Annotated in this window: 50 protein-coding genes and 5 pseudogenes (2 of these 55 cut by a window edge); 34 read left to right on the plus strand and 21 right to left on the minus strand. The window is 69.9% G+C overall.

Annotated features, from left to right (window positions below; translation table 11 throughout):
• The 8 genes in view from CG719_RS20930 to CG719_RS20965 are tightly spaced (at most 12 nt apart) and all read left to right on the plus strand, a layout consistent with a single transcriptional unit that may run on beyond the window.
• Window positions 1–41, plus strand: the 3' end of a protein-coding gene (locus CG719_RS20930; RefSeq protein WP_100570194.1) for an SDR family NAD(P)-dependent oxidoreductase. 21,322 nt of this gene lie to the left of the window's left edge; the window shows 41 of its 21,363 coding nt (coding positions 21,323–21,363); its start codon lies beyond the left edge, outside the window; its stop codon occupies window positions 39–41.
• Window positions 41–1,030, plus strand: a complete 990-nt coding sequence (locus tag CG719_RS20935) for an LnmK family bifunctional acyltransferase/decarboxylase (RefSeq protein WP_100570195.1) — start codon at window positions 41–43, stop codon at window positions 1,028–1,030. Before CG719_RS20930 ends, CG719_RS20935 begins: the two co-directional genes overlap by 1 nt.
• On the plus strand, window positions 1,014–1,277 hold the full coding sequence (locus CG719_RS20940) for an acyl carrier protein (protein ID WP_100570196.1): 264 nt from the start codon (window positions 1,014–1,016) through the stop codon (window positions 1,275–1,277). Before CG719_RS20935 ends, CG719_RS20940 begins: the two co-directional genes overlap by 17 nt.
• Window positions 1,274–2,515 carry a hydroxymethylglutaryl-CoA synthase family protein gene (locus tag CG719_RS20945; RefSeq protein ID WP_100570197.1) on the plus strand — a complete coding sequence of 414 codons (1,242 nt, stop codon included), beginning with the start codon at window positions 1,274–1,276 and terminating at the stop codon, window positions 2,513–2,515. The genes CG719_RS20940 and CG719_RS20945 overlap by 4 nt, the downstream gene beginning before the upstream one ends.
• Before the next feature lie 12 nt (window positions 2,516–2,527).
• A complete protein-coding gene (locus CG719_RS20950; RefSeq protein ID WP_100570198.1) occupies window positions 2,528–2,770 on the plus strand; it encodes a phosphopantetheine-binding protein in 243 nt (80 codons plus the stop codon).
• The gene (locus tag CG719_RS20955; protein WP_100570199.1) at window positions 2,767–4,038 is read left to right on the plus strand and encodes a beta-ketoacyl synthase N-terminal-like domain-containing protein; all 1,272 of its coding nucleotides are present in this window, start codon (window positions 2,767–2,769) and stop codon (window positions 4,036–4,038) included. Before CG719_RS20950 ends, CG719_RS20955 begins: the two co-directional genes overlap by 4 nt.
• 1 nt (window position 4,039) lies before the next feature.
• On the plus strand, window positions 4,040–4,801 hold the full coding sequence (locus CG719_RS20960) for a thioesterase II family protein (protein WP_100570200.1): 762 nt from the start codon (window positions 4,040–4,042) through the stop codon (window positions 4,799–4,801).
• The gene (locus CG719_RS20965) at window positions 4,798–5,517 is read left to right on the plus strand and encodes a PIG-L deacetylase family protein (protein ID WP_100570201.1); all 720 of its coding nucleotides are present in this window, start codon (window positions 4,798–4,800) and stop codon (window positions 5,515–5,517) included. The genes CG719_RS20960 and CG719_RS20965 overlap by 4 nt, the downstream gene beginning before the upstream one ends.
• A gap of 50 nt (window positions 5,518–5,567) precedes the next feature.
• Here the strand turns inward: CG719_RS20965 and CG719_RS20970 are convergent, their stop codons facing one another.
• Complete coding sequence (locus CG719_RS20970; RefSeq protein WP_100570202.1) at window positions 5,568–5,966, minus strand: DUF3224 domain-containing protein; 399 nt, start codon at window positions 5,964–5,966, stop codon at window positions 5,568–5,570.
• Window positions 5,967–6,124: 158 nt separating this feature from the next.
• On the opposite strand from CG719_RS20970, the gene CG719_RS20975 reads away from it, so the two are divergent.
• Window positions 6,125–7,591: a class I adenylate-forming enzyme family protein gene (locus CG719_RS20975; RefSeq protein WP_100570203.1), complete on the plus strand. Its 1,467-nt coding sequence runs from the start codon at window positions 6,125–6,127 to the stop codon at window positions 7,589–7,591.
• Between the two features lie 61 nt (window positions 7,592–7,652).
• On the opposite strand, the gene CG719_RS20980 is transcribed toward CG719_RS20975, so the two are convergent.
• A complete protein-coding gene (locus CG719_RS20980) occupies window positions 7,653–8,354 on the minus strand; it encodes a hypothetical protein (RefSeq protein WP_324838213.1) in 702 nt (233 codons plus the stop codon).
• Between CG719_RS20980 and CG719_RS37405 the strand changes: the two genes are divergently transcribed.
• The 6 genes from CG719_RS37405 (at window position 8,332) to CG719_RS35450 (ending at window position 14,581) form a co-directional block, all read left to right on the plus strand.
• Window positions 8,332–8,628, plus strand: coding sequence for a hypothetical protein (locus tag CG719_RS37405; protein WP_324838214.1), 297 nt, complete (start codon window positions 8,332–8,334; stop codon window positions 8,626–8,628). The two genes, CG719_RS20980 and CG719_RS37405, sit on opposite strands and share 23 nt — an antisense overlap.
• Before the next feature lie 241 nt (window positions 8,629–8,869).
• Window positions 8,870–9,388 carry a TetR/AcrR family transcriptional regulator gene (locus CG719_RS20985; protein WP_159024921.1) on the plus strand — a complete coding sequence of 173 codons (519 nt, stop codon included), beginning with the start codon at window positions 8,870–8,872 and terminating at the stop codon, window positions 9,386–9,388.
• Between the two features lie 126 nt (window positions 9,389–9,514).
• Entirely contained in the window at window positions 9,515–10,702 is a 1,188-nt protein-coding gene (locus CG719_RS20990) for an NAD(P)/FAD-dependent oxidoreductase (protein ID WP_100570205.1), read from the plus strand.
• Window positions 10,703–11,258: 556 nt separating this feature from the next.
• Window positions 11,259–11,651, plus strand: coding sequence for a VOC family protein (locus CG719_RS21000; protein WP_100570206.1), 393 nt, complete (start codon window positions 11,259–11,261; stop codon window positions 11,649–11,651).
• 173 nt (window positions 11,652–11,824) lie between these two features.
• Window positions 11,825–13,300 (plus strand): class I adenylate-forming enzyme family protein, encoded by a 1,476-nt coding sequence (locus CG719_RS21005; protein ID WP_100570207.1) that lies wholly within the window; start codon window positions 11,825–11,827, stop codon window positions 13,298–13,300.
• Between the two features lie 36 nt (window positions 13,301–13,336).
• Window positions 13,337–14,581: a cytochrome P450 gene (locus CG719_RS35450; RefSeq protein ID WP_159024922.1), complete on the plus strand. Its 1,245-nt coding sequence runs from the start codon at window positions 13,337–13,339 to the stop codon at window positions 14,579–14,581.
• A 66-nt stretch (window positions 14,582–14,647) separates the two neighbouring features.
• Here CG719_RS35450 and CG719_RS21020 read toward each other — a convergent pair whose 3' ends face one another.
• The 3 genes from CG719_RS21020 to CG719_RS21030 all read right to left on the minus strand — a co-directional run bounded on the left by CG719_RS21020 (window position 14,648) and on the right by CG719_RS21030 (window position 16,321).
• The gene (locus CG719_RS21020; protein ID WP_100570209.1) at window positions 14,648–15,157 is read right to left on the minus strand and encodes a DUF1697 domain-containing protein; all 510 of its coding nucleotides are present in this window, start codon (window positions 15,155–15,157) and stop codon (window positions 14,648–14,650) included.
• Between the two features lie 408 nt (window positions 15,158–15,565).
• Window positions 15,566–15,979 (minus strand): hypothetical protein, encoded by a 414-nt coding sequence (locus CG719_RS21025; RefSeq protein WP_100570210.1) that lies wholly within the window; start codon window positions 15,977–15,979, stop codon window positions 15,566–15,568.
• A 39-nt stretch (window positions 15,980–16,018) separates the two neighbouring features.
• Window positions 16,019–16,321 (minus strand): hypothetical protein, encoded by a 303-nt coding sequence (locus CG719_RS21030; RefSeq protein ID WP_100570211.1) that lies wholly within the window; start codon window positions 16,319–16,321, stop codon window positions 16,019–16,021.
• Between the two features lie 381 nt (window positions 16,322–16,702).
• Between CG719_RS21030 and CG719_RS21035 the strand changes: the two genes are divergently transcribed.
• The 3 genes and pseudogenes from CG719_RS21035 to CG719_RS21050 all read left to right on the plus strand — a co-directional run bounded on the left by CG719_RS21035 (window position 16,703) and on the right by CG719_RS21050 (window position 19,325).
• Window positions 16,703–17,239, plus strand: coding sequence for a hypothetical protein (locus tag CG719_RS21035; RefSeq protein ID WP_100570212.1), 537 nt, complete (start codon window positions 16,703–16,705; stop codon window positions 17,237–17,239).
• A gap of 236 nt (window positions 17,240–17,475) precedes the next feature.
• Window positions 17,476–17,970: pseudogene (locus CG719_RS21045) on the plus strand (helix-turn-helix transcriptional regulator); the annotation flags it as partial.
• A 710-nt stretch (window positions 17,971–18,680) separates the two neighbouring features.
• Entirely contained in the window at window positions 18,681–19,325 is a 645-nt protein-coding gene (locus CG719_RS21050; RefSeq protein WP_100570213.1) for a dihydrofolate reductase family protein, read from the plus strand.
• Between the two features lie 100 nt (window positions 19,326–19,425).
• Here CG719_RS21050 and CG719_RS35455 read toward each other — a convergent pair whose 3' ends face one another.
• Together CG719_RS35455 and CG719_RS35860 are read right to left on the minus strand one after the other, a co-directional pair.
• Window positions 19,426–19,770, minus strand: coding sequence for a transposase (locus tag CG719_RS35455; protein ID WP_159024923.1), 345 nt, complete (start codon window positions 19,768–19,770; stop codon window positions 19,426–19,428).
• Window positions 19,771–19,892: 122 nt separating this feature from the next.
• On the minus strand, window positions 19,893–20,099 hold the full coding sequence (locus CG719_RS35860) for a hypothetical protein (protein ID WP_199836725.1): 207 nt from the start codon (window positions 20,097–20,099) through the stop codon (window positions 19,893–19,895).
• Window positions 20,100–20,164: 65 nt separating this feature from the next.
• Here CG719_RS35860 and CG719_RS21060 point away from each other — a divergent pair.
• A pseudogene (locus CG719_RS21060) lies at window positions 20,165–20,350 on the plus strand (ATP-binding protein); the annotation flags it as partial.
• 27 nt (window positions 20,351–20,377) lie between these two features.
• Here the strand turns inward: CG719_RS21060 and CG719_RS21065 are convergent.
• Window positions 20,378–20,878, minus strand: a complete 501-nt coding sequence (locus tag CG719_RS21065) for an NUDIX hydrolase (RefSeq protein ID WP_442802740.1) — start codon at window positions 20,876–20,878, stop codon at window positions 20,378–20,380.
• Between the two features lie 195 nt (window positions 20,879–21,073).
• On the opposite strand from CG719_RS21065, the gene CG719_RS35460 reads away from it, so the two are divergent.
• The 3 genes from CG719_RS35460 to CG719_RS21075 all read left to right on the plus strand — a co-directional run bounded on the left by CG719_RS35460 (window position 21,074) and on the right by CG719_RS21075 (window position 23,467).
• A complete protein-coding gene (locus tag CG719_RS35460; RefSeq protein ID WP_159024924.1) occupies window positions 21,074–21,244 on the plus strand; it encodes a hypothetical protein in 171 nt (56 codons plus the stop codon).
• A 263-nt stretch (window positions 21,245–21,507) separates the two neighbouring features.
• Window positions 21,508–21,792 (plus strand): recombinase family protein, encoded by a 285-nt coding sequence (locus CG719_RS36575; protein WP_267895364.1) that lies wholly within the window; start codon window positions 21,508–21,510, stop codon window positions 21,790–21,792.
• Between the two features lie 163 nt (window positions 21,793–21,955).
• On the plus strand, window positions 21,956–23,467 hold the full coding sequence (locus tag CG719_RS21075) for a helix-turn-helix domain-containing protein (protein WP_100570215.1): 1,512 nt from the start codon (window positions 21,956–21,958) through the stop codon (window positions 23,465–23,467).
• Here CG719_RS21075 and CG719_RS36580 read toward each other — a convergent pair.
• The 3 genes and pseudogenes from CG719_RS36580 to CG719_RS21085 form a co-directional block, all read right to left on the minus strand.
• Window positions 23,434–23,635, minus strand: a pseudogene (locus CG719_RS36580) (hypothetical protein); the annotation flags it as partial. The gene CG719_RS21075 and the pseudogene CG719_RS36580 sit on opposite strands and share 34 nt — an antisense overlap.
• Before the next feature lie 101 nt (window positions 23,636–23,736).
• The gene (locus CG719_RS21080) at window positions 23,737–24,261 is read right to left on the minus strand and encodes a hypothetical protein (RefSeq protein WP_100570216.1); all 525 of its coding nucleotides are present in this window, start codon (window positions 24,259–24,261) and stop codon (window positions 23,737–23,739) included.
• Between the two features lie 567 nt (window positions 24,262–24,828).
• Window positions 24,829–25,579: pseudogene (locus tag CG719_RS21085) on the minus strand (IS982 family transposase).
• Between the two features lie 69 nt (window positions 25,580–25,648).
• Here CG719_RS21085 and CG719_RS21090 point away from each other — a divergent pair.
• Window positions 25,649–26,038 (plus strand): hypothetical protein, encoded by a 390-nt coding sequence (locus tag CG719_RS21090; protein WP_199836705.1) that lies wholly within the window; start codon window positions 25,649–25,651, stop codon window positions 26,036–26,038.
• Window positions 26,039–26,603: 565 nt separating this feature from the next.
• Complete coding sequence (locus tag CG719_RS21095; RefSeq protein ID WP_199836706.1) at window positions 26,604–27,137, plus strand: ATP-binding protein; 534 nt, start codon at window positions 26,604–26,606, stop codon at window positions 27,135–27,137.
• Between the two features lie 97 nt (window positions 27,138–27,234).
• Here the strand turns inward: CG719_RS21095 and CG719_RS21105 are convergent, their stop codons facing one another.
• Window positions 27,235–27,969, minus strand: a complete 735-nt coding sequence (locus CG719_RS21105; RefSeq protein ID WP_234375684.1) for a GNAT family N-acetyltransferase — start codon at window positions 27,967–27,969, stop codon at window positions 27,235–27,237.
• A 22-nt stretch (window positions 27,970–27,991) separates the two neighbouring features.
• Complete coding sequence (locus tag CG719_RS35870) at window positions 27,992–28,267, minus strand: hypothetical protein (RefSeq protein WP_199836726.1); 276 nt, start codon at window positions 28,265–28,267, stop codon at window positions 27,992–27,994.
• On the opposite strand from CG719_RS35870, the pseudogene CG719_RS21110 reads away from it, so the two are divergent.
• Both CG719_RS21110 and CG719_RS21115 read left to right on the plus strand, forming a co-directional pair.
• A pseudogene (locus CG719_RS21110) lies at window positions 28,257–28,634 on the plus strand (transposase); the annotation flags it as partial. The gene CG719_RS35870 and the pseudogene CG719_RS21110 sit on opposite strands and share 11 nt — an antisense overlap.
• Before the next feature lie 695 nt (window positions 28,635–29,329).
• Window positions 29,330–30,442 (plus strand): tyrosine-type recombinase/integrase, encoded by a 1,113-nt coding sequence (locus CG719_RS21115; RefSeq protein ID WP_100570217.1) that lies wholly within the window; start codon window positions 29,330–29,332, stop codon window positions 30,440–30,442.
• Window positions 30,443–30,662: 220 nt separating this feature from the next.
• On the opposite strand, the gene CG719_RS21120 is transcribed toward CG719_RS21115, so the two are convergent.
• The gene (locus CG719_RS21120) at window positions 30,663–32,024 is read right to left on the minus strand and encodes a HEPN domain-containing protein (RefSeq protein WP_159024925.1); all 1,362 of its coding nucleotides are present in this window, start codon (window positions 32,022–32,024) and stop codon (window positions 30,663–30,665) included.
• A gap of 651 nt (window positions 32,025–32,675) precedes the next feature.
• Window positions 32,676–33,014 (minus strand): HNH endonuclease, encoded by a 339-nt coding sequence (locus CG719_RS21125; RefSeq protein WP_100570219.1) that lies wholly within the window; start codon window positions 33,012–33,014, stop codon window positions 32,676–32,678.
• 41 nt (window positions 33,015–33,055) lie between these two features.
• Between CG719_RS21125 and CG719_RS21130 the strand changes: the two genes are divergently transcribed.
• Together CG719_RS21130 and CG719_RS21135 are read left to right on the plus strand one after the other, a co-directional pair.
• Window positions 33,056–33,361, plus strand: coding sequence for a transposase (locus CG719_RS21130; protein ID WP_065001072.1), 306 nt, complete (start codon window positions 33,056–33,058; stop codon window positions 33,359–33,361).
• Complete coding sequence (locus tag CG719_RS21135; protein ID WP_100570220.1) at window positions 33,358–34,251, plus strand: IS3 family transposase; 894 nt, start codon at window positions 33,358–33,360, stop codon at window positions 34,249–34,251. Before CG719_RS21130 ends, CG719_RS21135 begins: the two co-directional genes overlap by 4 nt.
• Window positions 34,252–34,372: 121 nt before the next feature.
• Here the strand turns inward: CG719_RS21135 and CG719_RS21140 are convergent, their stop codons facing one another.
• From CG719_RS21140 to CG719_RS21155, 4 genes are read right to left on the minus strand one after another with little or no spacing between them, the layout of a single operon-like run.
• A complete protein-coding gene (locus CG719_RS21140) occupies window positions 34,373–35,539 on the minus strand; it encodes an HNH endonuclease (protein WP_100570221.1) in 1,167 nt (388 codons plus the stop codon).
• Window positions 35,540–35,544: 5 nt separating this feature from the next.
• Complete coding sequence (locus CG719_RS21145) at window positions 35,545–37,188, minus strand: ATP-binding protein (RefSeq protein ID WP_159024926.1); 1,644 nt, start codon at window positions 37,186–37,188, stop codon at window positions 35,545–35,547.
• Between the two features lie 10 nt (window positions 37,189–37,198).
• Window positions 37,199–40,108, minus strand: a complete 2,910-nt coding sequence (locus CG719_RS21150) for an N-6 DNA methylase (protein WP_100570223.1) — start codon at window positions 40,106–40,108, stop codon at window positions 37,199–37,201.
• Window positions 40,105–43,026 (minus strand): type I restriction endonuclease subunit R, encoded by a 2,922-nt coding sequence (locus CG719_RS21155; protein WP_159024927.1) that lies wholly within the window; start codon window positions 43,024–43,026, stop codon window positions 40,105–40,107. Before CG719_RS21155 ends, CG719_RS21150 begins: the two co-directional genes overlap by 4 nt.
• 371 nt (window positions 43,027–43,397) lie before the next feature.
• Here CG719_RS21155 and CG719_RS21160 point away from each other — a divergent pair, with 371 nt between their 5' ends.
• From CG719_RS21160 to CG719_RS21180, 5 genes are all read left to right on the plus strand, one after another.
• The gene (locus CG719_RS21160; RefSeq protein WP_100570225.1) at window positions 43,398–44,081 is read left to right on the plus strand and encodes a DUF6308 family protein; all 684 of its coding nucleotides are present in this window, start codon (window positions 43,398–43,400) and stop codon (window positions 44,079–44,081) included.
• A gap of 81 nt (window positions 44,082–44,162) precedes the next feature.
• On the plus strand, window positions 44,163–44,315 hold the full coding sequence (locus CG719_RS35875) for a hypothetical protein (RefSeq protein WP_199836707.1): 153 nt from the start codon (window positions 44,163–44,165) through the stop codon (window positions 44,313–44,315).
• A gap of 184 nt (window positions 44,316–44,499) precedes the next feature.
• Complete coding sequence (locus tag CG719_RS21170) at window positions 44,500–50,856, plus strand: ATP-binding protein (protein ID WP_159024928.1); 6,357 nt, start codon at window positions 44,500–44,502, stop codon at window positions 50,854–50,856.
• Between the two features lie 349 nt (window positions 50,857–51,205).
• Window positions 51,206–51,625: an aspartate 1-decarboxylase gene (gene panD, locus CG719_RS21175; protein WP_100570227.1), complete on the plus strand. Its 420-nt coding sequence runs from the start codon at window positions 51,206–51,208 to the stop codon at window positions 51,623–51,625.
• Window positions 51,626–51,685: 60 nt separating this feature from the next.
• Entirely contained in the window at window positions 51,686–52,324 is a 639-nt protein-coding gene (locus tag CG719_RS21180; RefSeq protein WP_100570347.1) for an aspartate/glutamate racemase family protein, read from the plus strand.
• Window positions 52,325–53,395: 1,071 nt separating this feature from the next.
• Here the strand turns inward: CG719_RS21180 and gndA are convergent.
• The gene (gndA, locus tag CG719_RS21190; RefSeq protein WP_100570229.1) at window positions 53,396–54,835 is read right to left on the minus strand and encodes an NADP-dependent phosphogluconate dehydrogenase; all 1,440 of its coding nucleotides are present in this window, start codon (window positions 54,833–54,835) and stop codon (window positions 53,396–53,398) included.
• A 384-nt stretch (window positions 54,836–55,219) separates the two neighbouring features.
• Here gndA and CG719_RS21195 point away from each other — a divergent pair, with 384 nt between their 5' ends.
• Window positions 55,220–56,416 (plus strand): transglycosylase family protein, encoded by a 1,197-nt coding sequence (locus CG719_RS21195; protein ID WP_100570230.1) that lies wholly within the window; start codon window positions 55,220–55,222, stop codon window positions 56,414–56,416.
• On the opposite strand, the gene CG719_RS21200 is transcribed toward CG719_RS21195, so the two are convergent.
• On the minus strand, window positions 56,406–57,432 hold the 3' portion of the coding sequence (locus tag CG719_RS21200) for a DMT family transporter (RefSeq protein ID WP_107488231.1). It continues 203 nt past the right edge of the window; only the last 1,027 of its 1,230 coding nucleotides appear in the window; its start codon lies off the right edge, out of view; it ends in the stop codon at window positions 56,406–56,408. The genes CG719_RS21195 and CG719_RS21200 overlap by 11 nt on opposite strands.

Below are 57,432 nucleotides of genomic sequence, written 5' to 3' on the forward strand. Positions count from 1 at the left end.
CCGAGCTCGACACACCGACCACTGTGAAGGGGGCGCAGTGATGCCCGGGACCGAGGATTCGCTGCTGCGGCCAGAGGTGTGGCGCGCCCCCGACGGCTCGGTCGGCCGGCTGGTCACCGTCAAACCCGGTATGTGCGGGCACAATTCGCTGTTCATCGGCCAGGTGGGCGACTGGACCTGGGAGACTGTCAGCGAGGTCTGCGGCACCGACGCGTTCAACGCGGTCAACGACCGGGGCCGGCCCACCTACCTCTCCTTCTACTACTTCAGGGTCCGCTCCGGCGGGCAGCTTCACACGGGCGCGCTGACCTTCGGCGACCGGATCGAGACCACCTCGCGGGTGTTCGGCTACGGCAGCGAGTCGGTGCTGACCCTGCACCGGATCCGCCGGGTGCCGCCCGGCTCCGAGGCGAAGCCCGAACAGGGCCTGGATCCCGACGAGTTCTTCGCAGCCCGGCAGCCCGACTGCCTGTACGTGCAGAACTTCAACCGTTGGGTCACCCGTAGTCACGCCGGCAGCAACGAGGGACTGATCACCTCCGCGCCGGCCGACTTCCGGCACGCCCACCTGCCGCACCTGCCCGCCGCCTACTCGCCGCGGGCGGCGTACGGGTCGGCCCGGGTCCGGCAGACCTTCCACGACCCGCAGGACCCGGAGTGGGAGGAGCTGGTGGCCGCGGACGAGGTCGAGTACCCGATCGACATCACCCGCGACATCAACGGCGTCGGACTCCTCTACTTCGCCTCGTACTTCTCCATCATCGACGGTGCCCTGCTCAAAATGTGGCGGAACCAGGGACGCGCCGACCGTAGATTCCTCGATCGAACGGTGCTGGATCACCAGCTCTGCTACCTCGGCAATGCCGACGCCGACTCGGTGCTGCGGATCCGGCTGCGCTCCTGGCGGCGCCGTGACGACCCGGCCGAGGAACGCTGGAACGCGGTGGTCGAGGACGCCGCGAGCGGCCGCTGCCTGGCGGTCTGCACCCTGCACGTACGACTGGAGGGCTCGAATGCCGCAGCGCAGTGATACCGACCGCGCCGCAGTGACCCGCCTGGTGCACGAGACCGTCGCCGCCATCCTGCCCCAGGTGCCCGCCGAGCAGATCACCGGCGACAAGCACCTCAAGGACCTCGGCGCGGACTCGGTGGACCGGGTGGAGATCATCATGGCGCTGATCGACGCGCTCGGAGTGCGCGAGCCGATGGCCGGCTTCAGCACCGTGCCCGACATCGACGCCCTGATCGACTTCCTGGTGGAGGTGAAGCAGCGATGACCGTCCGGATCGGCATCGAGACGCTGAACGTCCACGCCGGCTTCGCCCAACTGTCCACCCCCGACCTGTTCGAGGGCCGCGGCCTGGACCGGGAGCGGATCGGCCACCTGATGATGCGGGCCCGCTCGATCGCCCTGCCCTGCGAGGACCCGATCACCAACGCCGTCAACGCGGCCGCTCCGATCGTCAACCGGCTCGCCCCGCAGGACAAGGAGCGGATCGAGCTGATCCTCACCTCCAGCGAATCCGGCGTCGACTTCAGCAAGTCGATCGCCTCGTACGTCCACGAGTTCCTGGGCCTCAGCCGCAAGTGCCGGGTGATGGAGGTCAAGCAGGCATGCTACGCCGCCACCGGCGCCCTGCAGATCGCCGCCGGCTACCTGGCCTCCGGCGTCTCCCCGGGCGCCAAGGCGCTGGTGATCGCCACCGACGTGTCCATGGTGGACGCCCGGGCCGGCTACGCGGAACCCGCCACCGGCACCGGCGCCTCCGCCATGCTGCTCGGCGATGATCCTCGGGTCCTCGCCCTCGACCTCGGCGCGTTCGGCACGCACGCTTACGAGACCATGGACTCGGCGCGGCCGATGCCGGACTACGACATCGCTGACGTCGACGGCTCGCTGTTCGCCTACCTGGACTGCGTGTCCAACAGCTTCGCCGACTACTGCGGCAAGGTCGCCGATGTCGACTTGCAGACCACCTTCGACCAACTCGCCCTGCACACCCCGTTCGCCGGGCTGGTCAAGGCCGCACACCGCAAACTCATGCGGGAACAGGCCCGAGCCACCCCTGACGCCATCGAGGCGGACTTCGCCGCCCGGGTGTCGCCCTCGCTGGTCTACCCCAGCCAGGTCGGCAACCTCTGTTCCGGCTCCGTCTACCTGGCCCTGGCCAGCCTCATCGACAACGCCCCGTACCGGGGCACCGCCCGGGTCGGCCTGTTCTCGTACGGCTCGGGCTGCGCCTCCGAGTTCTTCAGCGGACTCATCGACGAGGGCTCCCGCGCCGCGCTCGCCGAGCTGGACATCGCGGGCCGGCTGAACGCCCGGGTCCCGCTGGGCTTCGCCGAGTACACCGAGCTGCTCGCCGAGAACAGCCGCTGTCTGGTCCCGGTCGAGAACCGCAAGATCGAGGTCGAACGCTACCGGCGCTTCCTCGACGCCCGCCCCGGCGGCCCGGAGCCGCTGCTGGCGTACCGCGGCACCGAGGGCTACCACCGCACCTACGAGTGGGTCTAGGAGAACAACGAGATGGACGACAGCGACATCTTCGAGGCGGTCCGGCGCAATCTGGGCGTCGTGGTGTACGACCTGGACACCTCCACCGTCACCCTCGACAACAGCCTCGCCGAACTGGGCTGCAACAGCATCGACCGGGCCGAGGTGGTGACCCTCACCATGGAGGACATGGGCATCAGCGTGCCCGTGATGGAGTTCCAGCAGACCCGGGACATCCGCTCGCTGGTCGCCTTGCTCGCCCGGCACTCCGCGTGACCCCCGGCGGCGGCGTCGTGGTCACCGGCCTCGGCGTCCACTGTGCGGCCGGCTCGGGCCTGGAGGCCTTCACCGACGCGCTGCGGGCCGGCCGCAGCGCCCTGCTGCCCGCCGCCGACCGGGACGCCGACTCACCCGGCGCGCCGCTGCCACCCTTCGACTACCCGGCCCTGCTCACGGAGCGCCGGGCCCGCGGCGGGTGGGTGCCGGAGAAGGCGGCCCGGACGGCGGCCAGGTCGCCGCTCGGCGTGCAGGTCTCCGTGCTGACCGCCGCGGAGGCCTGGGCGCGTGCCGGACTCGCCGAGGGGGCCCTGCCACCCGAGCGGCTCGGCCTGGTGGTGGCCGGCAACAACCTCACCGGCGCGGGTGCGCACCGCGCCGCCGACCGCTACCGGGACCGTCCCGCCGCCGTCCCCGGCCGGTACGCACTGCACATGCAGGACACCGATCAGGTCGGCGTGGTCAGCGAGGTCCTCGGCATCGAGGGCGAGGGCTGCACCGTGGGCGGCGCGTCCGCCAGCGGCAACATCGCGCTGATCACCGCCGCCCGGCTGCTCGACGCCGGAGCGGTGGACGCCTGCCTGGTGCTCGGCGCGCCCACCGAACTCGCCCCGGTGGAACGCCAGGCCTACCGCGCGCTGGGCGCGATGACGCCCGCCGCCACCGGCGCCGCCACCGACCACGAACCGCCCTGCCGTCCGTTCGACCGGGCGCACCGCGGCTTCACCGACGGTGTCGGCGGCGCCGCCGTGGTGCTGGAGACCGCCGCTGGCGCCCGCCGCCGGGGCGCGCGGGTGCTGGCCCGGCTGGCCGGGCACGCGCTGCGGCTGAGCGGTACCAGCCTCGCCGACCCGAGCGAGCAGGTGGAGGCCGCGGTGATGCGGACCGCCCTGGAGCGGGCCGGAGTCGCCCCCGGACAGCTCGGCTACGTCAACACGCATGGCACCGCCTCGCCGCTCGGTGACCGTACCGAGGCCGCCGCCCTGCTGCGCGTACTCGGCCCGGACGCCCCCACGCTGGTGAACGCCACCAAGGCGCTGACCGGGCACTGCCTGGGCGCGGCCGGGGTGGTCGAGGCGGTCGCCACCGTCGCTCAGCTGGCCGGCGGCTTCGCGCACCCCAACCCGTGGCTCGCCGACCCGGTGGAGCCCGGGCTGCGGTTCGCCGGCACCGCCGCCGTGCCGCTGGCCGCCGAATTCGCGCTGTCCAACAGTTTCGGCTTCGGCGGCTTCCATTCCGCCGTGGTCTTCGCCAACGAGGGGGTATGACATGAGCAGGACCGAGGCGGAGCTCCGGCTGTTCTGCCTGCCGCACGCCGGCGGCGGCGGCGCGTTCTTCCACCCCTGGCGCGCCGCGCTCGCCCCCGACATCGAGGTCCGCCCGGTGGTGCTCCCCGGTCGGGAGAGCCGGATCCGCGAGCTGCCGTACGTGACGATGGAACAGGCCATCGGCCCGCTGGCCGAACTGATCGGCCCCCAACTCGACCGACCGTATGCCCTGTTCGGGCACAGTCTGGGCGCCGCCGTCTGCTACGAGCTGGCCCGGCGGTTCGTGGCGCTCGGCCTGCCCGCCCCGGTGCGGCTGTTCGTCTCGGCCCGCCGCGCCCCGCACCTGCCCGCACGCCGCGTGTCCTACGCGCGGCTCGACGACGCGGCCTTCCTCGCTGAGGTCGCCCGGCTCAACGGCACCCCGTCCGACGTGCTGGAACAGCGCGAACTGGTGAGGCTGTTCCTGCCGACGCTACGTGCCGACTTCGAGTTGAACGACACCTACACGCCGCTGCCCGCGCCCCGCCTGGACTGCCCGATCTCGGCGTTCGTCGGGCGGGACGACCCGGAGGCCGACACGGACGAGCTGGCGGCCTGGGCGCAGGTCACCGCGGGCGCGTTCCGGGTCCGCGAGTTCGACGGCGACCACTTCTACCTCAAGGACCATGCGGCCGGCCTGCTCGACGAGATCCGGGCGGATCTCGACCTCCGGCCGTCCGCACCGACGAACCGTCAGCTGCCAACCGCAGGAGTGACACGATGACTGTTGAGGATCTGCAGAGCCTGCCCGACGACTGGAACCGCGCCCTCGCCGTGGTCGCCCACCCGGACGACATCGAGTTCGGGACCTCAAGTGCCGTCGCCGCCTGGACGGCCGCCGGGAAGAGCGTCTCCTACCTGCTGGTGACGAGGGGCCAGGCCGGCATCGACGGCCTCACCCCGGCCGAGTCCGCGGCGGTCCGCGAGGCCGAGCAGCGGGCCAGCGCCAAGATCGTCGGCGTCTCCGAGGTCGAGTTCATGGACCACCGCGACGGCGAGATCGAGTACGGGCTCGGCCTGCGCCGGGACATCGCCGCCGCGATCCGCCGCCACCGACCCGATTTCGTGCTCGGCTTCAACGGCCGGGAGACCACCTCGACCGGCAAGTGGAACACCCCCGATCACCGGCACACCGCGCACGCCGTACTGGACGCCATCGGCGACGCCGGAAACCGGTGGATCTTCGAGGACCTCGGCCTGGAGCCCTGGGGAGGCGTCACGTACGTGGCGATGGCCAACTCCCCGCAGCCCACCCACGCCGTCGACGTCACCGACCATCTGGAGGCGGGCATCGCCTCGCTGGAGGCACACCGCGCCTACCTGGGCGGTCTCAATCCGCCGGTCACCAGCGTCGCCGAGCCGATGAAGGCCTTCGCCGAGCTGGTCGGCCGGCGGTTCGGCGGCCGACCAGCGGTGGCCCTGGAGATCATCGCGCGCTGAACGCGGAACGTCCCCGGACCGGCCGCTGCCGGTGCGGGGACGGCGTCGTCTCACGGCAGCTGGTACTCCAGGCGGAAGTACGCCTTTCCCTCCTCGTCGTGGCCGAAGGCACAGGTGCCGGTGAGGCCGGTCAGGCCGCCGGTGCCGGAGTTCGGGACCACGAAGCCGAGGGTCTGCGGCCGGTCGTCGCCCATCGACGCGCCGTGCTGGACCACGAAGGTGCCGGAACGTCCCGCCAGAGTGGCGACGATGTGCTCGGTGGAGACGTATCCGGCCGATTTCTCGTCCGGGCGGCAGCACAGCAGGACCGCCTCGCCGGTGCCCTCCACATCACCGTGGAAGACGCGCTTCACATCGGCGCGGATAAGCGGCGGACCGTCCACGGGCTCGAGATAGTGGGATTCTTCCCAGGAGAACGTCTCCCACGCGGAATTAGCAATCTCAGTCATGATCAGCGATCTCCGGTCGGTCCGAAAAAATGCGTACTGGTTCGCCAACCTCTCGACGATATACCGCAAGGCACTCCGGCAGTCGCGCAATTCTGAGCAGATAAGGCGATAGCGGCTTCGTAGCGTGAGATTTCCAGCCCTGCGGTCGAGGAGCCGACATGGAACGAGCGAGCACCGTGGTCCGAGTCACCGATCTGCTGCGCCGGCGGGCCGAACGGTATCCGGACCGTATCGCATTCAACATCGACGGAACCGACGCACTGAACTACGGCGACTGGCAGCGCCGGGTCGACCGCACCGCCCACGGCCTGCTCGCCGCCGGCGTCACCAAGGGCCGCCGGATCGGCCTGCTGTACGGCGGCATGGACTGGGCCGAATACGCGGTCGCCTACCTCGCCGTGCTCAGCGTCGGCGCCACCGCCGTCCACCTCAGTGACCGGCTCGGCGAACGCGAGATCGAACGCCGGCTGGCGGAGTGCCGGGTCCCCGGGCTGATCCACAGCAGCCTGCTGCGTCCGCCCGCGAGCTTCACCGGCTGGACCGCCGAGCTCGCCGAACTGGACAGCGGTGACGAGACGCCGGTCGACGTGCCGCTCGCCCCCGAGGACATCGCCGACGTGCTCTACACCTCCGGTACCACCGGGCCGGCCAAGGCATTCACCAACCCGCACGGCAACCTCACCTTCGGGCGCGGCCCCGAGGGCCTGCTGCAGTTCGAGAACCCGACCCCGCTGCTCGCCCCGATGCCGCTGGGCACCACCTCCAGCGCCACCACGGTGGCCATCATCGCGGTCACCTCGCCGTCGGCGCTGGTGCTGGTCGCCGTCGACGACGTGGAGCGGATGGCCGAACTGATCAGCCGTCACCGGATCGGCTCGGTGATGATCACCCCGTGGATCGCGATGCGGATGCTGGCCGCCCGGCTGGGCGAACGCTACGACCTCAGCTGCGTCGAGCGGGTGGCGATCGCCTCCGCCCCGCTGGCCCCCGCGCTCAGCCGCGGACTGCTGAAGCTGTTCCCCGCCTCGGAGCTGAACACCGCATACTCGCAGTCCGAGGCCGTTCCCGCGGTTGTCGTCAACACCTTCGACCCGGCCCGCCCCAGCACCCTCGGCCGGGCCGCCCGCGGCACCGAGGTCCGGATCGCCGACGCCCTGGGCGCCGAACTGCCGCTCGGCGAGGTCGGCGAGATTCAGTTGCGCTCCGCCGCGCCCGGCCGCCACTACCTGGACGCCCAGCGTGACGCCGAGGTGCGGATCGACGGCTGGATCCGCACCGGCGACCTCGGCCACCTCGACGAGGAGGGCTGGCTGCACCTGTTCGACCGCGGCAACGACGTGCTCGACAGCGGCGCAGGGATGCGAGTCTCCTCGGTGGCCGTCGAAGCGGCGCTGTACGAGCACCCGGCGGTCCGCGAGGCCGCGGTGGTCGCCGCGGGCTCGGGCCCGGCCGCGGTGGTGGTGCTGGAGGACCCGGCGGCCGCCGGCGAACTGCCCGCCTTCCTCGCCGAACTGCTCGAGCCGCACCAGCTGCCCGTCCTGGTCGAGGCCCGGGAGTCGCTGCCGCGCGGCATCACCGGCAAGGTGCTCAAGCGGACCCTGCGCCAGGAACTCGCCGACCGGTAGCCGGCCGGACACCCCGAGTCCCGCTCCGGTTCCGCTCATCGCAGCGGAGGGACGTCCCCGATCAGGCCGCGGGGCCGGACCCGTCGAGGTCCGTCCTGGGCGCGGCCGGCATCGCGGGGGTGCGGATCAGTACACCCGCGACAATCAGCGCGCCCAGGGCGAGGAGTGCGGCGGTGCCGAAGGCCGTCGACACGCCGGAGGTCAGCACGTGCGCCGGGTCGCCGCTCGCGTTGCGGGTGGCCGTGCCGTACACCGTGACCAGGATCGACAGGCCGAGCGAACCGCCCACCTGCTGCATCGCGTTGAGCACGCCGGAGGCGGCGCCGCGCTCGGCTGGTTCGGAGACGCCGAGCAGCGCCACGCCCGCCGCGGGCGGGATCCTCTGGCCCAGGCCGGCCATCGGCTTGGAGGTCACACCGACGGTCACCATGATGGTCAGGCTGACCGGCAGGAAGGCGAGACCGGCCTGGACCGGACTGTGGTGCAGCACGTTCTGCGTGAAGACCGTGAGGAAGAAGAACAGGCCGGCCGGCGCGCCGGTGAGGGCCAGTGCCACCACGTGGATGGCGGCCCGGTCGCGGCTGGTGAACATCCGCAGCGGGGTGATCGGGTTGACGGTGCTGTGCTCGACCAGCACGAAGGCCGCCGGCAGCACCAGGCCGCCCATGAAGGAGCCGATTGCCCAGCTGTCGCTCCGGCCGTGCTGGGGGACCCGGATGAAGCCGTAGACCGGGCCGGCCATGCCGGACGCGGAGGCGACCACGCTCCGGCAGATCGAACCTGCCCTGTCGGCGCGGGGGCCAGGCGAGGAGCAGCGGGGCCGGCAGCACCAGCGCCGCAGCCATCGGCACGGTGACGAAGAACACCCAGCGCCGGCTCAGGTACTGGGTCAGCACACCGCCGGCCGGCAGGCCGGTGGAAAACCCGACGGCGCTCTGGACCCGCGGCAGGGCGACGTTCACGATGGTCGCATCGAGCACCACCATGAGCTGCGCGACGGCGATCACAGCAAGAGCCATGCCGCTGAGGTGACCTGACCTTGGCGCCGAGGCCGTCCGCGGGGAAGTGTCCAGCTCGGTCATCGGCACCCTCGATCTTCAATAAGGTACTACGCAGTTCCCTATGCTGGGACCCTACCGTGCAACAAATTGGGAACGCAAGAGTTCACTTGTCGCTCGGATGGGGGATGCCATGACAGCTGACGCTCCGTCACCCGTGGGCGCCGGTACGCGGATTCGGCGCCGGGGGAAGGCCCTCGAGCAAGCCATCTTCGACGCCGTGATCGAACAGCTGGCCCACGTCGGCTACGCGGGCCTGACCATGGACTCGGTCGCCGCCACCGCGCACACCGGCAAGGCCACGATCTACCGGCGCTGGTCCAACAAGGCCGAGCTGGTGGTCGACGCCCTCGACAACACGCTGCCGTCACCCGACGAACTCCCCGAGGGCGACAGCGTCCGCGAGGACCTGATCGAGCTCATGCGCGAGAAGGCCACGGTGCTCAACTCCCCGGTCGGCCGCGCCGTGCAGAGCCTGCTCGCCGAGATCGACCGGGACCGGCCGTTCATGGGCATCGTCATCGACCGGGTGGTCGCCCCCCGCCAGGACGTGTTCTGGCGGATCCTGGAACGCGGCGCCGAACGCGGCGAGGTCCGCGAGGGCTCGATCAGCCCGCTGGTGGTCGGCATCGGCCCGGCCATGATGGTCCAGCGCTTCCTGAGTGACCCCTCGCCGGTCCCCGACGAACTGCTGGTCTCCGTGGTCGACGACCTGATCCTGCCGCTGATCCGCCCGTAGCCACCGGTCGCCGCGGGGCACGCTCAAAAGTGGGCGGCCCCGAACTCCCGGGCTGCGTACGGTCGGATTCGCAGTGGGCGCAGCGCAGACCGCGCGCGCCCGGACCGGTGCGGGAGGTGGCTCGTCGTGGAGTGGGACGTGATCGTGGTGGGCGCGCGGTGCGCGGGCGGGCCGACTGCCATGCTCTTCGCCCGGCAGGGCTACCGGGTCCTGCTGCTCGACCGGGCGGCGTTCCGCACCGACACCCTCTCCACGCTGTACATTCAGCAGCCCGGCGTGTCCCGCCTGGAGCGCTGGGGCCTGCTGGACGCCGTCAAGGCCACTGGCTGCCCGCCGCTCGGCCGGACCGTCTACGAGATCGAGGACGTCCGCCTGGCCGGCTGCGCCAGCCCGAACGGCACGGTACACGCCTCGTACGCTCCCCGCCGCCACCTGCTGGACGCGATCCTGGTCGAGGGCGCGGTGGCCGCCGGCGTCGAGTTCCGCGACCACTGCGGCGTCAACGAGCTGCTGGTCGAGGACGGCCGGGTGGTGGGCGTGCGCTGCACCACCCCCGGCGGTCGGCCCACCGTCGAACGCGCCCGGCTGGTGGTCGGCGCGGACGGCATGCGCTCCACCGTCGCCGAGCTGGTCGGCGCCCGCACCACCGTCGAACATCCGCGGCTGACCTGCGCCTACTACACCTTCTGGGACGGCCCGAAGACCGACTTCGAGCTCTACGAGGGCGAACGCGGCTGGGTCTCCGCCGTCCCCACCAACGACGCGGTGCTGATCTCCGCGTACTTCCCGCAGGACCGCTTCGAGGAGGTCCGCACCGACGCCTTCGCCGCCTACCGGGAGGGCGTCAAGGTCAACGCCCCGGCTCTGTTCGCGCAGATGGAGCGGGCCGAGCAGGCCGAACGGCTGCGCGGCACCGGCGACCAGCGCAACTACTTCCGGGAGATGTCGGGCCCCGGCTGGGCGCTGGTCGGCGACGCCGCCCACCACAAGGACTCGATCACCGCGCGCGGCATCGGCGACGCCTTCCTGCAGGCCGAGCTGCTGGTCGGCGCGATCGCCGAGGGCCTGCACGACGAGGCCCGGCTGACCGCCGCCGTGGAGGCCTACGGCACCGAAGTGGTCCAGCAGTTGACGCCCCCGTACCAGGGCACTTTGCTGGTCGCCCAGGCCGACGCCCGCGAGAAGCGCCTGGCGCTGCTGCGGGCGGTCGGCACCAGCGAGGACCTCACCCAGCGGTACTTCGACACGGTGGCCGGGGTGCGCCCGGTCTCCGAGCTCTACACCCCCGAACTGCTGGCCCTGCTGCAGAGCTAGTGCCAGGGCCGTTTGAAGTCACGGCTCGGGCGGGGTTGTCCAGAGGGCCTTGAGGAGCGGAGCCCCGGCAGAACTGGCAGCCGACCAGGACGAGCCGTTCACAGGACCGGAGGCTCCGCTGTCCGAACAGTGCGCCATCACGCGTACCGTCACGGTGGCCGGAGGCCGCTTCGCGCCGGTCATCCGGGTGAACTCACCCAGCTGGTGGCCAGTCGATCCCGCCGTGGCAGAGCGCCACGTCAACGGCCTGCACGTAGTCCAGTGCGACGATTCCCGGACCCTTCTTCGCGCAACTCGAGCCAGATGCCGGGAGAGCACGCGTGGTTTTCGGCGAGTCAAGCCTCGAACGCTTCGGCCGAGTCGAATGAGATGACCCCCAAGTCCTGAGTCGCCCCAGCAGTGAACCACACCGAGTAGCCTTTGACTCGAGAATAGGTGGTCTCGCACATTGCCCTTTGTGGCCACGGCAGTTCTGAAATACTGTCATTATCGGCTTGCCGGTTCTCGACCCGAGCCGACGGATGTCGTGCGCTGTTTTTCGGCCACCTCCGAATCCATGTACCCGCCCCGAAGGAGTTACGGCGTGCCCGCGCTGACCAAGTACTACGGTGTCACCCTCGACTGTTCCCACCCGACCGAGCTGGCCGAGTTCTACTCGGAGCTCACCGGTCTGAAGATCTCGTACAAGTCCGACGACTTTGCGGGCCTCGACGGCAACGGAGGCCCGGCCATGGGGTTCCAGAAGGTCGCCGACTACCAGGCTCCGCAGTGGCCCGGCCAGAGCGTTCCGCAGCAGTTCCACCTCGACTTCTCCGCCGAGGACCTGGACGCCGCCGAGAAGTGGGTGCTCGAGCTCGGCGCCGCCAAGCCGGAGACCCAGCCCGGCGGCGAGCGCTGGCGGGTCTTCCTGGACCCGGCCGGCCACCCGTTCTGCATCAGCCAGGGCTGACCCGCCCGGCCCACGGGCCCGCCGCAGCGCGGCGGGCCCGTGTCGGCGTTCCCCGAACCACCGCACCGCCGGATCCACCGATTCCCTCAGCTGCTCAATCCTGTGCGTCGGGCAGCCGGGCCCGCTGGGTAGCGTCGGCCCGCCGACAATCCCAGGGCCTTGGGGGTATGCACATGTCCGTCGCCACACCCGCGCTGGTTGTTCCCGACCTGCTCCGGCTGCGCGCCGAGAACCATCCCGACCAGATCGTCGTGAACATCAACGGCGAACGGACACTCAGCTACGGCGAGTGGTACAAGAGGGCCAACGCTGTCGCGCGTGGCCTGCTCAAGCGGGGCACCACCCGCGGCGAGCGAATCGCCCTGCTGTTCGGCGGCCTCGACTGGATCGACTACGCGATCGCCTACCTCGGCATCGTCAACGCCGGTGCCACCGCGGTGCACATGCACAGGGACATCTCCGCCGCCGAGTTCAACCGCCGGATCGCCCAGTGCCAGGTCACCGGCCTGGTCCGCGGCCATGACGTCGCCGTGCCCGAGGGCTTCGAGGGCTGGGCCGCCACCGTCGACGAGGTCGACAGCGGCGACTCCACGCCCGTCAAGGTCGAGCTGAGGCCCGACGACCTGGCCGACATCCTCTACACCTCCGGCACCACCGGACCGGCCAAGGCGATCGCCACCCCGCACGGCAACCTGACCTTCGGCCGCGGACCCGAGGGCTTCAAGCAGCTCGGCAAGCCGAAGCCGCTGCTCGCCCCGATCCCGCTCGGCACCACCTCCAGCGCCACCACCATGGCCATCGCGCTGACCAACCCGGCGACCCTGGTGCTCTGCCCGGTCAACGACGTCAACCGCATGGGCGAACTCATCGAGCAGTACCAGATCGTCTCGGTGATGTTCACCCCGTGGATCGGCATCCAGATGGTCGCCGGGAAGATCCACGAGACCCACGACCTGTCCTGCGTCGAGACGCTGGCCACCGCCTCCGCCCCGCTGCCGCCGGCCATCGCCTCCGCGCTGAAGCGGATGATGCCCAACGCCCAGGTCACCTCGGTGTACGCGGCACGCGAGGCGGTGCCCGCGGTGATCGCCGCCACTTTCGACGTGTCCCGGCCGTTCTGCGTCGGCCGCCCCGGCGAGGGCTCCGAACTGCTGGTTGCCGACGCCGACGGCAACCCCGTCGCCACGGGTGAGATCGGCGAGATCTGGCTGCGCTGCGGCGCGCCCAAGCGCCTCTTCCTGGAGGGCGCCGAGCGCGACGAGCAGCTCACCGACGACTGGACCCGCACCCGCGACCTCGGCTACCTGGACGCCGAGGGCGAACTCCACCTGTTCGACCGGGCCGCCGACGCCGTCACTGTCGACGGCAAGCTGGTCTCCACCATCTACACCGAGGCAGCGCTGTACGAGTGCCCCGGCGTCGAACAGGCCGCCGTGCTGGGCGTACCGGTGGCCGGCACCGACCGGGTCGAACTGGCTGCCGTCCTGGTGCTCGCCGACGACGACCTGCCCGCCGTCCGGGCGGCGCTCGCCGAGCGGCTCGAGCCGCACCAGATCCCGACCCGCTTCCAGCTCGTCGACGCCCTGCCCCGCGGCGTGATGGGGAAGGTGCTCAAGCACCAGCTGCGCGCACGGCTCACCAGTAACTGACCATCCGTCATCCTCCGGACAGTGAAGGGAGAACTCATGCCCGGCAGGCCGCCCGCGGAGCCCGTCGTCGCTCGCGCCGACTCCGAAGCCGAACAGCTCTTCTACGCGATCATGATGCAGCCGGTGGAGGACCCCTACCCCCTCTACCACCAGCTCCGCAACGCAGCGCCCGCGCTGCTCACCGGCGACGGCACCCTGGTGCTCAGCCGGCACGTCGACTGCAACGCGGCGCTGCGCAACCGCTCGCTCGGCAAGGGCGACGAGTGGCTGAAGCTCCAGCTCAAGGACGTCTCCAAGGACGACCTGCGCGGCGTCATGGAGCTGATGCAGCACAGCATGATCCTCACCAACCCGCCGCAACACACCCGGCTACGACGGATCGTCAGCTCCGCCTTCACCGGCCGGCACGTGGAGGCGCTGCGCGACGGCGTCACCCGGCGCGTCGACGGCCTTCTCGACCGGCTGGCCGCGCGGCCCGGCGCCGACCTGATGACCGAACTGGCGATGCCGCTGCCGGTCAGCACCATCGGCGACCTGCTCGGCATCCCGGAGGCCGACCGGGCCGAACTGGTCCCGGTCATCCACGAGCTGGGCCTGCTGATGGAACCGGCCTCCGGCCCCGCGGAGATCAACCGCGGCGTGGCCGCCCAGGCGCACCTCGCCTCCTACCTCGGCGGCCTCATCGCCGAGAAGCGGCAGCGCCCGCAGGATGACCTGCTCAGCCGGCTCGCGAGCACCTCGGCCGACGCGCTGGACCGGACCGAGATGATCGCCACCGCGCTGCTGCTGTTCGGCGCGGGCAACACGCCCACCGCCAACCTGATCGGCAACGGACTGGACGCGCTGTTCCGCTTCCCCGAGTCGCGGCGGCGCCTCACCGAGGACCCCGGACTGCTGCCCTCGGCGGTCGAGGAGATGCTGCGCTTCGACTCGCCGTCCCAGTTCGACGTGTTCACCGTGCTGGAGCCGCACAGCTTCGCGGGCACCGAACTCAGGCCCGGCCAGGGCGTGATGATGATGCTCGGCGCCGCCAACCACGACCCGGAGCGTTTCGACGATCCGGACGCCTTCGACGTCGCACGCAAGGAGAACGGCCATCTCTCCTTCGCGGCCGGCATCCACCACTGTCTGGGCGCGCACTTGGCCCGCCTGCAGGCCGAGGTGGTGTTCGGCCGGCTGCTGGCCCGCTTCCCGAAGGTGGAGCCCGCTGCTCCGGCGGTGCGCCACCCGGGCCTCGGCAACCGGGGCTTCGACAGCGTCCCGATCAACCTGCTGGGCTGACCCTCCGGCGGATCAATCCTCCATGGCGACGCCGAGCCGGAACCGCGCCGTTTCCCACTGCGCCCATCAGGACGCCAGCTCGTGCGGGGCGTTGACGGACTTCCAGTTGCGGGTGAGCCGACGCTCGATGAACTTGTTGTTCAGCTTGGTCCGCCCGTAGCCGCCTGGCACGTGCAGGTGGATCTCGTCGCCGACCAGGGTGAACTCGGCAGTGTCTGCGGCGGGTGTCTGCAGGGCGGCCGCCCGCTCGGCGAGGAAGGTGACGTGCAGCTTGGTCGGGTCGTCCTCGCGGTCCAGGTACGGGTTGGCAGCGACCGTCCGGGCCAGCGACTCGCCGGTGCGCAGCAGCACGCCGGCCGGCACGCCCAGTCCGTCGGAGAGGCGCTTCTCGATCCGCTCCCGCAGTTCGCCAGGCGCGGCACCCGCAGGGTCGGCGAACACCACGTTCCCGCTCTGCAGGTACGTCTGGGCCTCGTCGAACCCCATCTCGCCGAACAGCTCGCGGAGATCCTTCATCGCGATCTTGGCGCGGCCGCCGACGTTGACGCCGCGCAGCAGTGCGACGTACTTCGTCATGCTGGGACGCGGTCCGGAGTTCCGACCGGCAATCCCGAGCTGTGTTGCGCCGCTTTACAGGGAAGACACTGCACGCCACGGAGCCACAGGGCCGCCGGTGTCAAAGGCACTTCAGGGCTCCTTCCCGCTCAACAGGGTCACCGGCAGAGCGGGGCGGGAGGCGCACGGGGTGGGGAGCAGCGGTATGGCAGCGGGGGGGGCGAGCGTCGGCGGAGCGTGCGCGGCAGCGCCGGTCGGCCGCCGTGCGCAGGCGCGCAATCAGCAACTGGGCTGATCAGGTCTCCCGTCCGGGAACCGCCCGCCCCTTTGCCTGGATCCATTCGTGGATGCTCTCGACGGCGTCGCGGAGATCCTGGAAGGTGTGGAGATCACGATGCTGTTGTCGGACCTGGCCGGTTGCCCCATATCTCAGGGTCGTGGCATCTCTTCAGGACCGGTATCAGCAGCCCTCCACTCCACCCACTCGCGCACGGTGACGGCACGCTCCATGCGGCTGACGATGTCCTTCTTGGACGCCGTGTCCAAGGTCTCCGGGATCTTGTCAAAGGTGTCGGGAAGGACGTCGAGAAGGCCCCAGATCTGTTCGCCGGTGCTGACGGTCAGCAGTTGCTGGCACCTCCACTGCAGCGGCACCTCGGGACGGTGCGTGAGCCGCTGCACGAGTGTCGGGAACAGGTAGTGCGTCGCTTCTGCGGCGAGGTGCTCTCGTAGCCAGTCGACCGGGAGCCGCTGGCTGAAGCCATGCATGGCGGCCTCCTGGGCCAGGTCCAGGAGATGAGCGGTGTCGACGGCTCGGACAGTGCGGGGAAGAGTCGGGGGCATGTCGGGATGATGCCAAGAAGTCTCCACGAGGCCGAGAGGTCAGCTGGGCCGGGATGCAATCTGGCGACGGGCAGACCCCCAGACTTCCTCGAACTCCTCGAAGGTGAGTTGTTCGGGACCGTGGCCTTCCCATTCCGGGACGGGCGTCTCGGCTGTGATCCCGAACCTGCTGTCGTACTCATCGAGGCGGCCTGCGTCGTAGGCCCGCTGCCACTCGGTGAGAGATGCAGCTGCGATCGGGATCAGCTCAGGCCCTTCGAGTTCGACCTGCCGGATCACCCACCCTTCGGCGTCCACCTCGAAGTAGAACCAGGTGTCTTCCTCGTCCCAGTAGCAGCGCATCCATGTAGTCACCGGTCAATGATGACGGTGCCGGCTGCTGCCATGGCTGTCTCGCCGCTGTGACCTGGTGCCGATCGAGATGACCCGGCCGTGGGCGGTCAGAAAGGCCAGGGCTGCGGCGTATCCGGCGGCGGTGCTGATGTTGCCTTCCCAACCGGAGGTGGGCACCGGCCGGGTAGAGCAGACAGGACATTGAAGGGGCTTCTGGACCAAGCCCCTATAAGGTCATGTTCCGCCCGGCCGGAGCCATGAGAACAGGTCCCGGCAGTCGGACAGAACAGCAGGAAGACAGCCCAGCAGGGCGTCAGTCAGACCTTGAGCCACGACCACCGGAACCTGAGTATCAGCATCAATGTCAGTCCTCGTTCATAAGATCACGGCATGTCTGACGCCTTCACCGTCTTGTGGACCCATGACACGTGCCGTGCCCTGCGTAAGGCGGGTCGCGTGGGTGAGCGGCCGCCGGTCGCCTTCAGCGGCGTGCATTCTTCCCTGCCTGCCTGGTCGGGCGCCCGTGCTGGAGACGAGGTGTACGCGCTGCACGTCAACCGGTGCATCGTGTACGTGGTGAGCCGCATGCGGGTGATCGACGTGGAGCGGCGCGACTGCTGCGGCACCGCCCCCGCGACGTGGCAGGACCCGGCGTTTCCCGGGCACGGCGACTGGTCGATGCTCGGTGCCGGCGGCTGCGGCGCCGCGGCGGTGCACGTGGACGCGACGCCTGTACGCTTCGACATACCGATCCCCGGCGATCTTCTGGCGAGGCTCACCTGGCGTAACCGCCGGGGCAAAACCCGCGGTCTGAAGTACGTGCAGGATGGCCGCCTCGAGCGCTCGATCAGCCTCCAAGGGTTCTACCGCCTGACCTCTGAGTCGGCCGACGAGTTGGCTGAGGTCGCAGGCAACGCGGCCCCCTGATGCCGACGGGCGAGCGGGTACCGGATCGCACCCGCTATGGCCACCCCTGCCGGGAGCACCGACCCGTTTTGTCGCGACAGTGCCCGGGTCAACGGTCCACCGCGGGTAGGTGGGCCAGGCCGGTGCCGAGCATGATGCGGTCGACGGTCTCGTGCAGGGCGCTCCCCGCGTCGGCGGGGAGGACTTCATTCCCTCGTTCAGCGACACCCTGTTGCGGGGTACTGACGAGCGCGGTCGCCGGCGCCGGCGACGCCGCACTCCGGGCACTGACCAAGCTCGACCAGGTACTACCCGCCCAGCTTCGGCACGAGGTGCGCGCGCTCTCCGGCTCGGTGGAGTCCTTTGGCGGAGGCCGCACGCCGGTCGACCCCGAGGTGCTCATGACGCTGGCCAGAGCCTGCCGCGACGAGGCCGAGGCCAGCTTCGACTACCCGTCCGGGACCGGGGTGCGACGGCGGCGGGTCGAGCCCTACCGCCTTGTCGCCTCCGACCGGCGCTGGTACCTCCTCGCCTACGACCTCGATCGCGACGACTGGCGCAGCTTCCGTGTCGACCGGATGACCGACGCGTCCGCACGGACCTGGCGCTTTTGCCTGCGCGCGGCGCCCGACGCGGCGACGTACGTGCAGGAGGGTGTGGCGAGCCGGGTCTACCCGCACCAGGCGCGCTTCCTCGTACACGCGTCGGCCGACACGGTGCGCGCGCAGATGCCAGCGGCAGTTCGCCTCGTCGAACGTGACTGCGTGGGCGAGGAGTTCGCGCAGCAGGATCCGTACCCTGCCGCCGGGGGTCGCCGCAGACCTCTCCAGGGGGCCCAGCGCCGGCAGCCCTTCGCCGGTCAGGGGCGTGAAGGACGCGCGTAGGGCGTTCCACAACTCAGTGGCCGCTTCGTGGTTATCCGCGCCGGACCTCCGCTGGGTCCCTGCCGCGCGGGCCGCGTCGATCAGGGCGCGGTCGGCCGTTGGGCGGCAAGGCGGTGTGTAGCTGGGCACGTAGAGAAGCGCCGCTCCCCGCGCGGCAGGACTGGGCGGACGGGTCGGTGTACTACCAGGTCGAGGTCGACCTGCACGGGGACACGTCGGTCACCGGCCACGCGTACCGGTGGCCACAGCCGGGGTTGCGGGCGGCCCGCAGGCCTCCCGGACGGTCGACGAGCGGCGGCAGGGGGACATGCCTCAGGGGCGGCCCCGCGAGGCGTAGCGGGGCCACGGGGTGTCGGTAAGAACTCTGTCATCGATCCTGCTGGCTTATTCCGTCAGAACCCATCTTTGAACCGCCGAGCCGTCCGCGTCCGTCACGGCCTCATGGCCGGCGAGGCTGCTTCCTGACGCGCCTTGAAAAAAAGTTGCGGGCCGCTGTCGATCCGGCCACGTCCCGTTCGACGTCATGATGTGCGGCGCCTCGCCACACGATGACGCGACAGGACCTGACGAGGAAACACGTGGATCAACTGCTGAAAGTCATGAACTTCAACGTCTCGAGTGACGGTATCGGTACCGGTGAGCACCAGAGTCCCGAGCGGCCGTTCGGCCTCGACCGTCCCGAGAGGCTGTTCGCCTGGGCCGGAGCCACGGCGAGCTGGCCCATGCGCACGGATCCCGGCGGGAGCCGGGGCCTCGACGACTACTTCACGCGAGACTTCGCGCGCAACATCGGTGCCGAGATCATGGGCCGCAACAAGTTCGGGCCCCAGCGCGGCCCCTGGCAGGACCATGAGTGGCGCGGCTGGTGGGGGGAGGAGCCCCCGTTCCGCACGCCGGTGTTCGTCATGACCCATCACGAGCGTCCGTCGTTCACGCTCTCCGACACCACGTTCCACTTCGTCGACGGCGGCCCGGCCACCGTCCTCGAGCGTGCGCGGGAAGCGGCGCAGGGCAAGGACGTCCGACTCGGTGGTGGGGTTACCACCATCCGGCAGTTTCTCGACGCCGGCCTCGTCGACACCATGCATGTGGCGGTCTCACCGGTAAAGCTCGGGTCCGGACTACGGCTGTGGGAGTCCCCCGATGAGCTGCTCGACCGGTTCCACCTGGAGGTCGTGCCCAGCCCGAGCGGCGTGACGCACCACCTGTTCTGGCGAAGGTGACGCCAGGGCCCACTCGGGCGACTGAAAAGGCTGGCCGGGCACTCCACGAGTACCAGCCGTTCAGCTGATTCGCCCTGATCAAGGGTTCAAAGACGGGTTCTCACGCGGTGAGGGAGAGGTCGTGGCGGGCTAGGTGGCTGACGCGGGTGCGGTCGAGTGGGTGGCCGTTCCACCAGGCATCGAGGCGAATGAGGTTGAGTGCAACGGCGGAGAGGACGTGCTCCAGGTGGGTCTTCTGGAGACCGAGGTAGCGGGCACGTCCTATCCCGGTGACCGCGATGGCCTGGTGGATGGTTCCCTCGACGCCTGCGCGGGTTCCGTACTTGGCTCTCCACTGCTCGTCGCTTTGCTGGAGGCGGGCACGGTCGAGGACTTCTTGCAGCTCGCGGGGTTGCAGGGAGAGGGTTCGGCCGCCGGTCTTCGAGCGGGTGCACTGGTCGCGCACTGGGCAAGGACGGCATGTCTCCTTGTCGAATTGATGACGATGGCCTTGGTGCCGCGCTGGGGGGGGGCGGGACTCCACCAGGTGCTGGTTTCCCCGCGTGGGCAGGTGGCCTGCCGCTTGTCTCAGTCGATGGTGAACGCGGTGCGGTCGAAGCCGGCGTCGGCACGTGCCTGGGGTGAGCTGTTCAGCAGGACCGGGGTGACCAGGGTGACCCCGAAGTTCTTCTTCATGCCCACGATCAACTCGGCGGATGTGTAAACGGAGTCGAGGAAGTGCTCGGCGGGCAGGAGAACGCGGGCGGCGAGCATGTGATGGACTGGCTCGGTCATTTCCGCGTCGGTCACCTCCAGCTCCGCGCACTCCGAGTCGAGGATTCCGGCGGCCCACCGCTCCTCGCAACAGCGTGGCCATCGCTTCCGACGAGTCCCTCGGAGGATGGAGCAAGACCTTCACCGACCCCCGCCTCTGCGCTGCCATCGTTGGCCGCCTCACTTTCGGCGGCAACATCGTCGAGACCGGCACCGACTCCTACCGCCTCGCGACCACCCGGGCCCGAGCCGAACAACGGTCCCTGGGCTGAGGGGCCCGACGGAAGAGGCGAGAAAAGTCAGGACTGCTCGGTCCGGAACGCGAGATACCGGCTGAAGGCTTCGTGGCTGTCGGGGGTGAAGCGCCACTCCAACAGGGCCGAGCCGAGCTCCGGCTCGGTCAGCCAGCCATGCCAGGCGACCTCATCGGAATCGGGGACCACGGCGTCCGGCACCACGGCTTCGTGCACGCCGAGCCAGTGAGGGCTCAAGCCGCTGCGGTTGATGAACGTGAACAGCAGGCGCGGCAGCGCACGAATGCCCAGCTCTTCGGCCAGCTCCCGCGCGGCGGCCTGTTCATAGGACTCGCCGACATTTGCGGCGCCACCGACCCCGACCTCGTAGAGCCCGGGGAAGCGCGATACCTGCTCCGACCGCCGATGGACGAGGATCCGGCCACGCTCATCACGACACACCGTCACGGCGACCCGATGCAGCCAACCCTCCCGGATGGCCTCCCGACGGCTGACCACCCCCAGGACACGATCTTGACAGTCGACACGCTCCACAAGTTCATCCACGAAGCACACCCTGGCAGAACCCACCGACAACGCCGTTTCTCGGCGAGCCGCTCTCGGAACTCGACATCATTCTGGACCCGCTTGATCAACATCCGTTGCCTGAACTCGGCATCAACCGTTCTCGCGTTACACCGACGAAGCCACACGGCCGGCGGCGGAGAGGTCCTCCATCAAGGCGCGGCGCCCCTCGCCGATGTGCTGCGGAAGGCCGGCCCGGCGGATCCGGACGCGGCCGCCGCCTCCGCGCTGGGCACGGCCGGCGAGCTGGTCCTCATCCTGCACGACCGTATCCCGATCAACTCCCTGAAGCTCGACGGCGACCGACGTCTCTTCGAGCAGCTCAGCGCCTGGGACCCGGATGAGTAGGACGTGACGATGCTCCACCTCGTACGCCCCGGGGCTTGCCTCCCGCCAAGGGCTACAACCACGCCGTGGTGGCCTCGGGGCCGCGGGGGGAGCAGACCGTCACGGCTGCGAAGCGGCTGACCAAGGCGGCGGCTCGTCGATGAGTTGCTCGCGGCTCGTCTTCGACCGGCCGGGAAACTCCTGTTCGGTCGCCCGCCGGTACAGTTGTGCCTGGCTCAGCTCCTGCAGCTCACTCCTGCCGGCGCTGCCACGGCCGCGGGCCCGTGCCGAGGCGGCCCCCGCCCTCTTCGGCGGAGCCTTCCGCGTCGGCGTCTTCGCCGGTTTGCCTGACCGACAAGGGCGTCCGTGTGGAGTTCGCCAAGGAGGACCTTGCCTTCACCGGCGAGGACAACCCCATGGCCACCCTGCTCCTGTCGGTCATGGGCGCGTTCGCCGAATTCGAGCGCGCCCTGATCCTCGAACGCCAACGCGAGGGCATCGCCGCGGTCAAGGCCCGCGGCGCCTACACCGGCCGCAAACCCGCGCTCACCCCCTGGCGGCCATGTTGACGTCGGCCGTCGCCGGCTGGGCGGTCCGGCTTTGGGCGGTGCGGCACCAAGAGCGTCAGCCGTCACGGCGGCCCGGCGCAACGCCGAACGTCCGTCCGGTGACGGTGGAACCAACCCAGCCCATCTGACGTGCAGTTACATGGACCGTCTGGGACGGGGGGACATGTGGGAGGACGGGGGAACGGTGTCGACCGGGGATGACGTCGAGCAGTTCGCGGCGCTGCTGCGCCGGCTGAAGGACCGCACGGACCGGAGCTACGGCTCCCTGGCCCGGCGCCTCAACATGAACACCTCCACGCTGCACCGCTACTGCGCGGGCGAGGCGGTCCCGCAGGACTACGCCCCGGTGGAGCGTCTGGCCGCTTTTTGCGGGGCGACACCTGAGGAACGCCTCGAACTGCACCGCCTGTGGCTGCTCGCGGTGGCGGCACGACAGCGGTCTCGGGCGGGTGAGGGGGCGACGGAGCCGACACGGGCCGAGGAGACGACGGAGCCGACAAAGGCCGAGGGGGCGCTGGAGCAGGCAGGGGGCGAGCGGGCTTCGGGTCCGGACATCCGGACGGTGCAGGGCGTGGGTGACGGCGCGGACGGCATCGGTGGTGACGGGGGCAGCAGCAGCGGTGCACCGCCGCCACTGGACACGGGCGCACCCGACGCCTGGCCGCCCATTCCCGGCGCTCCCGGACCGGGAAGTCCCGAGCCGACGGCCCAGTGGGATGCGGCCCGTTCGAGCGGACGGCCCTGGTACCGCCGTCGCCGCACCGCCGTCGGTGCCGCCGCGGCGACCGTGTTACTGGTGACGCTGGGCAGTCTGCCGGCGCTGTCGGCCGGTCGGTCTCACGACAACTCCGCCAAGGCCCCCGGTCGGTCCCGTACAACAGGAACCGGTACGTCACACCGCCCCTCTGCCACTGCAACCAGCCCTTCCTCCAGTCGTTCATCGGCCTCGCCCTCCGCAGGAGTACGGGCTTCGGGGAGCCCCGAGTCGAAGGGCGGACCGTCGGCGGACACGAAGAGCGACGCCCCGGTGACGACCGGTGTGCCGCTCGCCTGGACCGCCGACTCGCAGATCTGGCAGGGCGGTTGCGGGCACGACTACGTCATCGCGAAGAAGCCGGCCCAGGTGCCCCCGCCGCCGGCGCAGCAGGACACCGGGGCGTGGGCGGCGACGCAGGGGGCGGTGCCCGGGCGGCAGACGAGGGTGCAGATCTCGGTGCAGGGGAAGTCGTCCACGGCCGTGGTCCTGGAGGCTCTCAAGGTCCGCATCGACAGCCGCGGCGCCCCGGTCACCGGCAACGCGTACGCCATGGGCCAGGGTTGTGGCAGCGACCTGGCGCCCCGTGAGTTCTCCGTCGACCTGGACGTCAACCGCCCGATCGCCCACGCGGGCCCCGGCAATGACAGCGGAAAGCCCGTCCCCGCGGTGCAGTTCCCCTACCGCGTCTCCGCCGAGGACCCGGAGGTGCTGCTGGTCACCGCGACGACCGAGGCTTACGACTGCCACTGGTACCTGGAACTCGACTGGTCCTCCCAGGGCCGCACCGGCACGGTCCGCATCGACGACCACGGCCGCCCGTTCCGCACCAACAGCATCAAGGGCCTGCCCCACTACTGGTACGGCACGAACGGCGACGGTGTGCGTCAATGGGTGCCCCTCGACTCCTGGAAGCCCTGACAAAGCCGCTTCACGTGACGGTGAGTGATCAGGCAGACGGCAAGGCCGAGGAATGCTTCGTGGTTGTCGTCGCGCCTCTCCCAGCGGATGCGCAGGCATCGGAAGCCGTGGAACCAGGAGTTCGGTGCGTTCGACGGCCCCGCGGAAGGTGCCCGGGCCGGAGCCGTGCGGCCGACGCGATCATGACACAACGCGTCCGAGCAGGCGGCAGGTCCTGCGTGAGCAACGGCCGGCTGCCCAGACTTCCGGCAGAGGGCACCGCTCCGCCGTCAGCGGGCGCTCGTGGTGGCGATGTCGCTGATGTGGTTGTACCGCTCCAGCAGCACGAAAAGCTTGATCTTCTGCGTCGTCTCCCCACTGCCGAAGGCCAGGGTGACGATGACCTCATGGCCGTTACCCACGGCGCCGTTGTCGCTCACCGTCCACTGCGCCGGGACATTCTGGGCACGCAGGACGCCGTCCGACCCGTTCTTCTTCTCCCACGCCGCCAGCCGGTTGGCGAAGTCGGGCGTCAGGTAGTGCTTGCGGAGCGCCGTGGCCAGCGTGACGTCCGGGTCCGCGTAGTCGCCCTTCGCGTCGATGTACGCGCCGTAGAAGTCGGCGACCCGGGTCACCGACTGGCCGGACGTGCCGCTGACCGACTGCGATGCGGCGGCGGGCGCCTTTGCGGGGGCGTGGACGGACGCCTGTGCCGACACCTGTGTCGACACACCGAGTCCGACAGCCAGGACGAGGCCGGCGGCGACGGCCGCGCGGCGGCCCGGACGACGGTGTGCGGAGGACTTCCTGTTCATGTGCGTCTTCCTTCTCTGGTCCGTATGTGGTTGCTCTCGGCCGATTCCGGCTTCCGTGCCGAAGGCGCCTGCCGACTTGTCGCCATCTCGTCCGCGTCCGATTCGAGGGACGGGACGGCCCGACTGCCCCATCGGACAGGAGTCGGCCCGGTGTCTTCGCCCCGGGGCCGGCGTGTGGCGGCGGGCGCCGCGGGGAGCCGAACGCCGCACCTTGAGTACTCGGGCACACAGGTGTCCCGGTACGCAGGCGCAGGGTAGGTGTCGTTGCCGTGCTGCTGCCGGGGCGGTCGTTCTGCCTCGGCCGGTGCGACACCCACAGCTTCGAGGACGGCGGGGATCCACACAACGCCTGTCGCCACACCTGCGACGATGGAACGATCCCACCCCTGTTGAACTGCGGAAACAGAGGTCCCTGGGATGCCCTGAGATGCAGTGCTGGGACGCGGGGACGACTCATGGCGGCCGGCCGACTTCTCCATGCGGCGCAGTCTGTCCTGACGGCGTACCAGCCGCCGACAGGGCGAAAGTTGGCTGATGTGGCACAACTGGATGATCTGGTCCAAGGGGTCAGTGATCGTAGGCGATCAGTGAGCGTAGGACGGTTTGTCCGGTCGCGTCGTTGTGCCAGATCGCGGAGGCCGGCGCGAGGATGCGTTGCATGACGCGGGCTATGACACCGCCGGGTGTGCGCCCTCGGTGCCGTTCGAGGTCAAGCTGTCCCTTGAAGGTCTCGTTGATCGATTCGATGACCTGCCGCAGCGACAGTTCGCGTTCGAAACCACGGCCGAAGTAGTTCTTGTCGCCGATGCGAGTCTGTCGGGGGCGCTCTCGCAGAAGCTCGCATTCGGCGGCCAGGAGGTCGAGGAGGGTCTCGCGTTCGTCGGCCTTGGCTGAGGGGTGCAGACCAGGTGCAGGCGCAGGCACCAGAAGAAGCGGCTGTGGCTGGCGCCGTAGCCGTATTCGGCCCAGCCTGCCAGGTCGGAGCGTTTGACGGTCTCGCGGGAGCGGCCGCATTGCACCGGGGTGGAGTCCACGACCCATACGTCGTCGCTCCACACCGAGGTGGTGGTGGCCAGGATCCGGTTGACGTTTCGCATCAGACCGGCGGCCTTGCGTACCCGCTTGTTGTAGCCGGGCTGCTGGGGCAGGCAGGGGAAGAGGTGGCGCAGGTGGGCACGGGCATGGCGGAGCCATTTGGCCTCAGGCGGGGCGCAATGCCGACCGGCGGGCGCCACGGCGCCAGGTCGGGATGCTCCTTCAGCGTGTCGTCGGTCGTCGCATAGAGTGCTGTCGCGAGGGTGTCCACGTCGTTCGTCACAAAACGATCTCGGACATCCTCGTTCTGGTCTCCGCAGGCACCCTTGGACCACACCACCAGGAGGAACCAGTGTCATACCCGCAGCTGCTCACCCCCGAGGAGAAGCTCGCCGACGCGAAGAAACTGTTGAGCCTCCCGCGTATCGTCGTGATCTGCGGCTCCACCCGCTTCATGACCGAGATGAACGAGGCCGATCTGCGGGAGACCAAAGCCGGAAAGATTGTCGTCAAACCGGGCTGTGACATGAAGTCGCCGCACGAACTTTGGTCCGATCCTGTCGAGGCTGAGGCGCTGAAGGTTCGACTTGATGATCTGCACCGGGCGAAGATCCGGCTCGCTGATGAGGTGCTCGTAGTCGGCGACTACATCGGAGACAGCACCCGAGCCGAAATCGCCTACGCCCGGTCGCTGGGCAAGCCCGTGCGGTTCACGCACCCCGAAGTCGACCCTGGCGCCTGACCGCCGGCCGCCACCTCGACAACCAGGACCGCCAGCACGCCACCTGACCGTCTCGCGGTGGCTTCGGCCGCCGCCCACCCCACACCCTCCGCAGGCATCCCTTGGAATTGATCATCTACTAGAGCGGGTCGGCCCCTGTGCCCAGACGGCGGCGGCCTGGCGACCGCGTCACCACCTGCCCCTCATTCCCGGAGGCAGGTGACTCGGCGGCAGCCCGTTCCGCAGCCGTGCGGCCTCGCTCGCGGCTGTCGCCGTTGGGCGACAGCTCCGGCTCGGCGAAGGGTTGGGGGCCGGTGCCCAAGGGGCGGCGGGGGGTGATCACGACCCGAGTCTCGCAGTTCGCCGGACGGTCCAGCAGGACGGATCCAGCCGCATCGCGGCAGCATGGTGTCTGACCATCCGTGTTCACGGTACGAGCAGGCCGGTACGCGCGCAGGGCCTGGAGCACGAGCGGCGGGGTCACGGCAGACTCCCGGGTGAGGGCGCGGCGATCGCGCCGCGCGGCAGGGCGGAGGATGACAGGCTGGGGGCGCAGGAGCAGTTCCCACAGCGGAGGAGGAGTTCGGTGGAGGCGGCAGCGTCCGGCGAGTCGCCCCGCGATCAGGAGTCGGGACCGACGGTGTATCTGCTGGTCGGGCTGACCGGGTCGGGTAAGACCACGTACGCACGTCGGCGGCTGGAGTCGGCCGGGGCGGTGCGGCTGTCCGTGGACGAGCGTGTGCACGCCCGGCACGGCCGCTATGGCGTCGACTACCCGGAGCGGGGCTACTTCTCCTTGGAGGCCCCGGTGGTCGCGGAGGTCCGCGAGGAGCTGGTCGACCTGGTCGCGGCCGGGCGGGACGCGGTGCTGGATCACGGGCTGTGGCTGCGCTCGGCGCGGGAGGAGTGGAAGAAGCTCGTCATCGAGGCGGGGGGTCGGCCGCGGCTGCTGTACTTCCCGGTGTCCCGCGAGGAGCTGCTGCGGCGCCTGGAGGAGCGCAACCGGCGTGAGGACGCGAACGCGCTGGCCGTCACCGAGTCGGCGTTGGACGACTTCTACGCCCGGTTCGAGCCTCCTCGCGACGAGGGCGAGGAGATCATCGAGCCCGGCTCGTTCTGACCCGGCGCCGGGGTCGGCGGCCGCCATGTGTCCACCAGCCGTGTGGCCTCCGCCGCCCACCAGGCGGGCAGGGTGGCCAGCGAGACGGGCCGGAAGTTCAGCCGTGCGGAGTCGACGGCGATCCGGCCGCCGTGCCGCTCCCTTCTCCGGGTTGGGCAGCATGTCGCGGGCCGCGCGGATGAGGTCCTCGTTGACGACCGTGGGGCGTCCGCCGACCTTGCCGCGGGTCCGTCGTCATGCCGAACGGCATCGGACTCGCGAGTTCGACTCGAACCCGCGACCACGCCGCTTCCGGGCTCAGTGGACGGACAAGACGGGGAGCGGGCTGGCCAAGAGGGCGGCGGTAGCGCAACTTGTTGAGAGAGGCGCCGCCGGTGGAGTCCTCCACGGCTACGCCGTCTGCGCCCCAGCCGGCGCCTTCGTAGAACCGCCGGGCACGTTCGTTGTCTTCCAGGACCCACAAGGTGGCCTGTCTGTAGTCGGCCTGTCCGAGAGCCGCCAACGTGGCCAGCATCAACCGCTTTCCGATCTCCGTGCCCCAGACCTCGGGCATCGCGTAGAGCGTGCCGATTTCCGCGGTGACAGGGATGTCCTGAGACGGGCCGAAACTTGCGAATCCGATGATCCCGGCCTCGGTTTCGGCTACCAGCACCCCCGACGACGGCCACCGTGTTTCCGCGATCCGTGTCTTCCACTCGGACTCTTCGCGGCTCGGGTCCATTGCGTCGAGGTAGTGCTGGGGAACAAGACCGGCAAAGGCCTCCTGCCAGGAGCGCACGTAGACACCGGCGACCGCTGGCGCATCATCAGGCCAGGCCTGTCGAATCCGCATGGCCGTCATTCTTCAAGTCCCGTCAGCCCGGGCCAAGTTCTTTTCCCGATTGCGTGGTGAGTGCTCGGCTGTCTGTTCCAGCAGTGCCCGCGCCGAGTCCGCGTAGCGGATGGCGGTCTTCTCGTCGATGTCTTCTGGTGATCAGCAGGTGGGGGTCGGCTGTGTTCGGCCAGCGGCTGCGGCGGTAATCGACGCTCTCGCCGAGTTCGGTCTGCATCTCGGTGCGGACCTGCTCATCCGTGGGCAACGGGCGGCGGTTGAGGGAGAGCCAGTGCGCAAAGCGGGCCGCCGCACGCACCACCGATCCCCCGATCGCAGCCCTGTAGCTGCGGCACCGCCAACGCGCTCGCGCCGAGGACCGCGGCCGCGCCACCCGCGACACCGGCCTGCGCAACCTTCCCCTGCACGACGCCGCCCAGAACCGCATCTGGCTGGAGATCGTCCAGACCGCCGTCGACCGTCTCCCTTGGATGCCCACGCTCGCCCTCACGGGCGATGCACGCCGCTGGGAACCCAAACGCCTGCGGCTGCGACTGTTCTCCGCAGCCGCCCACCTCGGCGCCACCGGACGACGCCGGTGGCTCCGTCTGCCCCGGCACCGGCCCTGGACTCAGGTGATCACCACTGCGTTCGAGCGCCTGCAAGACCTGCCCAGCCCTGGCTGACCAGACATGGCACCTTCCCCGACGAGTCCCCCCTGCCGGAGCAGTGGAACCCGGCGCCCACCCGGCGCGACAGCCGGGCAGCAGGTATGCCCGCTACCAGCCCTTGGCCGCCCGGATTCCTTGGTGACCCATGGGTGTGTCGCCCTGTGTTGCTGAGTAGGGCCCAGGCAAGTTGACCCACGGCGGCGCGTGGCCCAACTCCCCGCCGACTGCCTTCGCTCCTGACTACCGCCCAGCCGCCCGAGCGACGGTGATCACGGACGACGTTCGGAAGGCGCTGCGTAGTCCTGGGCTGTTGTTGTGGCGGGCTCCGGGAGAGCGGGCGAAGCCCTCCTGCAGTCGCCTGACGCCGCATCAGGAAAGTCGGCAGCATGAGTCCTGAAAAACCTGGGGAAGGCTGCCCTTGCCCGCGACTCGTTGTAGGGTGTCGAAACAGCCCTTGACCTGCAAAAACGCAGGCAGGGAGCCTATTTGTGGGAGTGCCCCGATGTTGCGTACCATGTTCAAATCCAAGATCTAGCGTTTGGGTGTTTCCGCAGGTCAGAGCCCTGATCGCCGCCTCCAGGTCAGCAAACGGTCAGCATCAGGCCGGACGGTGTCCGGCTTGCTGACCTGCGCCTACGGCAGGGGCTTGCTGCGCCGCCCGGCGCCCTGCTCGGAAGGCTTGATGCGTGGCTCGACAGCTCGCTCGTGGGATGGGGTCCTTCTTCAAGGAGTGCGGTTGTTCCAGGCCGACCCGTTGCTCGCACCCGTACACGATTCGGTTTCGGGACGCTCTCGGCAAGCAGCGTGAAGAGGCTGGTTTCGGCACGCAGGACGACGCGGTCGAGCGCCTTACGCAGATCTATGCGGAGAAAAAGAAGACGGCGCCGTCCGTTGCCGAGGCCCGCCGGGAACTCGGTCAGCAGACGGTCGAGGAATACGCGAAGCAGTGGCGGCCGCGGCAGCGGAGGATGACGGAGTACTCCACGGGCTGGCACGTCGACAGCTCCATCAACGTGCACATCGTCCCCCGTCTCGGATCAAGGAAGCTGAACTCTGTCACGCCGATCGTGGTCGAGCGTTTCCTGGACGAGTTGGAGGCCGATGGGGTGGGCCGCGGAAACCAGGTGAACATCTTCCGCACTCTGAAGGCGATCTTGCGGGATGCCTATGGCAAGGGGGCCATGGCGGACGATCCTGTGAAGGGGGTCCAGGAGCCGGAGTACGTCCGCCGGAAGGTGGTCATCCCGCCCCTCGCCTACGTGAAGAAGGCGCTGACTGCCGCTGACGAGTATCTCGCGCTTGAGATCGTCATGATGGTGGGCTGCGGTTTGCGAAACGGGGAAGCCCGGGCGGTGAACGTCAACAACGTTGTGGCGGATGACGTCTACCGAGTGCATGAGCAGATCCACTCCAACACGCACAAGCCGGCGAAGCTGAAGCACCGCAAGGCGGGGGAGTTCCGGGAGGTCCCTCTGCCGCGCTCGGTGCGGGAAGCTATCGAGCGGTACGAGGAGAAGCACGGCACCACGCAGGATGGCTATCTCCTGCGCGGCCCGAGCGGCTACTACACGGAACCGATGGAACGCCGCCGCGTGCAGAAGCTCTTCAGGAACCTCCCCGTGGAGGACGGTGTCGGCATGTACAGCTTCCGACACTACTTTGCCTCAAACGCGCTCGGCCACGGGATACCGATCACCGATGTGGCGGAATGGATGGGGCACAAGTCCATTGAGGAGACGTATCGGACCTACCGGCACCTGATGCCTGGGAGCATCACCAAGGCGGCCCGCATTTTGGATGACGGCCTTTGGGAGGCGGCTTGATCCCAGCCTTGCGAAGATCCGCAACACCGGCTCGTCCGGGCTGGGCGATCTGCAAGGACGTGTGAAGGTGCTGGTCACAGCCACTCGTTGAGGACTGCGACCAGCGAGCTGTTCCGCCCTCAGGTTTCTGTCCACAGCCAGGAACCGGGCCTGCTCCTCGGGGTAGGTGCCAAGCTCGTCGACGTCGCCCACCTGCCGTCAGGAACGATGGGCTTCACAATCATGCCCCGGGTGTTGTGGCTGGCGGGGTCGCTGTGAAGAAGGCGTCCAGCACTCTCGTGATGCGGCAGCGCTCTTGGTGCGAGAGCAGCGACGCGTCGAGGTGCTGCAGCACTTCCTCGCCCAGAGCGGAGGTAAGGACGAGCCAGCGCAGGAACACGCCGAAGGCCGTGCACCGGACGGTGAACAGCTCCTCGTCAGTGATGGGCGTCTGATCTTCTCCATGGGCGTACCGGGAGCGACGCGCGTAGGCGCGCTTGATCGTTTTGTGCACGGCTAGGCGGTCCTCGTCCCGGGTCCACAACGCGGCCGACCGCTGGCTGGTCCGGCGCCGGCTGTCGCCGCTGCCGTCGGCGGCCGCGACGGCCTCCATGGCGATCACGTAGTCGAGCAGCACGTCATCTGCTTCAGACTCATCAACGTAGGTGCCTCCCATGGTGCGCTGCGCGGCCCGCACCAGGCGGTTGGCCGCACTAACCAGTGCTCTGGCAGTCGGGGCAGACCGTCCGTCCTTGACGGTGCGGGACCGCACCGTGCTGATCATGCCGTGGACTTCGTGCAGAAATGCGGTGAAGCCGGGCACCGCAGATGGTGGAACGTGATAACCGAACGCGCGGTGCATCTCGCCCACTTCCTCGCCGGTGTGGTCGAAGTACGGCTCGATGTGTGGCGAGCCAGCACGGAGCTCGCTGTGGCGTCCGGGCTCGACGCGGAAGTACGCCTCGGGGTGCACACTCTCCTCGGGGTTCCACAGCTGCAGGACCAGCAGCGGGTCAAGGTGCCGACGCTCGGGGCGCTGATCAAGGTCCGGCAGCCAGGAGCGACCACGCGCGAGGGCCTGGCCGGGCAGGCTCTGCTGCAGGAAGGCCGATCCGCCGAGCGTGTCGGGATCGAGGTCCGGGTTGCGGATGAAGCGGTGCATGGACGGCAGGGGCATCAGCTGAGCGAGACTCGTGGCGCTAACGGTCTGCAGCCGATATTCCCCCAGCGTCAGGTCTGCCCCTCGTGGAAGGTCGATGTCCAGCAGGATCCAGGTCTGTGCCTCGGGCGCCGCAGCCGTGCAGAAGGCTGTGAAGTCCGCCGTCAGGTCGTCCAGGCTCACGAGGGTCCCGGTGGCAGCGGCCTCGGCCACCTGCTCCAGGCCGTTCATGGTGATCAGTACCTCATCGTCGAGCGCTGACCCGTCCTTGCCGTACAGGTCCGGGCGCCGGGAGACCGGCGCGAGGCCAGCCACCACCGTACGGACCTGGTCCCAAGCTGGACGTCTGCTCAGCTCTGTGACGGACCACTCTCGGGGCGGCTGCTGACGGAGATCGTCCAGCCACGCCTGCAGAACACCGCGTACCGGTTCGTGCTCATTCATGGACCCACGCTAGAGATATGAACGCCGCAGCGGCGAGGCAAATTGAGCGCAGTGACTACCGGGAGGGCTACCCGCAGCAGCACCGAGACCTGTTGGCCGATATGAGTGAACCGACTCCAGCCGTGTGCCTCATGCCAGCGTCCACCCACCGTACGCTCAGCGCACCGTGCGCTGGTCAGTCGCTGGATGTGGGATCGAGCAGAGTCGGCGGAAGTCAGTCCCGTGCCGAGCGTCGCCGGGCAGCACCGGCGACTCCACCGTGGCCGCTTTGTGGCCTCCAGGGCGCATCGTCGCCATCAGTACCGGGTGCGCTGAGCATCCGGGTCCCGAAACAGCGCCGGGATCAGCAGCACCTCGCGACGGACCGGGAAGTCACGCCACTCCGCGGTAGCCGCGTGGTGCCACCGATCGCTGTCAGCGCGCCCGCCGGAATCGGCAAGGCCCCATTGACCAACACAGATGTAGGACGGGGCGGATCAGAGTGTGTTCGGGGGCCCGGGCGAGGGGAGCGCTGCCCCGCTGTGAGCAGTTCGCGGAACAGACGACGCTGACCGTCTGGATGGCTCTGACCAGTGCCAATGTGCTGTGTGAAGGGAGACGGGCAACCGTTGGCCCAGATATGGTCCGGATCTTGGGGGCCTGACCGCGGGCTCAGTTGCTCTGCCGTTCCGAGGGCAGAGCCGTGAGGGGTGCGGAATTGCGGCTGATCCAGTGGTGGCGGTGGTGGCGAACGTGGTCGGGATTGATGTAGTGCCACTGATGGCGCTTGAGCTTGGCTCCGAGGCGGTCCTTGACTGTGTCGACGACCGTGAGGTCGTTGGTCAGGACGAGTGCTCCGCCGTCAAAGCGGACGTGGCAGTTCGGGCAGAGGCACAGCAAGTTCTCGGTGAGGTCGGGTCCGCCGTCCTCTTTGGCCCGGATGTGAGCCGCTTCGCTGTAGCGGTGGCGGGGTGAGGGCAGGACCTGAAGCTTCCCCTTGATGTTGGACACCTGGAGACTGGGACGTGAGGTTCCAGAGGAAGTAGTGCCAGGTGGGAAACAAGAGCAACCGCAGTAGGCGGTACACGGAGGAGTTCAAGCGGGACGCGGTCGCTCTGGTCCGCTCCTCCGGCAGGACCGTCACCGAGGTGGCCCGGGAACTCGGCGTCAGCGCCGAGGGGCTGCGCAACTGGGTCAGGCAGGACCAGGTCGACCGGGGCCAGGGGGCACCGGGCGAGCTGACGACGGCCGAGCGGGAGGAACTGCGTCGGCTGCGCAAGTTGGCCCGTGAGCAGGCCGAGACGATCGAGGTGCTGCGAAAAGCGGCGGTCTTCTTCGCGAAGGAGAGCGATCGGTGAACGACGTGTACGTGTTCATCGAAGCGGAGAAGACCACCCATGGTGTTGCTCTCTTGTGCCGGCTGCTGAAGGTTGCCCGGTCCTCGTTCTACGCCTGGCGGGCCGGCGAGCCGGCCCGCGCCGCCCGCCGGGCCGCCGACGACGCCCTGGCCCACGAGATCACCGTGCTGCACATCGCCTCCGGACACGCATACGCAGTGCCGCGCATCCACGCCGCACTGCGCAGGTCGGGCAGGCGGATCAACCGCAAGCGCGTGGAGCGGATCATGCGTGAGCGCGACATCGCCGGGATCACCCGGCGCAAACGCCGTTCACTGACCCGCCCGGCGAAGAAGGCGGTGCCCGCTGCGGATCTGATCGGCCGCGACTTCACGGCGAGCGCGCCGGGCGAGAAGCTGGTCGGCGACATCACCTTCATCGCCACCGAGGAGGGCTGGCTTTACCTGGCGACCTGGCTGGACCTGGCGACCCGCGAGATCGTCGGCTACTCGATGGCCGACCACCACCGGGCGTCCCTGGTCGTCGACGCGCTGGCGATGGCCGCCGGCCGCGGTCGGTTCCAGCCGGGCTGCATCGTGCACTCGGATCGCGGCAGTGAGTACACGTCCGAGGAACTCCGGCGGGAGATAGGCCGGTTGAAGCTGCGGCAGAGCATGGGCCGGACCGGCTCGTGCTTCGATAATGCCGTCGCCGAGTCGTTCTTCGCGGTACTGAAGGAAGAGATCGGCACCCGCCGCTGGCCCGACCGAGCCACCGCCCGCGCCGAGATCTTCACCTTTATCGAGACCTTCTACAACCGCAAGCGGCTACGGAAGCACCCGCATTGGGGCTACCTGACCCCGCTGGAGATCCGGCAGCGGCACGAGCAAGGACACGCCCTCGCGGCGTAAGCATCGAGTGTCCAACGTCACGGGGAAAGTCCAATTTCCGATGGGTGAGGTTCGTTTGACGGTGTTGGGCTGGTCAAGCTGTGTGGAAGAGCGTGGTGCCGGGCGGTGCCCGTCAGCCGTCTTAGGTGATCAGGAAGTCGCGCAGGTCGGATAGCGTCCTGGTCGTGCCGTCCACCGTCAACGACCAGAAGGTCCATCCATCCACCTTCTCGTCGCCGGTCGCCATCCGTGCCGCGGACGTGGGCGTGGCCAAGGGCTGCTGGAAGCACTCGATGATGCCGTCCTTTCGCAGCGTTGCCCTGGCCGGGCCCCGTTTCCCCCGGCCTGTCAGCGCGATCCCACCTGTGGAGAACGCCTCGGGGGGCAAGGCGGCCACCAGGGTCCGTAGGTCGACGCGATGAGCCGTCGCCATGGCCGCCGCAGGCTCGGTTCCGTCGCTCGCGCGTTCGGCGATATCGCCCCCCGCCCTTCCCTGAGGGGGCACCTCATCTCCCGAGCGGCTGTAGGCGAGGAGCGCCAAGCGTTCCGCTGCCGCTGCCGCGGCGCTCCACTCCGCGGTCGTCCGGGTCAGGTCGTCGATCTCCTTGCGGGCGTACCGCGCCACAACGGCGTCGTCTCTGCGGACGAGGTATAGCTCGACGAGTTGGTCCACCTTTTCGATCAAGGTGGACCTTGTCTCAATGAGCCGGTCGGCATTGAGAGCGAGTATCCGTATGGTCTCGTCCACCCGGCAGAGATCCCAGGCCACCTCGTCGTCGGAGTAGGGCTTTTCGAGCCTGCGCCGGGCGTAGCCCTGGCTATCGAATCCGACGAGATCGGCGTCCTCGGCCAGCACGGGATCAAGGAGCACCGGCAGTTCGCCCTCCAGGCTTTCGCCCACCGACGCGCGTTGCCCGAGTAAAGGGAAGCGGGCTCCCTTGCCCGGCCCGGCGCTTTGATTGCCGTAGCGGGCACCGCCGCTGTTGCAATGGTGGCAGGCGAGGCGGTAATTGGCGGGGTCATAGGCGAGCCACCAGTACCCCCGGTGCTTGGCCTCGCCGGCGACGGCGGACTTCGGCCGGTAGTGGTCGACGTGGTAAGGCGACCGATTGTCCCTGGTCTCGCAATACCAGCATTTGTCCATGAGGGCGATCAGCCGGTCGCGGATCGCGTCCTCCCGCCACATCTCGCGGAAGGAGAGCTCCTTGTCTGCATCCTTCGCGTCATCGTGGAGCTTCTCGAGTTCCTTGGCGGCTCTGTCCGCCCACTGCTGTGGAGCGGTGAGTCCGGTGTTGTCTACGTGGCGCACCGGGATCAGACCCCCCGGGAGAAGCGCTCGTCGAAGAGGACGCGTGCGGTCGCTTCCAGCTCCTCGCCCGTCACAGTTCCGTTTCGGGCCCGTTCGATGAGTTCCGTGCGTCGCCGGTGCAGTTCCGCCAGGAAGGAGGAGAGCACCTTATCGCGGCGCCCAGTGGCGAACCCTAGTCCGTCGAGCTGGTCGGTGACCTCCTGGAGTTTTCGGCGCGCCCTGGGGTCGCCCTCGGCTACAGGAATGAGGCGGTACTGGGTGTCGATCAGGTCCTGGGTGTGTTCGTCGAGTTGGCTTCGGAGGCGGAATAGGTCCGAGGTGAGCAGCCCGCCGGCTCCTTGGCCTCGTGGGCTGGTGTCCGGGACGAGCGCTGTGGTCCGTCCGTCGGCGTCCGTGTCGATTAACCGGATCTGCTGTCGCAGCATGTTCGAGACGAGGAGGGGCTCGTGGGTGGCGGCGATGAACTGTGAGCGCTGTCCATCGCCGAGCATGCTCTGGACTGACGAATACCAGCGTCGGCTCCACTCGGGATGGAAGTGCGCGTCGGGTTCGTCGAGGAGGAAGAGTGACTCCTGGCCTCGCTGGAGTCGCAGAAGACCGAGAACGGTAAGGATCTGCTGTTCGCCGGAGCTCAGTTGGTCCGCCCGGACGACGGCGCCATCCGCCTTGCGGACGCGCACATCGACCGTCAGGTAGCTGGCCATCTGAAGAGTGGAAAGGAGCCCGAACATCGACAGGTCGCTGTCGAAGAGGTTGCGGAAGGCGAGCACGTCCTCGGGGCTGCTCATGGTGAGGGCGAACCCGTCGTCGGGGGTGCCTGCGCTGTACAGCGGGTCCGATTCCGGCACCGGTCCGAAGCGGCCGGATGCTGCCGCCTCGGCGAACAGGGCGCGCGGCGGCCCGCCCAGCCCCCAGTACGGCAGGGCCGACAGATCCTCCCCTACCGACGCGGGGGCGCGCAGGTGCAGCGTGGCGGACACCACCCCGTCCACCCTGGCCTGCTCCCTGAGGTAGTCGCCGAAGACGTCCGCCCACTGGCCGGCCAGGGAGAGCAGGACCAGGGGGAGCCAGTCGGGCGTGCACAGGAATCCCGGGGCGTACAGCGGGCACGTGATCGGCAGCTCTAGCTGCTCCGACCACACCCCCTCCTCGTTCTCCGGCCGGTCCTGCCAGGCAAACCAGGACTCGGTCCACTGCTCGCGCCACTTCGCCAGCTCCGCCTCGGCGAAGTGCACGTGGCGCTCGAACTCGGAGCCCCGTGGGACCCGGCCGTGTACCTGATACCCGAAGACGTGGTCGGGAAGGTGGCGGAGCCAGTCGCGACGCGGTGTCTCGTTGCGCGACCCGGCGGCGTCCGTCACCCACATGACCGGATCTGCCTCGGCGGACGGCTGCACGATCTCGACGGTCGTGTCGCGGAGCTGGTAGCGCACCTCGTATCCGAAGCCCGTACGGCCCGAATGGCCGAGGGCGCAGCGGTAGAGAGCCCCGAAGAGCTCCGCGAGCGCGTGCAGGATCCGGGACTTCCCGCCTCCGTTGGGACCGATCAGTACGGCAATGGCCTGCCCTTTGTCGACGGCGCTCTCCAGGTCGAGGGTGAAGTCCCGCAGGCCGCGGTAGTCGGGCAGCCTCAGCTGCAGCAGCTGCATCGGATCCCCCTCAGCCGGACTGGAACGTACGGGCATCGCGCGGCGGCGTGAGCTCCTCCGCAAGCCTGGCGAACCGTCGCCAGGCGTCCTCCAGCCGCCCGGAGATCTGCTGGGCGATCAGATGCGGCTCTGGAGTGTCTCCCGGCTCCTCCTCGCCCAGGTCGGCGCCGAGGTCGAGGTTGACGTCGGGTCTGGCGAGGAGCGCGTCGACGGAGTAGGGCTTGAAGACCCTCGACGGGGCCCGGGAGTCGGGCGGGTGCCCGGGCCGGTAGGCAGCGACGAACGCGTCGAGACCGGAGCCTTCCGGGGAATCGGCGACGACCGTGTGTCCGGTCCGCGCGTCGTATACCCAGAGGTGGCGGGTTGCCGGCGATCCGTCGGGGTGGGCCGCGGCCTTCTCGAAGAACAGGACGTTGAGCTTTACCCCCGAGGAGCCTCCGGAGAACCCGATGGGGAGGCGGAGCAGGGTGTGCACGTCGCACTGTTTCAGTAACTGTCTCCGTACCCGTTCCCCGGCGCCCTTCATGAAGAGGACGCCGTCCGGCACGACGACAGCGGCCCGGCCGCCGATCTCCAGCAGGGTGTAGACGTGCTGGATGAAGTTGAGCTGCTGGTGGCTGGTGGCCTCCCAGAAGTCCGGCCGGGCGAGGGCGAGCTCCTCAGCGCCATGGAGGTCGGGCGCGCCGGTGGACGGGGGCACCCAGCGTCGCTGCCCCAGTGGCGGATCGGCGAGGACGAGGGTGGCCTGGCGGCGAGGGCTCACGGTGAGGGAGTCCCGCACCTCGATGGCCGCCGGGTTGCCGTCGAGGCGCTCGACGCCGTGCAAGAACAGGTTCATGGTGGCGAGGCGCGCCGCCGCGTCCACCAGTTCCGTCCCGCGGATCGCGCCGTGGGACAGCTGTTCCCGCTGGGCGGGCGGGACGCCCGGCGGGAGGTGTCGGGCGATGTACTCGAAGGACCGCACCAGAAATCCCCCAGTGCCTGCGGCCGGGTCCACGATCGTGTCCTCGACGGTCGGACGGCAGCACGCGACGATGGCGTCGACCAGCTCCCGGTGGGTGAAGTACTGGCCTGCGGCGGTCCGGTGGTCTTGAGCGCACCGGGCGAGGAACGCGTCGAAGACCGGGGCGCGCCACTCCGGCCGTTCGTCCCACCACGGGAGCCCCTCCTCGACCTGTTGGATCAGGTTCTGGAGGTGCAGCGGGCGGCGGAGGCGGTTCTGGCCCTTGTGGAAGATGCGGCCGACTACGCCGCCGCGCTCGCCAAGCTCCGCCAGGAGGGCGCCATAGTGCTGGATCAGTTCCGTGCCCTCGTGCAGCGCGAGCTCGTCCCAGGCGTCGCGCCCCAGGACGTCGACGCGGTTGAGGGGCCGGTGCCGCAACTCCTGCGCCACCTTGAGGAAGAGCAGGTATGTCACCTGCTCGCCGTACTCCAGGGCTGTTAGGCCGTCGTCGCTCAGTGGCGGGAAGAAGGACCAGAGGTGCTCGGCCTGGCGCTCCACCTCGGAAGGTCGGTTGACAGGCCGTCGGGTGGGCGTCGTCGGCGGCACGGTCACTGCTCCCTTGAGTCGTACGTCGTTCTCGCTGCTCGGCGCTGCGCCGTGGGGCAGCCTGCCCGCGAGGGCCTGCTCCCGGCAGCCGTCGCGCAGCCGGTCCGCCATCGCCAGGGCTTCCTCGGCCAAGGCCGTAACGGAGGTGAGTCCGCTGTTCCACGCCTCCAAGGAGGCGAGGAGCGTGCCCTGTTCGGCGAGTGGAGGCACGGGGACGGGGATCTGCCGCAGCTGGTCGAGGCCCAGGGAGGCTAGGTCGGCTGTGCTCCGTGCGGCGTCCCGTAGCCAGCGTCGGCCGGGCCCGTTCGCGTACAGGGCGAGCAGCCGGGGGTGCAGGGCGTCCCCGGTCATACGGACCCGTGCCACGTGGTGGTTCGGTACGTACGTGCGGTGGGAGGAGTCCTCTTCCCACACCCGGGCGAGGCCGAGGCTGTCGGGCTGTCCGCTCAGCACATAAAGGACGTCCCCGGGGCTCAACCGGGTCGCCTCCGCTCTACGGGCGTCCAGCCGCACCTTCGGCATCTGCTCGTGTGCCCAGCGCTCGCCCCGGAGTTCGGCCGGGCGCAGGGAGCCCACCTCGACCTCGTGCGGATCGTCGGCACGCCGGCTGTTCGCCACGGGCCCGCGTACGACTTCGGCCAGCTCGCCGAGGGCGACCCAGCGCCATCCCACGGGGACGGTGGGCAGGGGAACGCGGTGCGTGGCCGCGGAGGGATCCGGGTCCGCGTGCGGCCCGGTTGTGGTGCGGCCGAGGACGCCCTGGTCGATCACGAGGGTGCGGAGGTCTTCCACCCGCCGCAGGGTGCCGCGGACGGCGGCTTCCTCCTCGGCGACCCGAACGAGCCAGAAAGCGAGAGAGGTCTTGATCCGCTCCTGCTCGGATTGTGGGGGCAGCGGCAGCCGAACCCGTTCCAGATCCCGTGCCGCGATATGACCCAGGCCGGCGCCCTGACGTACGGACGACTCGATCTGGCGCCGTACGGCGCGGGACTCCCACGCCAACACCAGGTACTCGGGGTCGATCAGCCGCTCGTCGACCCTCACCCGCACCATGGTGCCGGGGTATGTCATGGGCCCGGTGGTCTCGCGGACCAGGGAGGCCCGCCCGATCCGCGCCCCCGGCCCGTCGTTGCGGCTCATCAGGATGTCGCCCGGCCGGATCAGATGGCCGGCTGCTTCCGCTTCCGCTGCCGAGGCATACGGGCCTTCCCGGGACTCGGTGAGGTCGGCCGTCGCCGACCGGAGTGCGGGCAGGCGGAGGACGGGCACCCCTCCCGGGACAGCCTGACCGGACCGGCCCGCCGCCAAGGGCTCGCGCAACAGCTCGCCCAGCGGAACCTCGGTCCAGCCGGGCGGCAGTCCCGTCCTCACGCCAGCACGCTCCGCAGCTCGTCCAGCAGGCGGACCGCACCCTGCTCACCGTGCTCCCCGAAGGCGCGCAGGAAACCCGACGTGCCGCCCCTGAGGGTGAAGGGAACGGCGTCGAGAGACGCGGCGGCGAAGTGTCCGCCGGCCGCCGTGCCGTCCGCGATGTGCTCCATCCACCAGACCTGGTCGGAGTCGAAGGACCGTCCCCGGCGCTTTTGGTGGTCGATCCACGCGTCGAGCCGGTCGAAGACTTGGTCGCGGTAGGGGCGCGGGCGCGGCTCCAGGCCCGCTTCGTACCGGACGAGGGCAAGGAGGTCCGCAGGCCCCTTCGGTGCCCGCAGCCGACGGGGATCCGACACAGTGACACCGGCGCGTTCGTAGGCGCTCCAGATCCGCTCCGCCGTCAGGCCGTGGGGCGGCCGCGCCAGAGACTCGGCCCACGAGCGAAGCCTGCGGACATCCTCCTCGGACAGGCCCCCTGCGCCGGTGATCAGCTCCCGCGCCGGGTCATTGCCTGTCCGTAGGAAGGACCGCCAACGCTCCATGACATCGGCGTCGTCGACTGTTGCAGCGGCGGCCGGGGTCGGGGCCTCGTCCGCGTCCTTCCTCCGACCCCGTCCCCGCTTCCGCGTCGTGGAAGGCCGACCGGAATGGTGTCGTGCGACGCCGACCGGATCCACGACCACGCACCGGGTCTTGGCCGACGCGCCGGGAGTGACCGCCCTCAGTGCCGCCGACGCGATGGGGCGCGTCCCGACCGCGAGCATCTGGAAGTAGCGATATGAGGACCTGACGTCCCGCAGGAACAGCAGACATTCGACGGGCGCGATGTCCGTCCCGGTAAGCAGGTCCACCACGACGATGACTCGCGGTTCGACGGTGTTACGGAACTGCGAGAGCAGCCGGTACGGTGATCCGCCTTTGAGCGTCACCTTCTGGCAGAAGCCAGGCCCCTGCCCGAAGACCACGCGCACCGCGTCGACCACCTCGTCCGCATGCTGGTCGTCGGTCGCGTAGACGACGGTCTTGGGCAGCGACACGTCCCCGGTACCGGGCCTCGCCCGCTCGGGGAACAGCGACGGCAGCCCCTCCTTGAACGCCGTCAGCGCGGCGTGGAGCGCTTTGCCGCTCACCCCGGAGCGACGGTGCCCGAGGGGTTCCTCCACGTCGGGGTCGAACTCCTCCTCCAGTATTTCGGCCGCCCGCTCTGGTCGCGTGCGGAGGCTGCCGACACGGTAGATGGTGACGTCCACAGCTCGGCCGTCGGCGACGGCGTCCTCGAAGGTGTAGGAGCTGATGAGATTGCCCTGGAAGACTTCCAGCGACCGGTCCGTTGGGGTGGCCGTCAGGCCAAGCACCGGGGCGTCGAAGTAGTCGAACAGCGCACGCCATCGGGGGGAGACGGACCGGTGGCAGTTGTCGGCGATGACGAGGTCGAAGGACTCGGGGGGCAGATCGGGCCGGTAGCGGACTCCGGACGCCGGATTGTCCCCGGACAGGGCGTTGTGGAGCCGTGGCACGGTGCTCACGACGACTCCCTGGGGCGGCACGGCGTCCGGGCCTAACCGCTCCACCCGGTACGACTCGGTGAACTTCCGGCCGTCGTCGTCGGGGCCGGAGTAGGCCGCGAAGGTCGCCAGCGCCTGGTTTTCGAGCTCCAGCCGGTCGACCAGGAAGAGGATCCGGCGGGCCCGGGCGTGCCGCAGCAGACGGTGGGCCGCGGTGACGGCCGTGACCGTCCGGCCGCCCCCAACAGCGATCTGGGCCATGGCCCGGCGCTCGCCCCGGCGCAGCGAGCTCTCGAACGCCCGCACCGCCTCGTACTGCACCGGCCCTAGGGAGTCCCGGGGGTAGCCGCCATCACCGAGGTCCGGAAGACGGTGGCGCACGCGGCCCTGGAACGTTGGCGCCTGGGGGTCGGTCGCGGCTTCGCGCAGCCAGCGGGCGACGGTATCCGGCTGGTGGAAGGTGAAGATCTCCCGGGGGCGCGGCTCGGGGTCGTCCCCATTCCGGAACAGCACCCGGACGCCGTCGGTGGCGTATGTGTAGGGCATCCGCCGCTCTGCGGACGCCGTCGACGGGGTGCCGGCCTCACGGGTCCGGGCCATCGCCGCGCGCAGGTCCTCGCGGGGGGACCGCACCTTGACGGTGCCCACCGGCTGGCCGTCGACGCGAAGCACGTAGTCCGGTCCCGCCGCCCAGTCCGATTGCGCCGTGCCCCGCATCGCGACCCCCCGCACCGGTAGCTCGTCCGGCGGGTCCGAATCATTCCGTACGGTCCATCCCGCTTCGGTCAGCAGCTCCGCGACGTGCCACTCCGCCTCCAGGAGGGCCGAACGCGCCTTCAGGGACGCGCGGGTGGGCGTCTCGGCGGGCGTACGCCGGTCGAAGGTCCGCCGCAGCACGGGGACGTACTCCTCGAGCAGGGCGACCCAGGTGGCCAGGTCGGTCACCGGCTCCCATATGGCCACGTGTCGGCGCGGTGAGTTCGCCGGGATGTCGTCCCATTCGGCAGGCGGGACGAAGGACAGCGCGTCACGCACTCCGGTCTGTAGTCGGAAGTACCAGACGCCCAGCTCGAAGCAGTGGCGTACGAAACGCCGGGCACGGGACCGGTCGTCCGGTCCGGCCTCGCCGTCTGGTGTGGGATCGCCGGAGCGGCACAGTTCGGCCAGCACGCGGTGCACCGGGCCGTCGGCGGAATCCGAGCCGAGCAGCCGGGCGGACTCCGCAGTCAGCACCTCCGCGAACTGCCGGGCCTGGGCGAGGGACCGTTTCGGGCGGTCGTGCGCGTCGGCCTCAGCACCCGCGCCGTACAGCAGTAGGAGGGGCTCCAGCGGCAGCAGGAAGCCGAAGTTCGCGGAAGCGGCGGCCAGCTCCGCCAGGGCTTCCTCGACAGCCACCTGGTGCACTCGGCCCACGTTCCCTTCACTCCTCGTCAGCGTCACCGGCGACCGTGGCCCGGCGTCGAACAAGCACCCCAAATCTATCGCCTCAGGTCGGGCCTTGGGCCCGACCTGAGAGGACTGAGGTTTCCCTGAGATACGGAGGATAGTGACAGGGGGTCAGATGGTTCTCATGAGAGGAACATCGGCCAATGGCAGTTCCTGCCCGTTCTCGGGCGCCAACAGGACCAAAGCCCACGCCTGGACCAGGTTCCAGAAGCCACCCCAAATATGGTGTAGCACAGGCGCGAGTGTTGGCCGCGGCTTCCGCCCGAGCCACCGCAAGGTCTCAGCTGGAGTACCGTCCACCGACACATCGCTGGTGGCGAGGGAGTTAAGGGCTTCAGGTGATCGAGTTGAAGATTCCGGAGATCTACTGGGGCGACGAGAAGGCTGTGAGCCTGCTGGGTGAGTACTTCACCCGACGACGCTCATGCGGCGACCTGTTTTATTCTGGCGCGTGCTTCGAGCGCCTGGGCGGGGGCGGCGACGCCGAGCACGTCGCGGACCGCTTCGACAGCAACGACCTGGTGGCCATCACCACGCTCAGTGTGTCCCTGGAGCCGCATGGGGCGATCAACTTGCTGACCGACCCCGACGGGCACTGGGCGCGCCTGCTGTCGCTCATCCCTCGTGACGCACGTTTGGAGGATCCTCGAAGCGATGCGCTCATAGCGGAAGGCGGACCGGCGTGGGAATTGTGGGAATGCCTGGCCGGCACCAAGCAGCACCCCGGCAAGCCCGACGGCAGTGGCCCGGTTGTCGCAGGCAAATTGCTGGCCCGCAAGCGTCCCCACCTCATCCCCATCTACGACATCCGCATCAAGCAGCTCTTTGAGCGACCGAAGACAGACCACTCCTTCTGGGCAGCGCTGGCTGCGGCCCTGCGGGCGGACAACGGCGCCTTCTACGATCAGTTGGTCCGTCTCCGCGACAAGGCGGGGATCGGTGAGGACATCGGCGTCCTGCGTGTGTTCGACGTCATCGCCTGGATGCATCAAGGACGGCAGGGGCAAGTCCCAACGAGCTGAGCTCTCGGGTGGAGTGCGGCGGAGAGGCGGAGGTCACCGCTGACAGTCTGATCGACTGCCCCTAAATTCGATGTGCTTCCGATGACGCATCATGTGGAGTGCGTCGAGACCACGAGCCCACGAACAAGGGTACTCGAACGCCACTTCCACCGGCTCGACGGTGATGCGCTGATCTTCACCACCGTCACCAAGGGCCGGGCCGGGTGCCGCCTCAACGACGGCAACTGGCGCTGACAGACCTGCTGGTGGCTGGCCCTCGACGGCGCCTGGTACTTCCGCAGCGACGGCGAGCCGCAGCCCGTCCCACACTATCTGCCGCACCCCATGCGCCATACCTGCGCCTCGTGGCTCGTTCAGAGGGGAGTATCGCTCTCGTTTTCCCTCCTACAGGCGCCCAACCCGAGACAATGCACAGGACATGGGTGATCTGACTGCCGCGCATCGCGGGTATGAGTACCAGGACCTGCTAGAAGCATGTCGTGTGGTGGATCTGCCGCTGGGCGGGATCGTCGCCGTGCACGTTGACGAGAAACTGGTACCGGACGACCGTTTCGACGATCTCACGGTCATCGGGGCGGACGGATATCGTGAGCGGACCCAGTTCAAGCACTCGGACAACGACGATCATCCCCTCGCTTACGACACGTTCACTTCGGACGGCCGCGGACTGAGGCTGGATCGCCTCGTGGCAGCCGCCGTCGCCGACCGCGACGGCCCAGGGGCCTCCGCCCGTACAGTCCGGCTGCGCATCGTGATGCGGGACGCACCACCGGACGATGCCGTACTGCGCGTGGTCATGGTGCCCGCACGCGCGTCCGACGCGCCGTTTCTGGCGGGCATGAACACCACTCTCCTGCGGTTCGACGCCGAGGCTCTCTGGCAGGGGGTCGAGCTGCCAGCAAAGGGCAGGCGCAAGGCGGGAAACGTCTTCGGGTTCCTGGCTGAAGGTGACACGGCCGTGGCCAAGGAAGATCTGGAGTGGTTCTGCGAGCACCTGGTCGTGGAGCTTGCCGCGCCGCCCATGACGATGGACCTCCAGCGGCCGGGGCCAGCTGAGCAGCTTCTCCTCCAGCGTGTGCGCGGCGAACTCGGTGCGGGGATCCACCCCAACGAAGGGCGCTCGCCAGCCGACGTGGCCGAGGCGCTGATCCGCACGGTCCGGGCCGCCCGTCAGCGGGGCATCAAGGTCACATCGCAAGAACTGCTCCGCCGGGCCCAGCTGCGCCAGGACTTCGGCGCGGTCCTACGTGCGCATCCCGTCGATCGGACCCTGGAAGTGGCGCGGCCAGGCGCGGTCGGCGCCCTGGTGGAGGCTGCCGGGACCGCCGCAGCCGATGGAGACGTCTTGCTGGTGACCGGCCCGCCGGGGCAAGGAAAGTCCTGGGCGTGCCAGCAACTGGTCGAACAGCTCACCCGTGACGGATGGCTGGTCGCCGAACACTATTGTTACCTGGGTGACGCCGACGGCGACCAACTGACCCGGGTGATGACCGAATCGGTCTTCGGTAGCCTGCTCGGCCGGCTGGCCGAGGCGGATCCGGGCCTTGTCCACGATCAGCGTCCGCGCTTCGCCGCCGACGAGGAGGCACTGACGAACGCGGTGGCGACCGCCCTCCACAAGGATCCCGCCCGGAGAGTGGCGCTCGTCGTGGACGGGCTGGACCACGTCACCCGCGTGCACGGCGGGAGGACCAGGAGAGCGGACCCGTCGCTGGCCCTTGCCGAGGTACTCAGCTCGCTGCCGCTCCCAGCCGGCAGCGTGCTCATCGTCCTCAGCCAGCCCGGGACCCATCTCGACCCCCTCAGACGGGCAGGAGCAGCAACCGTCGCTGTACCGCCGCTCGCGCTGGAAGAACTCCGTGGCATGGCCGAGCGGCTCGGGCTCGTCCCATTGAAGGGAAGCAGCCAAGCCGAGGCACTGCTGACTGACGACCGGGACGTCACGGACTTCCTCGACGCGCTACAGGAACGCTCAGGCGGGAACGCTCTGTATACGACGTACCTCTGCCGTGAGGTCGCCCTCCGCCCACAGGTGGTTGCGGACGCCGCGGCAACCGTGCGGGCGCTTCCCCCGTACCGCGATTCACTGGAGGACTACTACGCCCACCTCTACGAGACCCTCGGTGCCGAAGCCGATGTCGTCGCGGACATCATCGCCCTGCTCGGCATGCCGGTCACCCGCGAGGAACTCGGGCAGATCGTCCCGGACCGGGGCCACCGGATCGACCGTGCGCTGAAGGTCCTGGCCCCAGTGCTCTCCGAGCGGACCGGGCAGGGTGAGGTCCGGGTGTACCACGAGTCGTTCGCTCGCTACCTGCGCCTGGGGTACGAGGACCATCCCGATGCCCTGCAGTCGACGCTCGCGCTAATCGCCACATGGCTGTCCGGTAAGGGGTTGTTCGAAGACCCGAGGGCCTTCCGACGGCTCCTGCTGATTCTCGCCGAGGCTGGGCGTGACACCGAGGTGCTTGGCCACATCGGACGGGACTTCGTCGCCCGCGCCGTCTCGGCCGCGTTCCCGGCCTCGGCGATCAGGGACAACCTGGCCACCGGGCTGCGCTGCGCCGCCAGATCGGGAAACTGGCCGCTCGTCGTGCGCTGCGTCGAGCTGGCCCGGGCTGCGCAGACTTACGAGGGTGAGCGCTTCGACTCGGTGCTGGTGGACTTCGTCGACGTGCCGATCGCGTTGCTCGGGGCTCAGACCATGGCGGACCGGCTCCTGCACGACGGACGGACCGTGATGCCCGCCCGGGCGGGCCTGCAAATGTGCGCGGCGCTTGATGCCGCAGGTGCCGTGGCACCCTGGCGCGAATACATGACGGCATTTCAGCGCGAGGACGAATCCGACAACACCTCGTACGGAGAAGACTCCGACCGGGCCGTCAGCCTGGCTTGGCTGCGCGGCCGGCTGCGACTGTCCGCGGCATACCGGGGGACAGAGGAGGAGGGGCCAGGGCAGGACAAACTCAGCGCACCAGTGTCGCTGGACACCATCGCCCAGCGGCTCGATGAGCACGGTGACCAGTCAGTGGCCGACGCCGTCGTGAAGGCGCTGCTCGACACTGTGGGAACCGATGCTGTCACCGGCCTGCTACCGCGACTAACAGCGGGCGGCCCGGTGTGTCTCTCGCTCGCCGAGCAGATTGCTGCCGGTGCGGTCCCCGGACAGCCGGGCAGCGCAGCGCACTGGGCCCGGAAGGCCGCCGGCTTGGGGCATCGGCCGGGGACGGTGCACCGGCTGCTGGCGCTGGGGGCCGCTGCGGACGACCTGTCCGGAGACCTGACGGGGGACAGTCCCCCGGTCCGGCGCGACGTGCTGCTCTCACTCACCCGTGACATACAGCAGGAACGCGTCCGCTGGAGTCCCGAGGCCGTCGCCCGATGGCTCGACGCGCTGGCGGTCGCTGCAGCAGCCGATCCCTTGGCACTGGATGCGGCGGAGGCGCTCGTCCAAGGGCCGGGATGGTATCCCTGCTGGCTGCGTTTTGTGATCACCCTCGTACGCGCCGAATCCGCCAGTGTGGACCTCCGGTCCGGCCTGGCGGTGGAAGCCCTCGGGCTCCTGACCGGAGACCTCAGGCCCTTCGCCGGCAATCCGCGTGCGTGCGACCTCTACGCGATACACCCTCTCATTGAGGTGACGGTGCGCAGAGCGGTCGTGCTCCTGTCCGACGATGACTGGCCGCAGGCGTGGGAGACACTCACCCGCGTCAGCCGGGGGATCAGCACTACTCTGCGCGGTGAACTGGGCGGTCCACTGCCCGCCGACCTACTGCTCTCGATCGCCGTCGAGCAGGCGACGCCTGCACGGCGGGCCAGTGTGGACAAAACCATCCAGAGCGAGTTTGAGCAGCAGGCCGGCGGACGCTACTACAGCGACCTCGCCGGGTACCTCCTCACCCACGCGCGCCTCGCCCTCGCCGCAGGTGAACCCGCCGGGACGGAGGCACGCTGGCTGGAAGCCTGCCGCTTCCTAGTGGCCTACGGCTGGCACAAGGACATCACTGTCTATGAGGTCCTGGATCCGCTGTCCGCCCTTGTCGCCGCCGACCCGGCCCGGGGCAGGGCGCGGGTGGCGCAGCTCCAGCCGCTGTGCGAACGCCTGGCCCTTCACACCGACGGCAAGGAGACCCTCGCCGCCCGGCGGGAGTGGTGGCGGACACTGGCCGGGGCAGATCCTGTCGCCCTCGCCCGGCTCGCCGCCACCGGGATCTTCGGCGACTGCAACGGCCCCAACGACCTCCTCCACGGTGCGCGGGAGAACCTCTGGCACAGCTGGAAGGACGAGGCGGATCCGGTCGTGGCAACGGCGCTCCGCCTCACCCTGGACAGTCCGCTCCTGGATGGGGACGCGGCGGTACTGGACCGGCTCATCCAGACGTCTGGTCCTTCGATGCCTGACGGCGTGTCGGAGTTGCTCCGCTGTGCACTGAGCCGGGCGGACGAGCGGCCGGTGCGCTACGACTCCTCCGACGGTGACGAGACGAAGGCGTCAGACGAGCGACGGGTCGCTGCACTCAACACCGCGGCCCAACGTGGTGGTGGCCCGAGCATCAAGCCCCTTCCGCACCTACCGGTCGCAGAGGAATCCCGGAGCTGGAGCGGCTCGCCGAAACCGGCGCCGCCACCCGCGGCCGGGGACTTGCTGGCCGGTATGGTGCTGCCACCCGTACCCCCTGGCCCTGTCGGTCTGATCCGAGCACTGAGGGAATGGCGCCAGCGGCCTTACGGAACCGGTACACCGCAGCAGGCCCTTGACCGCATGACAAACCTCGTCGGTTACCGGCTGCTCAGCCTCGCAGACGAAGGACGTGCCGACGAAGCTCTACAAGTCCTGAGGGCCATCGCTGGACCGTTCGATTTCCGTGACGGCCCCCTCCTCCTGCGCCAGCTCGCGGAGGGACTCGAACGACACGGCCAGGGCGGCCTGGCCGCCGAAGCGTACGCACTGACCTGGGTGCGGACACGCGGGCAAGGCGGGTGGCTGAACTTCGGCGGGGAGACGTCCCTCGACGCCCTGAGCAGAGCCGCGCAGATCGATCCGGTCCTCACCTTCCGCGTCGTCGCCGAAGAGGCAGAAGCCATCGTGAGCACCGGCCGATACGGCACCCACGGTGTCACACAGGCGCTGATCTACGCCTTCGCCCGCCAGGCCGTCGGCCTGCCCGGGCATAGCTCCCTCGATTTGGGGTTCGCGCTGTGGGACGAAGCGGCGGCGGTCATCGAGAGTCGGGCGCCTCGAGTCCACGACAGCGACGACCCCGACTACCCGTACTACGCCCCCGACCGGGACACTGGCGCGGCGGTACACGGCGATCTGGACTGCGCCTTTGCGACCGCGGCACTGGCGGGAGTGGCCCATGCGGGACGCGAGGCCAAGCGGCGGTCGATGATTGCCGCTCGGGCTCTCGTCTCACTGCGCCCGGAGGCAGCAGCACCCGCCGTGGCCCTGGCACTGGAGCATGCGTCTGATCCGGCGACGCTGACCTGGTTGCTGTGTCTCCTCGAGGAGCAGGGGCCAGCTGGCCGGGCCGTCTTGGAGAACTGCCAGGACGCGCTCGGGGCGCTGGCCCAAGGACCTCTGCTCACCGTCCGGGCCCTTGCCCGTCGGCTGCTCATCAATGCGGCGGATGTCCCCATGGGGCCTTCCGCCCCGGACGTGTTGCAGCCCCCCGTCCGTCTGTGGACGTCCTCCGGGCAGAAAGACGACCGAGACGATCAGGCGCTGGAAGGGCTCGTACGAGAACTGGCCGGCGCACGGCTGTACGAAGCCGAGCAGGCGCAGCCGGGGCTGGTCCGGGCGGTCCTGGCCGATGCCCGCCGCAGGCTTGGCAGCGAGCATACGAAAGTCAGGTACAGGACTCAGCTCCGTGCCTACCGTAGCGCCGACGAACAACTACCGCCGGACGCCTACCTCGCCACTGAAGAGGCGATCGAAGAAGCGGTCCAGAGAACGGCAGCAGGTAGCCGCGCTCACCGGCTCTCGAACGGTTTGGGCGTGTTCGATCCGCGAGCCTGGGAAGACCAACTGGCCACCGCACTGACGGACAGCCCGATTCTTCCCCTGGCCTTCGAGACGGCGCGCTGGCCGCGCCCCGGCCTTCGGACTCCGCCAGGTCCGGACGACCCGGCCGATTCAATGGTCGGCGTAACCGCGGAGACCGTCTCCGTGCGGCCTTTGGTGGAAGCGGACGTCCTGAGCGGCCAGCCACTCAATGGCTGGTACATCCTCGCTTCCGTGGAGAAGCGCAGGTTCCTGTCGTTGCATAGACGGACGACCGACTCGGTCAGCTTGAGGTTCTCGGGCCCGGAAGTAACGGCGCGCGGGGGCCATGGGACCCCGGACGTCCCGCCGTTCTCGGACGGTGACCTCGTTGAATGGGCTGAAGGGCCAGCGCAGCTACCTCTCGGATTTCCACATGTCAGCTTCCCGCTGCTCGGTGTCGACCGCGACATGGTTGCGGCCGGGGATGCCGCTCATGGTCTGGGGCTGCCCGACCTCACGCTCACACCAGGCTGGTGGCTCCGTGCCGCGCTGCACCTGCGGCCCGGGGCTCCCTTGACCCTGGAGGACGACCGCGGGCTGGCCCTCCGGCTCATCTGTTGGCGCACCGAGTACGAGAGGAGCTCCTACCACCTCGCCTGGCCGCGGATGACCGGTTGTGCCGTCGCGATCCGCCCCGATCTGCTGGAAGTCCTGGCCGAACGGGCACCCGCAACCGTCGTCATCCGAGACTTTGTCATGCGCCTTGGGCATGGCGAAGAGGGGAAATGACGCGGAAGCGCTCGGTCGTGCGGGGGAGGAGCGTGCTGGCCGGCCCTGGTCCTCTACCTCACCGCCGCTGACCCCAGTTCGCACCTTGTTCTGGACCTCTCAACTTACCTGACGACTCATCAGGTAAGTCAGCATCCAATCAGCATTGGACCGGGGCAGTCTTCCGTGCATGCTCCCGGTTGATGGCTTCGCGGCAGGCTGCTTCGTGCAGATCGCGCAGGTGAGAAGCCTGTTCGCCACGGCGCACGATGTTCTGGAAAGTCTTCGAGTCGAAGACATGCCGATGTACAGTGAAGGACGCCCCTGACCTGCAGAAAGCCGGCGGGGAGCCGTCTTCTAGGAGTCCAAAGTGCTGCGAACTTTGATCAAATCCAAGATCCACCGCGCCACCGTCACCCAGGCCGACCTGCACTACGTGGGATCGGTGACCATCGACGCGGACCTGCTCGACGCCGCCGATCTGCTGCCCGGTGAACTCGTACACATTGTCGACGTGACCAATGGCGCCCGCCTGGAGACGTACGTCATCGAGGGGGAGCGCGGATCCGGGGTCGTCGGGATCAACGGGGCCGCCGCGCATCTCGTCCACCCCGGAGACCTGGTGATCATCATCAGCTACGCCCAGGTCACCGACGCCGAGGCCCGGGCCCTTGAGCCGCGGGTCGTCCACGTCGACGCGGACAACCGTGTCGTGGCGCTCGGCGCCGACGCCTCCGAGCCGGTGCCGGGTTCCGACCAGGAGCGCAGCCCGCACGCCGTGTCGAGCTGACCGGCCAGGAGCGTGACCGTGAGCGACACTGTGCCGACCCGCCGTGCGCGCGAGCCGCGTGTGCTCGCTCTGCTCCACACTTCGCCGGTCCACGTCCCGGTCTTCGACGGGCTGCGCGACGAGACCGACCCCGGCCTCGTGCTACGGCACTTCGTCGACGAGGAGTTGCTGCGGCTGGCCCGCCGGGACGGGCCGGGGGCGGTGACTGGCGCGGTGGAGGCGGTGCTGGGCAGGGCGGTCGCCGAGGGTGCCCGGGCCGTCCTGTGCACCTGCTCGACCCTCGGGGGCGTCGCGGAGGAGGCGGGGGCGGCGGGGCTCGCCGTGCCGGTGCTTCGGGTGGACCGCCCCATGGCGGCCGCGGCGGTCGCCGCCGGGCCGCGGGTGGTCCTCCTCGCGGCGCTGGCGAGCACCCTCGCGCCGACCACCGCGCTGATCGAGGAGCAGGCCCGCCACGCCGGACGCGCCGTGACCGTATGGCCCGTACTCGTCGACGCCGCCTGGTCCCGCTTCGAGGCCGGTGACACCGAGGGGTACGTGCGCGAGGTGGCCGCCGCGGCCGACCGGGTCGCCCACGCCGACGTGATCGTCCTGGCCCAGGCCTCCATGGCTCCCGCTCAGCGCCTCACGACGACGTCGGTGCCTGTCCTCTCCAGCCCCGGTCCGGGCTTCGAGGCGGCGGCACGCGCGGCACGACGCTGAGCCGTCCGACCCCTCGACGCCCTCGTGCGCGTACCGCGTGTCCGCCCGGCTTCTCGTCGTGTCTCCGTCGGGTGACTGGTGGCGCCGGGGTCGGGTAGGTGGGGAGTAGTCCAGAGCCGATGTCGACCGACTGGCCGGAGGACGCCATGACCGACCCGCATCCGGACCCCATCTCGCCCTCGCCGGGTCCGGACCCCCAGCATCCGCAACCGCAACCGCACCCGGTCCCCACACCGGAGCCACCCCCAACCCCGGAACCGCCTCCGGCACCCGGCCCGCCGCCCGGCCCGCCGCCCGGCCCGCCGCCCGGTCCGGCACCCGGTCCGGCACCCGGCCCGCCGCCGGGTCCGGTGCCCGGTCCTACGCCTGGCCCGCCGCCCGGTCCTGGCCCGGTTCCGTCTCCCGTACCGGGCCCGCCCCCTGGCCCTGCGCCCGGTCGCGACCCGACTTCGCCGCCGGGTCCTGACCCGGCTCCGCCTCCGGTGCCTGGTCCGCCTCCGGTTCCCGGCCCGACCCCACCCGCGCCGCCCGGACCGCCGCCTGGTCCCGGCCCCACCCCGCCCGAGCCCCCGGGCCCGATCCCCGAGCCTCCACCCGGTCCGCCGCTCCCGGAGCCCTCGCCGTCCCCGATCCCGCCGGGCCCGGAGCCGGTCCCGAACCCGGAGCCCGGACCGCCCCTGACTTGACGCCCGTCCCCTGACACCCCGCCCGAGCTGACGCCCGAACGCACGCCGGCAGCACGCGCGAGCGTCCGCGCTCCGGCCCCGCCCGCGAACACGCGCCCGGGTCCCGCCTGCGGACACGCGCCAGCGGTCCAGCCCGGGAACGCGCCTTCGCCGCGCCTGCGAACACACGCTCCCGCCGCGCCCGCGAACATGCGCCCGCAGTCCCCGCCAGCGGACACGCGACCGCGACCACGTTCCCGCCGCGCCCGCACACACATGCCCCCGGTCCCGCCGCGAGCACGCGCCCCCGCCCCCCCCGCAGGCAAAAGAAGACGGTGGGCGGCCTTCCAGCCGCCCACCGTCATCTACTCACCGTCCGGCCGAAGCGGCCGGCGAACCGGTACCGCTACGCCGTCACCTCCGACCGGTCCCCGCCCCACAGCGTGTGGAACGAGCCGTCCCGGTCCACCCGCCGGTACGTGTGCGCCCCGAAGAAGTCCCGCTGCCCCTGGGTGAGCGCGGCGGGCAGCCGCTCGGCGCGCAGGGCGTCGTAGTAGGCGAGGGCGGCCGAGAAGCCGGGGGCCGGGACGCCCTGCCGGGTCGCGGCGACCAGGACCTCGCGCCAGTCGTCCTGGGCCGCCGCGATCTCCTGGGCGAAGGTGTCGTCGGACAGCAGGCTCGGCAGGTCCGGGCGGGCGTCGTACGCGGCGCGGATCCGGTCCAGGAAGGCCGCGCGGATGATGCAGCCGCCGCGCCAGATGGCGGAGACCGCGCCGAGGTCGATGTCCCAGCCGTACTCCGCGCTGCCCGCGGCGATCTCGTGGAAGCCCTGGGTGTACGACACGATCTTCGAGGCGTACAGCGCCTGTTCCACCCGGTCGGCGAACGCGGCCGCCTCCGACTCGCTCAGCGGGGACGCCTTCGGGCCCGCCAGCCCGCGCGACGCCTCCCGCAGGTCCGCGTGGCCCGACAGGGAACGGGCGAAGACCGCCTCCGCGATGCCCGAGACCGGCACGCCCAGGTCGAGCGCGATCTGGACCGTCCAGCGGCCGGTGCCCTTCTGCTCGGCCTGGTCCACCACCACGTCCACGAACGGCTTGCCGGTCGCCGCGTCCACGTGGGACAGGACCTCGGCCGTGATCTCGATCAGGTACGAGTCGAGCCGGCCCGTGTTCCAGGTGCGGAAGATGTCCGCGATCTGCGCGGGGGAGTACCCGGCCACGTCCCGCAGCAGCTGGTACGCCTCGCCGATCAGCTGCATGTCGGCGTACTCGATGCCGTTGTGCACCATCTTCACGAAGTGCCCGGCGCCGTCGGGGCCGACGTGCGTGACGCACGGCGCGCCGTCCTTCGCCTTCGCGGAGATCTTCTCCAGCATCGGACCGAGCGAGTCGTACGACTCCTTCGAGCCGCCCGGCATGATGCTCGGCCCGTGCAGCGCGCCCTCCTCGCCGCCGGAGATCCCGGTGCCCACGAAGTGGATGCCCTGCTCGCGCAGCTCCCGCTCCCGGCGCCGGGTGTCCGCGAAGTGCGCGTTGCCGCCGTCGATGATCATGTCGCCGGGCTCAAGGAGCGGGGCGAACTCCCGGATCACCGCGTCGGTCGGCTCGCCGGCCTTCACCATGATGACCAGGCGGCGCGGCCGTTCCAGGGCCGCCACGAACTCCTTCGCGGTCTCGGCCGCGACGAAGTCGCCCTCGTGCCCGAACTCCTCGACCAGGGCGTGCGTCCGGGCCGCCGTCCGGTTGTGCAGTGCGACCGCGTAGCCGTTGCGCGCGAAATTGCGGGCGAGGTTGCGGCCCATGACCGCGAGTCCCGTGACGCCGATCTGGGCTGTAGTGCTCATACCGCCTGCTCCTCGAAAATCCGGTGAATCATCAAGTGGAACGCCGGGGCCCGGCCGCCGGTGCCGTCGGCCGGTCCGACGCCGGTTCCGCCGTGGGTCCCGCCATCGGCCCGCCGTCCGTCGCGCCGCCCGTGCCCGCCAGTATCACTGCTCCTGCCCCTTCGACCATCCTGACGTGCCGGTACGGCGCGCGCACATTCGGCACCCGGCACCCTTCCATACGCGCGGCGGGTGCCCAGTGGCTCAGCGCGCGGCCCGCGGATCCGGCCAATCAACGTACGTAACCGGCCACTTGGGGTGACGAACCGGCCGATAGCCGTCTTGTCAGGGCCTGTTCGCGGCGGTTACTTTCGCCCCTCCTGACGCATGTCGAGGGAGCTTGAGATGGCCGTACGCGGTCGGCACCGCCGGTACCAGCCGAACAGGATCAACCGCGCCTCGCTCACCGTCACGGCGGGCGGCGCCGGGATGGCCATTCCGCTCATCGGCGCCGGGGCCGCGCACGCCGCCGACGCCTCCACCTGGAACAAGGTGGCCGCCTGCGAGTCGAGCGGCAACTGGCACATCAACACGGGCAACGGCTACTACGGCGGGCTCCAGTTCACCCGGTCCACCTGGGCGGCGTACGGCGGGACGCGGTACGCGCCCAGCGCCGACCTGGCCACCCGGGACCAGCAGATCGCCGTCGCGGAGAAGGTGCTCGACGGGCAGGGACCCGGCGCCTGGCCGGTGTGCTCGACGCGGGCCGGTCTCAGCAGGGGCGGCGGCACCCCCGGCGTCCACCCGGACACCGCCGGACAGCGGTCCGTGCGCGATGCCGGCAGTACCGGGAGTACCGGCGCTGCCAAGAGCCCCGCCCGCGAGGTCGACGTACGGCCGCAGACCGCGCCGCAGGCGCGGGCCGGCAGCGCCGAGATGTACAAGGTCGTCCGCGGCGACACCCTCTCCGGCATTGCCGACGAGCGTCATGTCTCCGGCGGCTGGCGGCAGTTGTACGCCGCCAACCGTACGACCGTGGGCTCCGACCCGAACCTGATCCTGCCGGGCCAGCGGCTCGCCGTGCCCAAGTCGCGTACGACGGCCGAGCCGCACCGCAAGGCGTCCACCGCCACGCGCCCGGCCAGAGAGGCCAAGCCCGCGTCCGGCACGGCCAAGTCCCGGCCCCACTCCACCCAGCACGCCCTCGTCGCCCCTGTCGGCGGCGGCATCGGCACGGCCTACCACGCGACCGGCTCCCACTGGTCGAAGGGCTACCACACCGGCGTCGACTTCGAGGTCCCCACCGGCACCTCCGTGAAGGCGGCCGCGGCCGGCCGGGTGGTCAGCGCCGGCTGGGGCGGCGCCTACGGCTATCAGGTGGTCATCCGGCACGCCGACGGCCACTACACGCAGTACGGCCACCTGTCGGCGATATCCGTACGGGTCGGGCAGACGGTCGCCGCCGGGCGCGGCATCGGCCGGTCCGGGGCCACGGGCAACGTCACCGGACCGCACCTGCACTTCGAGGTGCGTACGGGGCCCGGGTTCGGCACCGACGTCGACCCGCTCGCGTATCTGCGGGCCGGGGGCGTCAGGATCTGACGCGGGAGCCGTTCCGTCCGGGCGCGGGCGCGGGCGCGGGCGCGGGCCCCGGGACGCAGGGGGGCGCATAGAACTGCCGGTCGGAGCACGAGCCGACGAAGAACGGGCCGAGGAAGAGCTGAGGTTCGCCCAGCGTGCGGTCCTTCTGCTCCCGCGCCGCCGGTGCGACGGGAACGACGACGACCCCGTCGGCCGCGTCCACAGGCACGGCCCGCCCGGAGCCGCCGTACGCCTCGACGGGCGGCAGCCCCTCCACGGGCGGCAGCCCCTCCACGGACGACGGCACCTCGGCAGGCAGCGAGATCTCGGCGGGCGGCACCTCCTCGCCGGGCGGGGCCTCCCCGGCGGGCACCGCGACGGAAGCCACCCCCGCCTCCATCACCCGACCCGTACGCTCAATGCGCTCGGTCATCAGCAGGATCAGACCGCCCGCGGCCACCACACCGCAGCCCAGCGCCAGCAGCGTGCCCGTCGCGCCGTAGCGGAAGGTCTCGCCGAGCAGCGTGAGCCCGACCGCGGCCGCCATCACCGGGTTCACCACCGTCAGCGTGGCCAGCGGCGCCGCCAGACCACCGCCCCGGTACGAGGCCTGCGACAGCAGGGTCCCGGCCGTGGCCAGGACGCCTATCGCGGTCAGGGACGGCAGCTCCGCCGCCGCGATCCCGTCGGTGAAGTCGACCGCGACCGTCTTGGTGAACACCGAGGACATGCCGAAGGCGATGCCGGAGCCGGTGGCGAGCAGCACGCTGCGCACCGCCGGATGCCGGTGCGCCGCCCTGCCCGCGACCGTGAACGCCACCAGTACACCGGCGGTCACCACCGCCAGGCCCGCGCGCTGCGCGGTGTTCAGCGTCTGCGTGTGGGAGGCGCCCACCAGGGACAGCAGTCCCGCGAGCCCCACCGTCGCCATGACCGCGCCGCGCCAGGCGGCGGCGCCCGCCCGCCGGCCGACGAACAGCGCCGCCATCGGCAGCGCGAACACGATGGTCAGGGCGCCCAGCGGCTGGACCAGACTG

Origin of the sequence: Streptomyces sp. CB01373 (genome assembly GCF_002803075.1) — a bacterium.
Taxonomy (GTDB): domain Bacteria; phylum Actinomycetota; class Actinomycetes; order Streptomycetales; family Streptomycetaceae; genus Streptomyces.

Coding starts and splice junctions, on each gene's coding strand:
- CG719_RS35450 (WP_159024922.1), top strand. CDS start 13,337: ATGCCCGGCAGGCCGCCCGCGGAGCCCGTCGTCGCTCGCGCCGACTCC.
- CG719_RS21170 (WP_159024928.1), top strand. CDS start 44,500: ATGGGTGATCTGACTGCCGCGCATCGCGGGTATGAGTACCAGGACCTG.
- CG719_RS21080 (WP_100570216.1), bottom strand. CDS start 24,261: ATGAACAGGAAGTCCTCCGCACACCGTCGTCCGGGCCGCCGCGCGGCC.
- CG719_RS20965 (WP_100570201.1), top strand. CDS start 4,798: ATGACTGTTGAGGATCTGCAGAGCCTGCCCGACGACTGGAACCGCGCC.
- CG719_RS20945 (WP_100570197.1), top strand. CDS start 1,274: ATGACCGTCCGGATCGGCATCGAGACGCTGAACGTCCACGCCGGCTTC.
- CG719_RS20975 (WP_100570203.1), top strand. CDS start 6,125: ATGGAACGAGCGAGCACCGTGGTCCGAGTCACCGATCTGCTGCGCCGG.
- CG719_RS21000 (WP_100570206.1), top strand. CDS start 11,259: ATGTACCCGCCCCGAAGGAGTTACGGCGTGCCCGCGCTGACCAAGTAC.
- CG719_RS20950 (WP_100570198.1), top strand. CDS start 2,528: ATGGACGACAGCGACATCTTCGAGGCGGTCCGGCGCAATCTGGGCGTC.
- CG719_RS20960 (WP_100570200.1), top strand. CDS start 4,040: ATGAGCAGGACCGAGGCGGAGCTCCGGCTGTTCTGCCTGCCGCACGCC.
- CG719_RS21030 (WP_100570211.1), bottom strand. CDS start 16,321: ATGCGCTGCTACTGGGACGAGGAAGACACCTGGTTCTACTTCGAGGTG.
- CG719_RS21105 (WP_234375684.1), bottom strand. CDS start 27,969: ATGCGGATTCGACAGGCCTGGCCTGATGATGCGCCAGCGGTCGCCGGT.
- CG719_RS21020 (WP_100570209.1), bottom strand. CDS start 15,157: ATGACGAAGTACGTCGCACTGCTGCGCGGCGTCAACGTCGGCGGCCGC.
- CG719_RS20935 (WP_100570195.1), top strand. CDS start 41: ATGCCCGGGACCGAGGATTCGCTGCTGCGGCCAGAGGTGTGGCGCGCC.
- CG719_RS35860 (WP_199836725.1), bottom strand. CDS start 20,099: ATGACCGAGCCAGTCCATCACATGCTCGCCGCCCGCGTTCTCCTGCCC.
- CG719_RS21005 (WP_100570207.1), top strand. CDS start 11,825: ATGTCCGTCGCCACACCCGCGCTGGTTGTTCCCGACCTGCTCCGGCTG.
- CG719_RS21195 (WP_100570230.1), top strand. CDS start 55,220: ATGGCCGTACGCGGTCGGCACCGCCGGTACCAGCCGAACAGGATCAAC.
- CG719_RS21120 (WP_159024925.1), bottom strand. CDS start 32,024: ATGAATGAGCACGAACCGGTACGCGGTGTTCTGCAGGCGTGGCTGGAC.
- CG719_RS20940 (WP_100570196.1), top strand. CDS start 1,014: ATGCCGCAGCGCAGTGATACCGACCGCGCCGCAGTGACCCGCCTGGTG.
- CG719_RS37405 (WP_324838214.1), top strand. CDS start 8,332: ATGCCGGACGCGGAGGCGACCACGCTCCGGCAGATCGAACCTGCCCTG.
- CG719_RS21035 (WP_100570212.1), top strand. CDS start 16,703: ATGTCTGACGCCTTCACCGTCTTGTGGACCCATGACACGTGCCGTGCC.
- CG719_RS35875 (WP_199836707.1), top strand. CDS start 44,163: ATGACGCATCATGTGGAGTGCGTCGAGACCACGAGCCCACGAACAAGG.
- CG719_RS21075 (WP_100570215.1), top strand. CDS start 21,956: ATGTGGGAGGACGGGGGAACGGTGTCGACCGGGGATGACGTCGAGCAG.
- CG719_RS21115 (WP_100570217.1), top strand. CDS start 29,330: ATGGGGTCCTTCTTCAAGGAGTGCGGTTGTTCCAGGCCGACCCGTTGC.
- CG719_RS21025 (WP_100570210.1), bottom strand. CDS start 15,979: ATGCCCCCGACTCTTCCCCGCACTGTCCGAGCCGTCGACACCGCTCAT.
- CG719_RS21145 (WP_159024926.1), bottom strand. CDS start 37,188: ATGCAGCTGCTGCAGCTGAGGCTGCCCGACTACCGCGGCCTGCGGGAC.
- gndA (WP_100570229.1), bottom strand. CDS start 54,835: ATGAGCACTACAGCCCAGATCGGCGTCACGGGACTCGCGGTCATGGGC.
- CG719_RS20970 (WP_100570202.1), bottom strand. CDS start 5,966: ATGACTGAGATTGCTAATTCCGCGTGGGAGACGTTCTCCTGGGAAGAA.